The sequence below is a fragment of the uncultured Acetobacteroides sp. genome, from assembly GCF_963667355.2.
Classification (GTDB): Bacteria; Bacteroidota; Bacteroidia; order Bacteroidales; family ZOR0009; genus Acetobacteroides.
This window is the reverse complement of the sequence record NZ_OY763328.2, coordinates 4,058,529-4,116,199: the sequence shown is the minus strand read 5'-3', so window position 1 is coordinate 4,116,199 and position 57,671 is coordinate 4,058,529. Positions and strand designations below refer to the sequence as shown.

The 57,671-nt window shown below is 50.9% G+C and carries 38 protein-coding genes and 3 tRNA genes (2 of these 41 cut by a window edge); 12 read left to right on the top strand and 29 right to left on the bottom strand.

The window, feature by feature from the left end:
• Together hisG and ACHZA1_RS16960 are read right to left on the bottom strand one after the other, a co-directional pair.
• Nucleotides 1-62 carry the 5' portion of an ATP phosphoribosyltransferase gene (hisG, locus tag ACHZA1_RS16965; RefSeq protein ID WP_320053050.1) on the bottom strand. The gene continues 796 nt to the left of window position 1, outside the view, so the window shows 62 of its 858 coding nt (coding positions 1-62); it begins with the start codon at nt 60-62; its stop codon lies beyond the left edge, outside the window.
• Nucleotides 63-303: 241 nt separating this feature from the next.
• Nucleotides 304-861 carry an FKBP-type peptidyl-prolyl cis-trans isomerase gene (locus ACHZA1_RS16960; RefSeq protein WP_320053049.1) on the bottom strand — a complete coding sequence of 186 codons (558 nt, stop codon included), beginning with the start codon at nt 859-861 and terminating at the stop codon, nt 304-306.
• A gap of 266 nt (nt 862-1,127) precedes the next feature.
• Between ACHZA1_RS16960 and ACHZA1_RS16955 the strand changes: the two genes are divergently transcribed.
• Nucleotides 1,128-1,835, top strand: a complete 708-nt coding sequence (locus ACHZA1_RS16955) for an SDR family oxidoreductase (RefSeq protein ID WP_320053048.1) — start codon at nt 1,128-1,130, stop codon at nt 1,833-1,835.
• A 253-nt stretch (nt 1,836-2,088) separates the two neighbouring features.
• On the opposite strand, the gene buk is transcribed toward ACHZA1_RS16955, so the two are convergent.
• The 5 genes from buk to pta all read right to left on the bottom strand — a co-directional run bounded on the left by buk (nt 2,089) and on the right by pta (nt 7,391).
• Nucleotides 2,089-3,162 (bottom strand): butyrate kinase, encoded by a 1,074-nt coding sequence (gene buk, locus ACHZA1_RS16950; protein ID WP_320053047.1) that lies wholly within the window; start codon nt 3,160-3,162, stop codon nt 2,089-2,091.
• Between the two features lie 15 nt (nt 3,163-3,177).
• Nucleotides 3,178-4,089, bottom strand: coding sequence for a phosphate acyltransferase (locus ACHZA1_RS16945; protein ID WP_320053046.1), 912 nt, complete (start codon nt 4,087-4,089; stop codon nt 3,178-3,180).
• A 17-nt stretch (nt 4,090-4,106) separates the two neighbouring features.
• Nucleotides 4,107-5,012, bottom strand: coding sequence for a phosphate acyltransferase (locus ACHZA1_RS16940; RefSeq protein ID WP_320053045.1), 906 nt, complete (start codon nt 5,010-5,012; stop codon nt 4,107-4,109).
• Between the two features lie 138 nt (nt 5,013-5,150).
• Entirely contained in the window at nt 5,151-6,359 is a 1,209-nt protein-coding gene (locus tag ACHZA1_RS16935) for an acetate kinase (RefSeq protein WP_320053044.1), read from the bottom strand.
• 30 nt (nt 6,360-6,389) lie between these two features.
• Nucleotides 6,390-7,391, bottom strand: a complete 1,002-nt coding sequence (gene pta, locus ACHZA1_RS16930) for a phosphate acetyltransferase (protein ID WP_320053043.1) — start codon at nt 7,389-7,391, stop codon at nt 6,390-6,392.
• 242 nt (nt 7,392-7,633) lie between these two features.
• Here pta and ACHZA1_RS16925 point away from each other — a divergent pair, with 242 nt between their 5' ends.
• From ACHZA1_RS16925 to ACHZA1_RS16915, 3 genes are all read left to right on the top strand, one after another.
• A complete protein-coding gene (locus ACHZA1_RS16925; protein ID WP_320053042.1) occupies nt 7,634-10,561 on the top strand; it encodes an FAD-linked oxidase C-terminal domain-containing protein in 2,928 nt (975 codons plus the stop codon).
• Nucleotides 10,562-10,599: 38 nt separating this feature from the next.
• Nucleotides 10,600-11,052, top strand: coding sequence for a hypothetical protein (locus ACHZA1_RS16920; RefSeq protein WP_320053041.1), 453 nt, complete (start codon nt 10,600-10,602; stop codon nt 11,050-11,052).
• 208 nt (nt 11,053-11,260) lie between these two features.
• Nucleotides 11,261-11,728, top strand: a complete 468-nt coding sequence (locus tag ACHZA1_RS16915) for a MaoC family dehydratase (protein WP_320053040.1) — start codon at nt 11,261-11,263, stop codon at nt 11,726-11,728.
• 312 nt (nt 11,729-12,040) lie between these two features.
• Here the strand turns inward: ACHZA1_RS16915 and ACHZA1_RS16910 are convergent, their stop codons facing one another.
• From ACHZA1_RS16910 to ACHZA1_RS16895, 4 genes are all read right to left on the bottom strand, one after another.
• A complete protein-coding gene (locus ACHZA1_RS16910; RefSeq protein WP_320053039.1) occupies nt 12,041-13,999 on the bottom strand; it encodes a dihydrofolate reductase in 1,959 nt (652 codons plus the stop codon).
• An 18-nt stretch (nt 14,000-14,017) separates the two neighbouring features.
• Nucleotides 14,018-14,869 (bottom strand): hypothetical protein, encoded by an 852-nt coding sequence (locus ACHZA1_RS16905; protein ID WP_320053038.1) that lies wholly within the window; start codon nt 14,867-14,869, stop codon nt 14,018-14,020.
• Between the two features lie 8 nt (nt 14,870-14,877).
• Complete coding sequence (locus ACHZA1_RS16900; RefSeq protein WP_320053037.1) at nt 14,878-15,576, bottom strand: RNA methyltransferase; 699 nt, start codon at nt 15,574-15,576, stop codon at nt 14,878-14,880.
• 92 nt (nt 15,577-15,668) lie between these two features.
• Nucleotides 15,669-15,941: an HU family DNA-binding protein gene (locus ACHZA1_RS16895; RefSeq protein WP_320053036.1), complete on the bottom strand. Its 273-nt coding sequence runs from the start codon at nt 15,939-15,941 to the stop codon at nt 15,669-15,671.
• 210 nt (nt 15,942-16,151) lie between these two features.
• Between ACHZA1_RS16895 and ACHZA1_RS16890 the strand changes: the two genes are divergently transcribed.
• Nucleotides 16,152-16,236, top strand: a tRNA-Ser gene (locus ACHZA1_RS16890).
• A gap of 220 nt (nt 16,237-16,456) precedes the next feature.
• Here ACHZA1_RS16890 and xylE read toward each other — a convergent pair.
• From xylE to ACHZA1_RS16870, 4 genes are all read right to left on the bottom strand, one after another.
• Entirely contained in the window at nt 16,457-18,130 is a 1,674-nt protein-coding gene (gene xylE, locus ACHZA1_RS16885; protein WP_320053035.1) for a D-xylose transporter XylE, read from the bottom strand.
• Nucleotides 18,131-18,225: 95 nt separating this feature from the next.
• Nucleotides 18,226-19,536 (bottom strand): xylose isomerase, encoded by a 1,311-nt coding sequence (xylA, locus tag ACHZA1_RS16880; RefSeq protein ID WP_320053034.1) that lies wholly within the window; start codon nt 19,534-19,536, stop codon nt 18,226-18,228.
• Between the two features lie 8 nt (nt 19,537-19,544).
• On the bottom strand, nt 19,545-21,017 hold the full coding sequence (locus ACHZA1_RS16875) for an FGGY family carbohydrate kinase (protein ID WP_320053033.1): 1,473 nt from the start codon (nt 21,015-21,017) through the stop codon (nt 19,545-19,547).
• Nucleotides 21,018-21,021: 4 nt separating this feature from the next.
• Complete coding sequence (locus tag ACHZA1_RS16870) at nt 21,022-21,753, bottom strand: NUDIX hydrolase (protein ID WP_320053032.1); 732 nt, start codon at nt 21,751-21,753, stop codon at nt 21,022-21,024.
• A 508-nt stretch (nt 21,754-22,261) separates the two neighbouring features.
• Here ACHZA1_RS16870 and ACHZA1_RS16865 point away from each other — a divergent pair.
• Nucleotides 22,262-22,492, top strand: coding sequence for a hypothetical protein (locus ACHZA1_RS16865; RefSeq protein ID WP_320053031.1), 231 nt, complete (start codon nt 22,262-22,264; stop codon nt 22,490-22,492).
• A gap of 96 nt (nt 22,493-22,588) precedes the next feature.
• Here ACHZA1_RS16865 and ACHZA1_RS16860 read toward each other — a convergent pair whose 3' ends face one another.
• Together ACHZA1_RS16860 and ACHZA1_RS16855 are read right to left on the bottom strand one after the other, a co-directional pair.
• Entirely contained in the window at nt 22,589-23,812 is a 1,224-nt protein-coding gene (locus tag ACHZA1_RS16860; protein ID WP_320052030.1) for an IS256 family transposase, read from the bottom strand.
• Between the two features lie 83 nt (nt 23,813-23,895).
• Complete coding sequence (locus ACHZA1_RS16855; protein ID WP_320053030.1) at nt 23,896-24,780, bottom strand: AraC family transcriptional regulator; 885 nt, start codon at nt 24,778-24,780, stop codon at nt 23,896-23,898.
• Between the two features lie 269 nt (nt 24,781-25,049).
• Between ACHZA1_RS16855 and ACHZA1_RS16850 the strand changes: the two genes are divergently transcribed.
• From ACHZA1_RS16850 to ACHZA1_RS16830, 5 genes are all read left to right on the top strand, one after another.
• On the top strand, nt 25,050-26,435 hold the full coding sequence (locus ACHZA1_RS16850) for a sugar porter family MFS transporter (RefSeq protein ID WP_320053029.1): 1,386 nt from the start codon (nt 25,050-25,052) through the stop codon (nt 26,433-26,435).
• Nucleotides 26,436-26,516: 81 nt separating this feature from the next.
• The gene (locus ACHZA1_RS16845) at nt 26,517-29,804 is read left to right on the top strand and encodes a DUF5107 domain-containing protein (protein ID WP_320053028.1); all 3,288 of its coding nucleotides are present in this window, start codon (nt 26,517-26,519) and stop codon (nt 29,802-29,804) included.
• A gap of 89 nt (nt 29,805-29,893) precedes the next feature.
• Nucleotides 29,894-32,707 (top strand): sugar-binding domain-containing protein, encoded by a 2,814-nt coding sequence (locus ACHZA1_RS16840; RefSeq protein ID WP_320053027.1) that lies wholly within the window; start codon nt 29,894-29,896, stop codon nt 32,705-32,707.
• Nucleotides 32,708-32,887: 180 nt separating this feature from the next.
• Nucleotides 32,888-33,247, top strand: coding sequence for a hypothetical protein (locus tag ACHZA1_RS16835; RefSeq protein ID WP_320053026.1), 360 nt, complete (start codon nt 32,888-32,890; stop codon nt 33,245-33,247).
• A 639-nt stretch (nt 33,248-33,886) separates the two neighbouring features.
• Nucleotides 33,887-34,432: a 2'-5' RNA ligase family protein gene (locus ACHZA1_RS16830; RefSeq protein WP_320053025.1), complete on the top strand. Its 546-nt coding sequence runs from the start codon at nt 33,887-33,889 to the stop codon at nt 34,430-34,432.
• Between the two features lie 411 nt (nt 34,433-34,843).
• Here the strand turns inward: ACHZA1_RS16830 and ACHZA1_RS16825 are convergent, their stop codons facing one another.
• The 8 genes from ACHZA1_RS16825 to ligA all read right to left on the bottom strand — a co-directional run bounded on the left by ACHZA1_RS16825 (nt 34,844) and on the right by ligA (nt 49,274).
• Entirely contained in the window at nt 34,844-35,542 is a 699-nt protein-coding gene (locus ACHZA1_RS16825) for a DUF5020 family protein (protein WP_320053024.1), read from the bottom strand.
• Nucleotides 35,543-35,609: 67 nt separating this feature from the next.
• Entirely contained in the window at nt 35,610-37,028 is a 1,419-nt protein-coding gene (locus tag ACHZA1_RS16820; protein WP_320053023.1) for a tetratricopeptide repeat protein, read from the bottom strand.
• Nucleotides 37,029-37,256: 228 nt separating this feature from the next.
• Nucleotides 37,257-38,252, bottom strand: coding sequence for a dihydroorotate dehydrogenase-like protein (locus tag ACHZA1_RS16815; RefSeq protein WP_320053022.1), 996 nt, complete (start codon nt 38,250-38,252; stop codon nt 37,257-37,259).
• Between the two features lie 219 nt (nt 38,253-38,471).
• Complete coding sequence (locus ACHZA1_RS16810; protein ID WP_320053021.1) at nt 38,472-39,953, bottom strand: glutamate synthase subunit beta; 1,482 nt, start codon at nt 39,951-39,953, stop codon at nt 38,472-38,474.
• An 11-nt stretch (nt 39,954-39,964) separates the two neighbouring features.
• The gene (gene gltB / locus ACHZA1_RS16805; protein WP_320053020.1) at nt 39,965-44,485 is read right to left on the bottom strand and encodes a glutamate synthase large subunit; all 4,521 of its coding nucleotides are present in this window, start codon (nt 44,483-44,485) and stop codon (nt 39,965-39,967) included.
• Between the two features lie 1,350 nt (nt 44,486-45,835).
• Nucleotides 45,836-46,711 carry a 4-hydroxy-tetrahydrodipicolinate synthase gene (gene dapA, locus ACHZA1_RS16800; protein WP_320053019.1) on the bottom strand — a complete coding sequence of 292 codons (876 nt, stop codon included), beginning with the start codon at nt 46,709-46,711 and terminating at the stop codon, nt 45,836-45,838.
• 21 nt (nt 46,712-46,732) lie between these two features.
• A complete protein-coding gene (locus ACHZA1_RS16795) occupies nt 46,733-47,203 on the bottom strand; it encodes a DUF6913 domain-containing protein (protein ID WP_320053018.1) in 471 nt (156 codons plus the stop codon).
• Nucleotides 47,204-47,276: 73 nt separating this feature from the next.
• Nucleotides 47,277-49,274 carry an NAD-dependent DNA ligase LigA gene (gene ligA, locus ACHZA1_RS16790; RefSeq protein WP_320053017.1) on the bottom strand — a complete coding sequence of 666 codons (1,998 nt, stop codon included), beginning with the start codon at nt 49,272-49,274 and terminating at the stop codon, nt 47,277-47,279.
• A 117-nt stretch (nt 49,275-49,391) separates the two neighbouring features.
• On the opposite strand from ligA, the gene ACHZA1_RS16785 reads away from it, so the two are divergent.
• Entirely contained in the window at nt 49,392-51,590 is a 2,199-nt protein-coding gene (locus tag ACHZA1_RS16785; protein ID WP_320053016.1) for a RelA/SpoT family protein, read from the top strand.
• Between the two features lie 584 nt (nt 51,591-52,174).
• Here ACHZA1_RS16785 and ACHZA1_RS16780 read toward each other — a convergent pair.
• The 4 genes from ACHZA1_RS16780 to ACHZA1_RS16765 all read right to left on the bottom strand — a co-directional run.
• The gene (locus ACHZA1_RS16780) at nt 52,175-55,153 is read right to left on the bottom strand and encodes an AsmA-like C-terminal region-containing protein (RefSeq protein WP_320053015.1); all 2,979 of its coding nucleotides are present in this window, start codon (nt 55,151-55,153) and stop codon (nt 52,175-52,177) included.
• A 198-nt stretch (nt 55,154-55,351) separates the two neighbouring features.
• Nucleotides 55,352-55,435, bottom strand: a tRNA-Leu gene (locus ACHZA1_RS16775).
• A gap of 21 nt (nt 55,436-55,456) precedes the next feature.
• Nucleotides 55,457-55,540: transfer RNA gene (locus tag ACHZA1_RS16770), tRNA-Leu, on the bottom strand.
• 167 nt (nt 55,541-55,707) lie between these two features.
• Nucleotides 55,708-57,671, bottom strand: the 3' portion of a protein-coding gene (locus ACHZA1_RS16765) for a S9 family peptidase (protein WP_320053014.1). Its footprint extends 208 nt past the window's final position; 1,964 of the gene's 2,172 nt are visible here — the last part of the coding sequence; its start codon lies beyond the right edge, outside the window; it ends in the stop codon at nt 55,708-55,710.

The following is a 57,671-nucleotide window of genomic DNA, read 5'->3' as shown; positions in this document are numbered from 1 at the left end:
AGCTGTAACGAATCGTCTTTAAGACGTCCTGACTTCTGGATTGCAATTTTTAGCCTGCGCATGTGATGTAGTTTTTGTTGGTGATGCTCAGGGGGCCATTGCTATAAACAAAAAAACCAACCTGAACATCAGGTTGGTTTCTATTTTTTATGCTATTCTACATTAAAACATCAAACCCATACCCGATGGCATGCAGTAATGATGATGATGATGTAGCGTAAAAAGTCTCATTTCTTTGTTTTTTCGACGGTCGCAATGTAGAAACTAAATTGCTATTGGCAAAAATGTAATCTTTAAAAAAGGTTATTCGCAGCCGCAACCGCTTCCGCAACCTTCGCCAGTGCTGCAATCGCCTTCGCAACTGCACTCGCTTCCACAGCCATCTGCGTGTACGTGTCCGTGAGTTAGCTCCTCTTCGGTAGCTTCGCGAACGCCAACAACTTCGCCAGCGAAGTGAAGATCGGCACCAGCAAGCATGTGGTTGAAGTCCATAACTACAACCTCTTCCTTAACCTCAAGAACGGTACCCATCATGCGGTGGCCTTCGCCGTCCATCATAGGCACTTGGTTGCCAAGGGTAAGAAGCTCTGGGTCGATTTGTCCTTCAACCTCGAAGATGTTCTTAGGAAGCTCAACGATAGCCTCATCAACCTTTGGGCCGTAGGCGTCATCGCAGGGAAGCTGGAAGTTGAACTTATCGCCAATCTTTAGCCCGCTTACATTAGCCTCGAACTTTGGAAGAAGGTAGCCAGCGCCAAAAATAAATTCCATTGGCCTTTCAGCAGTAACAGTTTCGATTACGTTACCATCTACGGTTAGCTGGTAGGTTAGTGAAACAACAGCGTCTTTTGAAATATTCATCGATAAAAAATTAAATTTCAACAATAAAGGAAGGTTCCCCTTCCCAGAAAGTGCAAAACTAAACAAATAATATTATTCCTCGGTTCAGCCGTTAACTTTTATTTAGTGAAGCGACACGTAAATCATCATAAATTATTACCCGCGATTTTCGCGCAAATGGCTAAACAGCAAAGTCTATTGCCCATTTCTTTGATTGCTCAAAATAAAGAACGAACTTTAAACACTCCGACCGCTTCTTTGTATAAGAGAATAAAACATCCAACGCCATGAACATCGTAATTACAGGTGCGAGTAAAGGTATCGGCTTCGAAGCAGCCAAGCACCTTGCCGCCGCCGGCGACCACACCATTGTTGCCATCGCCCGAAACGAGGAGAACCTTAAGCAGCTCAAGAACGCCTGCCTGCACGAGAATATTAGGGCAAGGGTCTTCCCTATTCCGTTCGATTTGGGCGTGCTAAACGGCATAGAGGCGCTCCTCGTTAAGCAGATCCTCGCGGTTATCCCCAACGTTGATATCCTTATCAACAATGCGGGGGTGCTCGTAAACAGACCATTTGCCGATACCACTATCGAAGATATCCAGGAAACCATTAGCACCAACTACCTAGCCCCTTCGCTGCTGATAAAGGCGCTGCTGCCGCACCTCACCAGCGGCGCGCACGTGGTTAACATCGCCAGCATGGGCGGCTTCCAGGGAAGCGCTAAGTTCGCCGGGCTATCGGCCTACAGCGCGGCCAAGGGCGCCATTGCCATACTCACAGAGTGCCTGGCCGAGGAGTACAAGGGTAGCGGATTCCGCTTCAACTGCCTGGCCTTTGGGGCGGTGAATACCGAGATGTTCCAGCAGGCATTCCCCGGCCATACCGCACCGCTTGAGGCGGCCGATATGGGAAAATTTGTGGCCGACTTTGCGCTTAACCAGGCGAGGTACTTCAACGGAAAGGTTATTCCGGTGTCGTCGACAACGCCCTAGAAGAAAAGTAGGCTTAGAGGTTCGAAACCTCCAAAATAGTGACCGAAGAGCCGACTGAAAGCCCTGAAATCAAAAGAAATGGAACAAAAAAGTCGACTCGGAAGGTTGAAAACAAAGGATAATGGGCGATAAGCTTACTCGGAAGCCTGAATACAAAAAAATAGGGATGGCCGCAACTCCGTGAATACTCCCCACAAAAAAGCAAAGGTTGGCAACTTGCCAACCTTTTACCTAATATGTCTATCGAAGGATACTACTTATACTCCTTGGGGGTAATCTCGTTCTTCAGAACGAATAGCCCGTTCATGGCCAGCGCCGCCATTTCGTCTTCGCCGGGGTAAACCACAATAGGAGCGGCAAACGAAACCATATCCTTTACGTAGTCTACAATGTAGGGGTTGTGAGCCATACCTCCGGTAAGAATAATGCCATCCACCTTACCCTTCAGCACGCTAATCATGGTTCCAATCCACTTGCCAACGTTGTACGATAGCGCATCCTGGAGCAGCTTGGCATCGGCATCGCCCGCTACGGCTTTAGCCTCCAGCTCCTGCGCATCGTTGCTTCCGGTAAAGCCCACAAGGCCACCCTTTCCGTTGATGAGCTTACGTACCTCCTCGTAGGTGTACTTGCCGCTAAAGCAAAGCTTAGCCAGCTGTCCGGCAGGAAGCGTACCAGAGCGCTCGGGCGAGAAGGGGCCTTCGCCATCGAGCGCGTTGTTAACGTCGATAACGCGTCCCTTTTGGTGGGCGCCAACCGACACGCCGCCACCAAGGTGGGCAACAATCAGGTTAAGCTCCTCGTAGCTCTTGCCGATGCTATTGGCGTAGGTACGGGCAATAGCCTTTTGGTTAAGGGCGTGAAAAATGGAGATGCGGCTGAATAGCGGATGTCCGGCAAAGCGGGCAACAGGCTGTAGCTCGTCTACCACCACAGGATCGGCAATGTAGGCCTTTGCGCCAAGCTCCTTGGCGATATCGTCGGCAATTAGGCCGCCAAGGTTGCTGGCATGCTCGCCCATAACGCCCTTGCGCAAATCCGCCTTCATGGCCTCGTTCACCTCGTACACGCCCGATTCGATTGGCTTAAGCAGCCCGCCTCTACCCACAATTGCGGTGATGCTATTCAGCTCGATACCGGCATTGCCGAGCTCCTTTAGAATTACCTCCTTGCGGAACGAAAACTGGTCGGCAACCGTAGCAAAAGGCTTCAGCTCGTTGGCCGAGTGCTTGATATTTTTTAGAAAGATGTTCTCGTCGTTGGCATAAACAGCAATCTTGGTAGATGTAGATCCAGGATTGATGGCCAATATTTTATAGCATTCCATTGTTATGTTGTTTTATTAGTTTGCCATTAAGGATGCCGTTGCAATGCAGTAGAGCTTCGACTTAGCGCTCTCGCTGCGCGACATCATAATAACCGGCTTCGATGTTCCCTGAATAAAGCCTCCCAGCTCGCCGCCGGCAAAGAGCATTAGCCCCTTATAAAAGGAGTTGCACGCCTCGATACTGGGGAAGATGAGGATATCGGCCTCGCCGTTTACGGGCGTAGGCACACCTTTTATCTCAACGCTCTTCGGATCGCAGGCCAAAAAGACATCCAGCGGTCCGTCGATGGTGCAGCTGGGGAGCTGCCCCCGCCTTGCCATTTGGCAGATGGTTGCATCAACCATCGTGTTGGGGATTGCCTCGCTGGGCTTTTCGACGGCGCTCACGAGTGCCACCTTGGGGTTAACGATGCCAAATCGGTTGGCCATCGCCACCGCATAGCCAACCATGGCCACCTTCTGCTGCAGCGTTGGAAATGGGATAACGGCCGGATCGGATATGAAGAGCAGCTTGCTATATGCAGGAATTTGCAGCGCACAAACGTAGGTCATTACCGCCTTGGGCAGCAAAAGGCCATTCTCCTTGTCGAGAACGGCCTTCAGGAACTTGTCGGTACCAATAAGCCCCTTCATCACCATATCAACCTCGTTGGTGCGAGCCATACGAACGGCCTCCTTGGCAGCGGCAGCATCGTTAGGGATATTAATGATGGTAAACTTATCGGGATCGACACCTTCGAACCTCAGCTTCTCTACGATTTTTTGCTCATCGCCTATCATAAAAGCCTCGATTAGGCCTAAATCGGTTGCCTCCGATACGGCACCAATGGTGTTTTCATCTTCGGCAAGCACTACCGCCACACGGCTTTTCTTTCCGGTTGACTTCAGCGTCAATATCAGCTCATCAAGGCTTTTGATAGGGGTCATATATTTGATGTGGTTTATTACTTAGCAACTAGCGCAGCAAGCGCGATGGAGTATAACTTCGAAAGGGTCGAATCACCTCTCGACGATAGCACAGCGGGAGCTTTCGTTCCGCAAACAATAGCACCTAACTCGGCACCGCTAAATTTAGTGCATGTCTTGTAGAAGACATTCCCCGATTCAATATTGGGGAAGAGTAGGCAGTCGGCATCGCCGGCAACTTCGCCGCCAACCTTCTTAACCTTGGCAACTTCGGCATCAATAGCAACGTCTAGCGAGATAGGGCCATCAACAACCCCACCCCTTAGTTGTCCGCGCTCCGACATCTTTGCAAGAATAGAGGCCTCGATGCACGAAGGCATGCTTGGAAGCACCTTTTCCGATGCAGTAATTACAGCAACCTTTGGGCGTTCGATGCCCAACATCATTGCAACCTCAATCAGATAGTTGGCTATGGCTGTTTTCTGCTTTAAGTCTGGGGCAGGAATAACTGCAACATCGCTTATGATTAGCAGCTTGTGGTATGCAGGAATTTCCAGAACAGCAACATGGCTAAGCACTCCCTTAGGAGGAAGAAGCCCGTTTTCCTTGTTGAGGATGGCGCGCATGTAGTTGTCGGTGCTGCAAAGGCCTTTCATCAGGATATCGCCCTCGCCAGCATTAATAAGCTCAACTGCTTTGCGGGCAGCCTTCACCTCGTTCGCCTCCTGAACAATAACGAACTTGTTGGCATCGATACCTTCTTCGGCGCAAACCTTTAGAATGGTTTCCCTATCGCCAACCAGCGTACCATCTACCAATCCCTTTTCAATTGCCATATATACGGCCCCAATGGTGTGAGAGTCGTTTGCATAAGCAGCCACAATACGCTTCTTACTTCTAGTCTTAAGAAGCTCAAACATTTGTTCGAGTTTATTAATAGCCATAGCCCAAAAATTTACAATTATTACCGTTTCCGCTATTTCGCGTTTCAATTTCACACCAAAAGTAATGCATTTTATTACAAACAAAAAGGAGAAGCAAAATAATGCTTCTCCTTTTTCTATAAAAGTAACCTAGGAATTCTAGTTCTTAAGAATATTCATGGTGTCAGTAGCGATAACAAGTTCCTCGTTGGTGGTGCAAACCATCACCTTAACGCGAGAATTCTCCTTGGTAAGCACCTTATCCTGCCCGCGCACGCCACGATTGGCATCTGAGTCGAAGTGAACGCCCATAAAGGCTAGGTGCGATCCAATAAACTCACGAAGAGGGCTGTCGTTCTCACCTACACCACCGGTAAACACAATCAAATCTACCCCACCAAGAGTGGCAGCATACGATCCGATAAACTTAAGGATACGGTAGTAGTACATATCGATGGCTAGCTGGGCGCGCTCGTTACCTTCCTGAGCAGCAATATTCAGGTCGCGCATATCGGAGGTTAGCCCAGAGATACCTTTTACCCCACTCTGCTTGTTAACAAGGTCGTTGATTCCCTGAAGATCGAGTTTCTCCTTATCGGCTAAGTAAAGAAGAACACCAGCATCAACGCTTCCGCTTCGGGTTCCCATCATAAGACCATCTACAGGGGTGAATCCCATGGATGTATCCACCGATTTGCCATTGTTGATAGCGGTGATAGAGGCGCCATTACCAAGGTGACAGGTGATAATCTTGCTGGTGTTGAAGTTCATCCCTAGTATGCTACAAGCCTTTTGAGCTACGTACTTGTGGCTTGTTCCGTGAAATCCGTAGCGACGGATGCCATACTTTTGGTAGTACTCGTAAGGGATAGCGTACAGGTACGAGCAAGCGGGCATGGTTTGATGGAACGATGTATCGAAAACAGCAACCTGAGGAACACTTGGAAGAAGTGCCTCCATAGCCTCAATACCCTTCATGTTTGCAGGGTTGTGAAGTGGTGCTAGCTCGAAAAGGCTGGCAATACCTTCCTTAACCTTAGCATCGATTCGTACGCTGGTCTTAAAGAGCTCGCCACCATGCGCTACACGGTGTCCTACTGCTTCAATAGCTTTTATATCCTTTATTACCCCATGCTTTTCGTCAACAAGAGCCTTAAGGATTAGGTTAATCCCAACAACGTGGTCGTTAATGGGCTGAGTAATTGTATACTTCTCCTTACCTGCTGGTTTATGGGTAAGGACTCCGTCCTCTAACCCTATTCTTTCTACTAAACCTACTGCGAGTACGTCGTTATGCTTCTCGTCGATCATATCGAGGAGCTGGTACTTTACAGATGAGCTTCCGCAATTCAATACAAGTACAATCATTCTTTTATGTGTGTGTTATTATAGTAAAAACTATTTCCCTGCCGCCTGATTTGCTGTAATAGCAACTAGATTTACGATATCTTCTACCGAGCAGCCGCGCGATAGGTCGTTAATTGGTGCTGCCATGCCTTGAAGGACTGGTCCAATAGCCTCAGCCTTTGCCAAGCGCTGTACCAGCTTATAGGTAATGTTTCCGGTTTCGAGGGTTGGGAATACCAGCACGTTTGCATGTCCGGCAATCGGGCTTCCGGGAGCCTTACTTGCACCAACAGCCTCTACAATGGCGGCATCAGCCTGAAGTTCGCCATCAATTTGCATATCGGGAGCCATCTCCTTAGCAAGACGGGTAGCCTCAGCAACCTTGTCAACCATTTCGTGCTTAGCGCTTCCTTTAGTCGAGAAGCTTAGCATGGCGATTTTAGGCTCGAAACCTGCAATTGCGCGGGTGGTTTTACCGGTAGCAACGGCAATCTCGGCAAGCTCGCTGGCGGTTGGATTTGGGTGAACGGCACAATCGGCAAAAACCATGATGCCATCGTTGCCGTAATCCTTATCCTTAAGTATCATGATAAATGCACCAGAAACAACGCTAATCCCGGGCATTGTTTTTACATACTGAAATGCTGGACGAAGGACATCGCCAGTGGTGTTTGCAGCACCGGCCACTTCGCCATCGGCATCGCCACACTTTATCATCAGCGTTCCAAGGTATAGAGGATTAAGAATAAGCTTTTCGGCCTGCTCCTTTGTTAGCCCCTTGCTTTGGCGAATCTCCAGCATTACCCGTACGTACTCGTCCTTCTTGGGGTTATTGTTTGGGTCTATAATCTCTGCTTTAGAGATGTTCTTAAGGCCATTCTCTGCCGCCAGCTTTGAGATTTCCTGTGGATTTCCGATTAAAATTGGCTTGGCAATCCCCTCTTCGATGAGGATATCTGCGGCCTTTAGGGTTCTTACTTCAGTACCTTCTGGAAGGACAATTCGCTTACCATGCTTCTTGGCATTGCCCTTTATTTTCTGGATTAAATCCATTGTTTTACTGATGATTTATGATGTTAACAAATTGATTCTCAAAATTAGATTAAATATCCTACCAACTAGCATATTTAACGTTATTTTTCACCTCCGTAAAATACTACTTATCAATCCATTAAACAAACAATAGAAAAAAGTTTAGTTGTTATTATACTAACAATAAAGGATTTAGAAAATCGACAAAAACTGACCTATTCCTTGTTCGAATTTTAATACTTTTAGCCGCAAATTTTCTATTAATGAAACCGTTGATAATATCCGAAACCTTAAACGAGCTTGCCAGCTCGTTTACTGGTGAAATTAGCACAGATCCTACCCAACTCTGCATATATTCCACTGATGCATCTGCGTATAGCGAGCGTCCGCTGGCCGTTGTTTGGCCTAAAGATCGCGCCGATCTTGTTGCCGCTGTCCGATTTGCAGCAAAGCATAAGATTCCGCTTATCCCCCGCACGGCGGGCACCTCGTTAGCCGGACAGGTTGTTGGTAGAGGTATTGTTGTTGATATTTCGAAGCACATGACCTCTGTCTTGGAGGTAAACCCGCAGGAGCACTGGGTACGCGTGCAACCCGGGGTAATTCTGGACGAGCTGAACATGGCCATGAAGGAGCATGGGCTCTTCTTTGGGCCAGAAACATCGACGGCCAACCGATGCATGATGGGCGGCATGATTGGCAACAACTCGTGCGGATCGCACTCCATTATATATGGTAGTACACGCGACCACCTGCTGGAGGTTAGGATGGTGCTCTCGGATGGTAGCGAGGCCCACTTTAAGCCGCTCACCCGCGAAGAGTTCGAGCAGAAGCTCGAACTCGAAGGCATAGAGGGCAACATCTACCGTAAGCTAAACGAAATCCTTTCGGATACCAGTAATATAAAGGAGATACAGGAACAGTTCCCCGAGCCATCGCTGAAGCGCCGAAACTCGGGCTACGCGCTGGATCTTTTGGCCAACAGCGAGGTATTTAGCCAGTCGGGCGAGAGGCTGAACATCTGCCAGCTGATTGCAGGCTCGGAGGGTACGCTGGGCATCATCACCGAGGCGAAGCTAAACCTGGTGCCGCTACCACCAAAGGAGAAGGCGGTGGTGTGCATCCATCTAAACAACCTCGAGGAGGCGTTTAGGGCAAACCTTATCGCCCTGAAGCATGAGCCAACGGCCGTGGAGCTGATGGATAGGACCATCCTCGATCTTACCAAGGATAACCTGGAGCAAAGCCGCAACCGATTCTTCGTTGAGGGAGAGCCTGCGGCCATCCTCATCGTGGAGTTTGCCGAATCATCAAAAGAAACTATAGAGAAAAAATACGCCAGCCTTGTTGCGGAGATGCAGCAGGCCGGGTTTGGCTACCACTTCCCCATTGTTTGGGGCGCCGAAACGGCCAAGGTGTGGAGCCTGCGCAAGGCGGGGCTCGGCGTGCTGTCGAACATGAAGGGCGATGCCAAGCCGGTATCGGTTATCGAGGATACGGCGGTGGCCCCCGAGCGCCTTCCAGCCTACATGGCCGACTTTAAGATTATCCTAGATAAATATGGGCTCGACTGCGTGTACCATGCTCATATAGGCAGCGGCGAGCTGCACCTCCGCCCCATTCTCAACCTAAAGGACGAAAAGGATGTGGCCCTGTTTAAGGCCATCGCCACCGATGTGGCCCATCTGGTGAAGAAGCACCGTGGCTCGCTGAGCGGCGAGCACGGCGATGGGCGCCTGCGCGGCGAGTTCATCCCCATAATGGTGGGCGAGCGCTGCTACCAGCTGATGAGGGAGGTGAAGGCCGCCTTCGATCCCGACAATATCTTCAACCCAAATAAGATTGTAGCCACCCCTCCCATGAACTCGCACCTGCGCTACACGCCGGGAGCAAAGGAGCGGAGGTTCGATACCATCTTCAGCTTTGCCGAGTCGGATGGGTTCCTGAGGGCGGCCGAACGCTGCAACGGTTCGGGCGACTGCCGCAAAACGATCCTCACCGGAGGAACGATGTGCCCCAGCTACATGGCCACCAAGGACGAGGATAAGACCACCCGCGCCCGCGCCAACATGCTGCGCGAGGTGCTTACCAGCAGCGACCGCCCCTTCGAGAGCCGCGAGCTGTACGATATCCTCAGCCTGTGCCTGTCGTGCAAGGGGTGCAAATCGGAGTGCCCCTCGAACGTGGACATGGCCAAACTGAAGGCCGAATTCCTGCAGCACTACTACGACAGGAACGGCATTCCGCTGCGCACGCGGCTGATCGCCTACATCACCTATATATATAAGGTAGGAAGCATCGCCCCTAGGGTTGCAAACTTCTTTATGGGGACCAAGGCCATCGCCAAGCCCATCCAGCGCGCGCTTGGCTTTAGCGACAGGCGCACACTGCCGCTGCTGCATAGCACAACGCTAGGGAAATGGTTCAAGGCAAATCGGCAGAAAGCGGTGGAAAGCAAGGGGCGCGTGTACCTCTTCGGCGACGAGTTTACCCGCTACAACGACGTGGAGGTGGGTATCAAGGCCATCATGCTGCTCCAGCAGCTGGGCTACGAGGTGATCATCCCGCACCACGGAGAGAGCGGTAGAACCTACATCTCCAAGGGGCTTATCCGCACCGCCAAGCGCATTGCCAACCGCAACATCGAGCAGCTAAGCCCGCTGGTTACGGACGAAGCACCGCTTATCGGCATCGAGCCATCGGCCATACTCTCGTTTAGGGACGAGTACCCCGACTTGGCCACCCCCGAGAATCTCGGCAAGGCCCACGAGCTGGCCCGCAACACCCTTCTTATTGATGAGTTCCTGATGCGCGAGATGCAGCGGGGCAGCATCAGCAAGGACCAGTTTACGAGGGATGAGGTTAAGGTGATCTTCCACGGCCACTGCCAGCAGAAGTCGATTGCCACCACCACCGCCACCAAGTACGTGCTCGGCTTCCCCGAAGGGCACACGGTTACCGAGATCCGCTCGGGCTGCTGCGGCATGGCCGGCTCGTTTGGCTACGAGAAGGAGCACTACGACCTGTCGATGGCCATCGGCGAGCTGATGCTCTTCCCTACCGTACGCCAGGCCGACAGCCAAACGGTGGTGGCCGCCCCCGGCACCAGCTGCCGCCACCACATTAAGGATGGAACAGGCCGCACGGCGGTTCACCCCGTAGAGGTGCTGTACGATGCGCTGAGGAAGTAGGCGGAAGAATTACGGTAAAGGTCGAACGTTGATGCTTTTTGCTCGAATGTTCGACCTTTTTGGGTGAAGCTTCGCCCTTTTACCCTGAAGCTTCAGCCTCCGACCCCCAAGCTTCGAGCTTTAACCCTGAAGCTTCGGCAAATTTTAGTGAAGCTTCGCACTTCGCCCCCGAAACTTCAGCCTCCGAACCCCAAGCTTCAAGCTTTGACCCTGAAGCTTCGGCAAATTTTAGTGAAGCTTCGCACTTCGACCCCGAAGTTTCAGCCTCCGACCTCGAAGCTTCGCACTTTTACCCTGAAGCTTCGGCTAATTTTAGCGAAGCTTCGCACTTCGACCCCGAAGCTTTAGCCTCCGAACCCCAAGCTTCGAACTTTGACCCTGAAGCTTCAGCCTCCGAACCCCAAGCTTCGAGCTTTAACCCTGAAACTTCGGCAAATTTTAGTGAAGTTTCGCCTTCCGACCCGAATGCATTCCGCTTCTTTGGGGATTGATTCCGCTCCGAGCTGAATTGATCTTGCTTTTTCTCTATCGCCCCATCTTCCTTGGCATACAATCGTACATCATCGAAAAATGTTCGAGTACTTTCCCCCAAGCCATCCCCCTAAAAATGCGGAGTTTGGCTCAAAATGGACCGTATCGAGCTGCAACTCCCGCCAATTTGAAGTATATTGCGGATCATTTCAAAGAAAAAAAACACCAATGGGTAAAGTAGTAATTAAGAGCTTCGATGAGCTCGAAAAGCTAGTGGGCCACGACCTCGGCATATCGGAGTGGCACGAGTTTACGCAGGAGCAGATCAACCTGTTTGCCGATGCCACCATCGACCACCAGTGGATCCATGTGGATCCCGAGAAGGCTAAAACCGAATCGCCCTTCGGCAACACCATCGCGCACGGCTACCTCACGCTGTCGATTCTCCCCCACCTTTGGGATCAAATTGTTGACGTACAAAACCTGAAGATGCAGGTCAACTACGGCATCGAGAAGCTGAAGTTCAACCAGCCCGTGCTGGTTAACAGCCGCGTGCGCCTATGCGCAAAGGTGATCAGCGCCGTTAACCTTCGCGGGGTAACCAAGGCCACCATTGGCGTAAAGCTCGAGATAGAGGGCAACAAGAAGTCGGCCTACGATGCCGAGGTAATCTTCCTCTACCACTTCAACGGCTAGTCGTTCCACACAACGATACGAAAAAGGCAGCCCCCGAATGCTCGGGGGCTGCCTTTTTTAATATCGCTAGTTCGATCTAAGATCTTGATATTATTGGTTAAGGATGCACAGAGGGTATTTCTCCCGCCTTAGCGGGAGGTCAGCGAAGCTGGGGGTGGTTGTTGGAAAAACATATAACAAATCTCTCCTATTTGGCATTAACCACCCCGCCCTACGGGCACCCCTCCCTAATAAAGGAGGGGAATCGCGCTAATTTTCACCTAATGCTAGCGATAAAAGTTAGATTATTACAGATTCTAGCAATATGGTTTGCTACCCGTCAATCCCCAAGAACGAGTGCTCCTTCGAGTAGCGCAGCATCTGCTGGGTGTACCCCTCGGAGTAGTCGATTGCCACGTCTACTATCTCGCCATTCTTAGTAGTAGGCCTGTAAACTGGGTTGATGAAGCCGCTGTATGGGGCCAGCCCCAGCTTCTTATAGCGCTCAAGGATCTCCTTATGCAGCTCTTGGTCGAGCTTCACGCCGTAGCCCTCCACCAGCTGCTTGGCCGCCTGGTAGTCACCGGTCGATTTGATGCGTTGAATCTCGCGCAGCAGCTCGCCAAAGAGCCTACGTAGGCTATCGTAGCTGTTTACCACCACGTAGGTCTTGCCATCGCGCACCACATACGCTATCACCTTTTCCGATGATCCCTTTTCGAAGCACCATTCGGCAATCAGCTTACGGTTGCGCATGTGGGCCTCCTCCACGTTCTTGCCCAGTTCGATGCGAACCATCTGGGTGAGCAGCCCGTTGCGGATGTAGTCGTTGTAGAGCGCCTTGGCCACATCGAGCGAAGGAATCAGCCCCAGCTCCACCATCTTGGGGTCCATCATGTAGTAGAGCGCAAACAGATCGGCGCGTGCCTCCTCGATGGTCGAGCCGTAACTCTTCAGCTCGTCGCCCATCACCCCTTCGGCTAGCTGGCCGCTGCCGTGGCCCAGGCACTCGTGCATATCGGTATGCAGCGAGTCGGCTAGGAACCCATGCTGGTATTCGAGCTCAACCTCCTCCTTCGAGTAGGCAAACTCCTCGATGAAGCCCGTTCCGTGCGACGCCTGATCGTAGGCGTAGGAAATGTTGTCGATGGTAACCGATTTCGATCCGTGAACCTTACGAATCCAGTCGGCATTGGGCAGGTTGATGCCGATAGGCGTAGCGGGGTAGCAGTCGCCCGCCAGGAAAGCCGCGTTTATCACCTTTGCGCTAACGCCCTTCACCTCCCGCTTCTTAAACCTCGGATCAACGGGCGAGTGATCCTCGAACCACTGGGCGTTATTGCTAATCACCACGGTGCGCTGCGTAGCGGCATCGTTGCGGAAGTTCACGTGCGACTCCCACGTAGCCTTGTAGCCCAACGGATCGTTGTAGGTCTCAATAAACCCGTTTATAAAGTCCACCTGCGAGGCCAAATCCTTCACCCAGGTGATGCTATACTCGTCGAAGTACTCCAGTTTGCCCGTAGCGTAGAAGGATATCAGGAACTCTATTGACTTGCGCTGCTCGTCGTTTTCGGCCACATCCATCGCCTTGCGCAGCCAGTGCACAATTTGGGTGATGGCCTTGCCGTACTTGCCGTCCTGCTTCCACACTACCTCGCGGAGCGTATCGCCCTCCTTCACCAGGTTGGTGTTAAGCCCGTGGGATAGCGGCGTCTGGTTCTCCGGATCGAGCAGCTGGCCGTAGAACTCCTCGGCCTCCTTCTGGGTAACCCCCTGGTAGAAGGTGCTACTGGAGCTGGCCACCATGTCCACCTCGGGATTGGAGCAAACCCTATGCTTATCCAAATCGGGGTTAAAGATGGGCTCTTCTACCCTACTGCGAATCTCTTCAACCGAGGTAAAGTGAGGCTTAAAGCACGCTAGTGGCGTATTTTCTAAAAGATGGATGAAGTAGCTGCGCGATATTTCGGGAACAAACTTCTCGTTGCCGTAGTGGTGGTGAATGCCATTCGAGAACCACACCCGCTTAAGGTAAACCTCGAGCTGCTTAAACTCCCCCGACGTTCTATCGCCCGAGTAGCCCTCGTAGATAGCCTCAAGGACAAACCTAACGGCAAGGTTGTGGCGGTAGTTCTGGTCGAAAAGAATATCGCGCCCAGCCGCAGCCGCCATCGTTAGGTAGTATATCAGCTTTTTCTGCTTTATCGAAAGAGATTCAAAATCGGGTACCTGATACCTCAAAATTCGTAGGTCGCCAAACTGGTCGACCTTCCATTCAAAATCACTCATAGTATAGATTTTGGGAAATTAGTACGTTTTGATTTTCTTAAAATCCTTCTTACGCTTCCTGTCGGGCATCCTTACATCGAGGTTTTGCTTCAACGTCCAGATGCCGTCTCCCAAGATAAAGCCATCCTGCGACCCATCTGGTCCATAAAACTGGAGATCGTTGGCTGCGTTTGGCTCCGATGGGGCCAGATGATCAAATACAATTGCCTTTTGCTCGGGCATGTAGCGCAGGGTCATCAGGTAGCGGGCGGAATGCTCAAAAATAACCCTCGAGGCATTTCGTTTACCATCGAAGAATATGGGAGCACCAAACACAACTCCGCCATCGGTAATCTCCATCACCTCAATTACCTTACGCGATGTAAACAAATCATTAAACGACGTGCCAAGTAGCGTATAGTAATTCTTTCCATTCGATTTGGTTGGGATGATCTGGTAGTATAGCGCCCCATACCACTTCTCGGGGGTAAGAATTTCATCATTTGGCTTCACAACCTCTTCCCTTTTATCCACCAATCTTGTAACCTTAAACCCAGCTCCATTGGGCTGCTGCAAAAAGCCAAAGTGCATGAAAGTACCATCCTTATACCGTAGGTTAAAGAGGTAAAAGGTAAACGCATTATCAGGCGATTCGATCATCCCTAGATGCTTAATGCGCTTAAAATCGAAGTTCTTTGCGCTATTATCCTTAAGGAAGCTGGTGAAATCGGGAATTATCCGCTCAGCAATCGAATCTTTTACACGATCGTTCTGCTCCGCAAACAGCGCATTAAACCTCGTTACGATAGTTGTATCCTGCGCCTTTGCCTGAAATGTGGTTGCCAGTAGTACAAGCGCAACCAGCTCGACAGCTTTTCTAACCATCTTCATCTCAACACCTATTTTAAACAAGAATTCTCCTCAAGAAACCTCTTAATAATTAGTTCAGGGCGCTTAACCGCCTTGTTGAGCCAGCTATATAGGAGTTCGTCATGCTCCTCATCGTTCAACTTCCAATCTATATTCTGCTCGCTTAGCTTACCTCGTAGGGTATGTATTGTCATCGCAGCCGCCACCGAAATGTTGAAGCTTTCGGTAAATCCGTACATGGGAATATACAAGAATTCATCAGCCTGATCGAGCAACGTTTGAGATACCCCGTTATGCTCGTTTCCAAAAAATACGGCAGCCTTCCCTTTCGTAAGATCAAAGTCTTCGAGCGCAACACCATCCACATGAGGCGAAGTTGCAACAATCCTGTACCCCTTCGATTTTAAGTTGCCAATGGCATCGCTGGTAGGACATGCAGAGCTATCGTAACGATGAATCGTAAGCCACTTGTCCGATCCCCTAACCACATCAGGGTTTATGCTAAAGCTATGTGCATTCTCTACAATATGCACATCCTGCAAGCCAAAAGCCTCAGCGCTTCTCAGCACCGCCGATGCATTTTGCGACTGATATATATCTTCAAGACAAACGGTGATATACCGAGTTCTATTCGAAAGAACCCTTTTAATAATGCCAATGCGCTCATCGCCAAGGAACGATCCTAAATGCTCCGATATGCTGTTCCGAATTTCTGGGGTGAATTCCATCTTTAGAATATTAACATTCCAAAGATAGCAATTTAAAAAGCGCAATAAAAAAGGGTGCGGAAGCACCCTTTCAAAATCTGAATCGCTGAAAACTATTGAACCGTATCAGTTAAACCTTTTCCAGCTTTAAATCTTACCACTTTTTTAGCAGCAATTTTAATTTCCTTACCACTTCTTGGATTTCTACCTGTTCTTGCTTTCCTCTCAGAAATTCCAAAAGAACCAAATCCAATTAAAACAACGCTATCACCACTCTTAAGAGCATCTGAAGTAACCTTAACAAAAGCATCAAGAGCTTTTTTAGCATCAGTTTTTGTCAATTTGGCTTCATCAGCCAATGCATCAATCAACTGAGTTTTGTTCATAACTTAATCTTTTAGCGGTTAAAAAAATATTTGACTAAAGATTCTTTGATCACGTAAAAGGAAACTAATGCGCCTTTTGTGTTAACAATATCTTTCATTTGCTAATTTATGGAAATTATTTTCAACACGTGCAAATTGCTAGAAAAAAAAATAAAACAAACAAGTTTTTTTCTTCTTGCAGACTCCAATTTTGGAACTACTTTTGTCCTCGGAGAGGTGGCAGAGTGGTCGATTGCGGCGGTCTTGAAAACCGTTGAGGGTCAAACCTCCGGGGGTTCGAATCCCTCCCTCTCCGCAGACCACAACATCAAAGCACAACAAAACCCTGTAAATCGAATGGTTTACAGGGCTTTGTATTTTTACCCATTTTATTATTTCACACCTATTTCTAAGTATAGAGATACCTATTCGGTGAACTCCTCCTTTTCAGCCCCAAACAGATAACTTCGAAAATGATAAAGAGGCTGCCCTTTTACCGACAGCCTCTCCTCACACAATCAATTAATACATTCTTTTTACTTCACCTTCTTGGTAACTACGGCTTCCATTTCCTCTAGGGTTTTCCCCTTCGTTTCGGGAACCATCTTTAGGATGAATACCGCCGATAGCACGCTTATAATGCCGTAAATCCAGTAGGCAAAACCGTTGTGGAACTTCTCGGTAAGCCAAACGTTGTCGTTAAGCATGGGGAAGGTAAGCGAAACAATCCAGTTGGCAATCCACTGTGCTGCTACCGCAATCGACAGAGCCCCACGGATGGAGTTGGGGAATATTTCGGCCAGCAGCACCCAGCAAACGGGGCCCCAGCTCATGGCAAAGGCAGCGGTGTAGGTAAGCATAAACACCAACGCCAGCAACCCTACATGCCCCGAATAGAAGGTAAAGCCGAGGGCAATCATGCTGATGGCCATGCCAATCGAGCCAATAATCATCAGCGGCTTTCGGCCAAACTTGTCAACCGTAAGTATTGCCACCACCGTAAAGGCAAGGTTTACCACGCCAACGATAATGGTTTGCAGCAGCGACGAGTCGGTGCTGGCTCCCATGTTGCGGAAGATATTCCCGGCGTAGTAAAGCACCACGTTAATGCCCACGCCCTGCTGGAACACCGATAGGAGGATGCCGATGAGGATAACCCCAAAGCCATACGACAGCCAGGGCGCATTCTTCTCGTGCAACGTTCCTTTAATGTCGTTTAGAATGGCAGCAGCATTGCTCTTCCCCGAAATCTTGTTGAGCACCTTAAGGGCCTTCTCGTCCTTGCCCTTCATGGCAAGGTATCGGGGTGTTTCAGGTACAAATAGGAGAAGGATGATGAATATTCCGGCAGGAACTGCGCCCGAAAGGAACATCAAGCGCCATCCGTCGGTAATCAGCCACTGCTCATCGCCCTGCTTGGCAATAAAGTAGTTGACGAAGTAGATTACCAGCATCCCAAAGATGATGGCAAATTGGTTAAACGAAACGAGTTTGCCGCGCACGTTGGCAGGGGCAATTTCGGCAATGTACATGGGCGATATCATCGATGCGATACCTACTCCAATCCCCCCAATGATGCGGTAGATGGCAAACGAGTAAACGTCGAGCGTTCCAAAGACGTTGAACGTTTCGGGTTTCCAGGCACCAACGGCCGAGATAAAAAAGGCAACACCCGAAATAAACAGGCCGTTCTTACGCCCAAACGACTTGGAGATGAATCCGGCAGCAGCGCCGCCAATCACGCAGCCAATGAGTGCACTGGCAATCACAAATCCTTTTACGGCATCGGCCGTATTCTTCATCTCTACGATATCAGTAGCAGCGGGTAGCGCCTTGCCTAAAAAGCTGATGGCCCAAACCGTTAGTCCGGCCAAAATAACGCCACTTGCAATGCCCCCTTTTTTGAAGCCCAGCAGGCGGACGATCTGCGCGCAGATCACAATAAATACGAGGTAAAGCACCAGGGTCATCATCAGCTTGTACTGGCCAAATACAGCAGCGATGTTGGAGTTGAAAATGTAGTCAGATCCGTTGGTCTTGTAGATGAAGAATTCGACAAGCGATTTTTCGGCGCCATTAACAACCGCGGTGTCGTACCCAAAAAGCAGGCCCCCTAAGGTGGCCACGATGGTAAGCAGAACGATGTACAGCTTGCTCCCCTGCTGGAACGAGCTGGAGGATTGGTTTCCTCCGGTGTCTATAAATGCCATGATGTAGGTGTTAAGTGTTTGTCTAAAATAGGTTGGAGTACGGTGTGTAAAAGTCCGTAAGCGCACACGGTGCCTACGGACTTTTATGTTGGATATTAGATGTACAGGTTAATCAGCTGCTCGTATAGCTCCTGCTTGCCACTTGTAAGGGCAGGCTCGCCTGTTGCCTTGGCGTATGCGCGAAGATCTTCGAGCGAAAGCTTGCCGGCGTCAAACTCGGCACCCTTACCGGAGTCGAACGAGGCGTAGCGCTTCTTTCTCATCTCAAGTAGATCCGAGTTCTTAAGGATGTCGTCGGCAACCACAAGAGCGCGGGCGAATACGTCCATACCAGCGATGTGGGCGATGATGATATCGTCAAGGTCGGTAGAGTTTCTGCGGGTCTTAGCATCGAAGTTGATACCGCCGGTGGTGAAGCCACCTGCCTGCTGAATGACAAGCATGGCTTGGGTAACCTCGTAGATGTCGATGGGGAACTGGTCGGTGTCCCAGCCGTTTTGGTAGTCGCCACGGTTAGCGTCGATGCTACCAAACATGCCCGCGTTGGCGGCCATTTGCAGCTCGTGCTCGAAGGTGTGGCCTGCCAGCGTTGCGTGGTTTACCTCTATGTTCATCTTGAAGTCCTTGTCGAGGTTGTACTGACGGAGGAATCCGATAACCGTTTCGGTGTCGAAGTCGTACTGGTGCTTGGTTGGCTCCATGGGCTTAGGCTCGATGAGGAAAGATCCCTTGAAGCCATTCTTACGGCCGTAGTCGCGAGCCATGGTTAGGAATTGGCCAAGATGCTCTTTCTCGCGCTTGGTATCGCTGTTTAGCAGCGTCATGTAGCCCTCGCGGCCACCCCAGAATACGTAGTTCTCGCCTCCTAGCGCTATGGTAGCATCAATGGCATTCTTTACCTGAGTTGCGGCATGCGCTAGTACGCTAAAGTCGGGGTTGGTAGAAGCACCGTTCATGTACCTTGGGTTGCTAAACACGTTGGCGGTACCCCACAGCAACTTCACGCCGGTCTCCTTTTGTAGCTTGGCGGCATACTCTACCATTTTGCCAAGGCGCTCTTCTATCTCGAATACCGAGCCGTCTCCGGCAACATCGGTATCGTGGAAGCACCAGAAAGGAATGCCCAGCTTGGTGGCAATCTCGAAGGCTGCATCCATTCTGTCGTGGTTGCGCTGCATAAGATCTGATGCTTGCTCCCAAGGGAAGGCTTTGGTGCCTGGGCCAAAGGGATCGCCGCCGGTGCCGGTAAGCGTATGCCAGTAGGCCATGGCAAAGCGAAGCTGCTCCTTCATGGTCTTTCCGTTTACCATGCGATTCTCGTCGTACCATTTGTAGGCAAATGGATTCTTAGACTCACGTCCTTCGAACTTGATCTTTTCTATAGATCCGAAAAATTCTTTGCTCATCTTGTTCTTTATTTTAGTAGCTGACTTAAACAACGATTCCAGTTTTCGTAGGCTTCCTGAAGCATGGGGTTGCTTTGGGGTTCGACAACCTTTTCCACCTTAAGGGTTGCAAAGGCTTCCGAGGGGGTGCTGTAGTATCCGGCACCAAGGGCTGCACCGCGTGCGGCGCCAATTGCGCCGTTGGTGTTGTAGAGCTCTATTGTTGCACCCGTTATATCGGCAACGGTTTGGGTAAACAGGTCGCTCTGAAAGAGGTTGGCGATGCCTGCACGGATAATCGTGGGGGTAACGCCTACGGTTTTCATCACCTCCACACCGTACTGCATGGAGAATGCGATGCCTTCCTGGGCGGCCCTTAGCATGTGCGCCGTGCTGTGCAGGTTGAAGTTGATATTCTGCATGTGCGCCCCCAGCTCCAGGTTGCCCAGCACGCGCTCGGCGCCATTGCCAAACGGAAGTATGGTAAGCCCATCGCTGCCGGTTGGCGCTTGCGATGCCAGCTCGTTCATCTGCACGTAGGAGAGATTTTTGGTGGCATTCCGGCGCATCCAGGAGTTTAGGATTCCGGTGCCGTTGATGCACAGCAGCACGCCCAAGCGCGGATCGCTGCTGGTGTGGTTGACGTGCATAAAGGTGTTCACCCTCGATTGTGGGTCGTAGGCAATGCGGCTGCTTACGCCGTACACAACGCCCGATGTTCCTGCGGTTGCCGCAATTTCGCCAGGGTTGAGCACGTTTAGCGAGAAGGCGTTGTTGGGCTGATCGCCGGAGCGGTAGGTGATCGGCGTTCCTTCCTTTATGCCCAGGAGCGTCGCGGCATCGCGGCTCAGCGCCGACTGGTGCCCAAAGCAGGGAACCTGACGGGCCAGCAGCTCTTTGCTTAAGCCGTACTGGTCGAGGACGGTTTCCGATACCTTTTCCTCCTTGAAATCCCAGAATATCCCTTCGGATAAGCCTTGGGCGGTTGAGGTTGCCTCTCCCGAGAGCTTGTAGGCGATGTAGTCGCCGGGGAGCATGATCTTACTGATTCGGCCAAACAGTTCAGGCTCGTTCTCCTTAATCCAGGCCAGCTTCGAGGCGGTAAAGTTTCCAGGCGAGTTCAGGTGGTGCTCTAGGCACTTCTCGGCTCCGATGCTCTCCATCGCCCGGTTGCCTAATGATACGGCTCGGCTGTCGCACCAGATGATGGACGGGCGAACAACGGCTCCATTGCCATCGATTGTAACCAGCCCGTGCATTTGGTAGGTAATGCCGATGGCCTTGATCTCGGACAGGGTAACGGTAGCCGATAGCTGCTTAGCGGCATCCACGAAGTAGCTCCACCACATGTCTGGAGCTTGCTCTGCCCAGCCTTTTTGCGGCGAGCTGATGGCCATCTCTTCCGAGGGCATTTGCGTTGAGGCCAGGCAGCGGCCTGTTGATGCATCAAAAACGGCAACTTTTACGGAGGAGCTGCCAATGTCGATCCCAAGTGTTTTCATAGGGTTAAAATATTTTCAGCTTCTTCAGCTTCTTTTGTTCCTGACGGTACGAGTGGGCATCAAACTGGTAAAGAAGGGCCGGCTTATGGTTCACCTTGGCCTCCTTCTCGTCGAGCTGTATCAGAAATGGGTACTTCAGGATTTTCTTTCTGAAGTTTCGGTTGTCGATGTCGACGCCCAGTATGGCTTCGTAGAGGTTTTGCAGCTGCTTGATGGTAAATTTTTTGGGGAGCAGCTCGAAGGCGATAGGCGTGGACTGCATCCGGCTTTTTAGCCGGTCGAGCCCCTTTAGGATTATCTCCTTATGGTCGAACGATACGTGCTTCAGCTCCTGAACGTCGCACCACGAGGCTTTCCCCTGCATGGTTGCCTTTAGCACGCTCAGGTTGATTTTTACCAGCGAGAAGTACGAAACCGTAACGATGCGGGTGGCCGTAATGCCGTACGTAAACTCGATCCATTTCTTATCGTCCTCGTTGCTGATCCGGTTGGGATCCGAGAATACGTGTAGCTGCTCGAGGTAGATGTTGTTTAGGCCCGTAAGGTTCTGTAGCGTATGGTGGGCGCTGGTGTCGAGATCTTCGTTCTCGGCGATCATGCTCCCCGGCAGCTTGTACTCTTTGGTGGCGCTGCTATTCAGCTTTTGCCGTTCTACAAGGAGCACTTTCAGCCGGGTTCCATCGAAGCCGAACACTACGATATCTACTGATATTGACGGGTTAATTGCTGTACGCATCCGATTTACGTTTTGCCAAATATAGATGTTGGAAACCATCTTTGCGCAATAATTGTACTTAGTACGGTAAGCTTTAGCGTTTATTTGCGACATGGCAAACACAATTACTTTTAATTGCTTTTAATATCAGCGAAATGATATGGGGCGTTGGTGACCGCCGAGGGGGTATGGGCGTATGAGGGTAACGTTAAACTTACGCTAACCCCGACGAACGGGGTGCCGCCCTCCGAAAGGGTACGCGGCTTTACGGATTGTTTTGCCGCCGATGCGGGGCAATAGATCGGCAGCATTTCCTGAAGCGGGGGTTGGAAAATCATTTTCTCAGCTAAGCCGAGGCTACCAGTAATACGTACGCTCGACGGTCGGTAGGCTGCGAGCAGCCAAAACCTAAAAGACCTATGCAATGGTAATATGGGAGGAATACTCTCCGTTAATATACCCTACTACTACCCTGCTTTTTGCAGCCTCAACCCTGCAATTTTGAAGGTTCACCCTGCTTTTTGCAGCCTTGACCTTGCAATTTGCAGCCTCTACCCTGCTTTTTGCAGCCTGCACCCTGCTTTTTGCAGCCTTCACCCTGCAATTTGCAGCCTCTACCCTGCTTTTTGCAGCCTGCACCCTGCAATTTGCAGCCTACACCCTGCTTTTTGCAGCCTACACCCTGCAATTTGCAGGGGATTATTCACGGAACTGTGTCTACCCTATTTTTTCGGAAGCAGGAATTACGCCTGCCTTTTAGGTTAGGGCTGCTAGCGGGGCAAGGGTGGCGGAGGAACGGAGCCACTTGTATACCCTTGCCCCGCTAGGAGGCCTGGCCTTCCTTCGCGGGTGTTCTTCATGCTCCAAACTTGGCCATCCGCTCGGCAAATTTAATGCAAAGCTGCCCGTAGATGAGCTTCCACCCCGCAACTTCCCGCTTTGGGCTCGAGTTGATATCCCGAATAACGAGGTATATCAGCTTCTTGATGGCCATGTCGGAGGAGAAGCACCCCTTGGTCTTGGTCACCTTCCGCATGCGCCGGTGGATGCCCTCGATGGGGTTGGTGGTGTACATGAGCCGGCGGATCTCCCTGCCGAAGTCGAAGAAGGAGCTCAGCTTGTACCAGTTTTCCCGCCAGCTCTTGACGGCGGTGGGGTACTTCGTCCCCCAGCGCTCGGCGAAGCGCTCGAGCTCCGCCTCGCCCGCCTCCAGCGTGGGGCTGCCGTAGATGGCCCGCATGTCGGCGGTGATGGCCTTGTAGTCTTTTTTAACCACGTACTTGAGCGTGCTGCGCACCTGGTGGACGATGCAGCTCTGGATGACCGTCTCGGGAAAGGTGCTGCTGATGGCCTCGCTGAAGCCCTTGAGGTTATCCGTGCAGGCGATCAGGATGTCCTCCACGCCCCGAAGGCGCAGATCCTGCAGCACCTCCAGCCAGAAGCGGGCCGACTCGCTCCCGGCAATGTAGATGCCCAGCAGCTCCCGAAAGCCCTCCTGGCTGACCGCGTAGACGTTGTAGAGCGCCTTGCCCTGCACTGCACCGCCCTCGCGGCACTTGAAGTGGATGGCGTCGAACCAGACTATCGCGTAGAGCGGGCTCAGCGGGCGCTGCTGCCACTCCTGCAGCTCGGGGATGAGCCGATCGGTGAGCTCGCTCATCTGGGCGGGCGAGAGCGAAAGCCCGTAAACCTCCATCAGCAGCTTCCGAATGTCGGCGTAGCTCATCCCCTTGGCGTAGAGCGAGAGCACCTTCTCGCAGAGCTCGTCGTCCAGCAGCACCTGCCGCTTGGCCACGATCTCTGGGGTAAAGGATCCGTTACGGTCTCTGGGGGGGCTGAGCTCAAACTCGCCGTTCGAGCTCTTAACCGTTTTGGTGGTAGCGCCGTTGCGCTTGTTGCCCTCCGAATCCTTCAGGTGCTGCTCCAGCTCCAGCGCTAGGGCCTTCTCCAAAAAGTGCTTGAGCAGCGGGGCGAACACCCCATTCTCGCCGCTTAGGCTCTTGCGCTCGTAAAGGCCTTTGATGGCCTCCTTCTCAAATTCCTCGTAGCTGAAGCTCGCTACTTTTTCTTCCTCTTTCATTGTCTGCAAAGTTATCGTTATCATTTTGCAGACACAGTTGCATGAACAGTCTCATTTGCAGCCTCTAACACCCACAACATGGGCTACCCCTTATCCTTCTTCCGGTACTCGCTTGGCGACATGCCCATCTTCTTCTGGAAAATTCGGGAGAAGTAGAGCGGATCCTCGATGCCAACCTTGGGGCTGATCTGGGTAATCTTCATCTTGGTATGGTCGAGGTACTGGCAGGCCTTCTGGACCTTAAGCAGGATAAGGTAGTCGATGGGCGAATAGCCCGTTCGGGCCTTAAAGATGGCAGTTAGCTGGGTGCTCGAGTACTTGGCAAATGCGGTCAGGTCATTTAGCGTAAGCTTTTTCTCGATGTTCTCGTTCATAAAGTGGATGCACTGGCTAACCGTATCGGCAGCGGGGCTGGCGCCGTCGTTGCGGTTGGCGTACTGATCTTTGAACAGGATGCTCCCCAAGAAGTACTGGAGGCAAATGCTGGCGTAGCACAGATTATCGACGCCGTAGCCCATTTCGAGCGTGCTGTAGATGCTTTCGAAGAGGCCGATTCTTTCCTCGTTGCGCGACGTGCTGCTGGGCTCCAGGTTTACGGGTACACCCAGCCGTTGAGCGTAGAGCTGCGCCTGCTCCCCCTTAAAGTGCAGCCAGTAGATGCTCCACGGGGTCGATGTGTCGGAGCCGTACTGGTGCGGCGTGCCTGCCGGAAGAACAACCAGCTGATTCTCGTTTAGCCTACTTCGCCGTCCGTCCACCTCCACCCAGCCACACCCGCTGATGCAGTATAATAGTATATGTTGCTCTATCCCCTCGTCCCTCTTCCTGAAGTGAAATTTTGCGTTGGGGTAGTAACCGATATCGGTAACATGCACGTTAGCCGTGATGGGATCTTGCTCCAGCGCTTGGATAATCGACTTTGGTAAAACAATGGTTCTTTGCCCGCTAAAACCTTCCTTTTTCTTCATATTGATGTTACTATTTGGGGCGATGCCGCCATGTAAGGGCTGCAATCGCCTCCGGTAAAAACAGGTGCAAGTACGGATGAGCAAATATAGGTTGATCTGCGTAATATAATCCATGTACATTGTGCAATCTACCATTCTTTTTAGGCTAGTACGACCATAGATTTGCATCTATTGAATGTAGCATGTTGGGCAAAATAGCGACTGAGACTTAGCAGGTATTTTGCAGGCATCAGCAAACGATCAACCTAACAAACAAAAAATTAATCGGTATGAAAAAAATAAACAGCTGGTACGTCTTCTTTATTGCAAGCGTTTCAGCAATGGGGGGACTACTTTTTGGGTACGACTGGGTGGTTATTGGAGGGGCAAAGCCCTTCTACGAGCGCTTTTTTGATATTGCGAGTTCAACCAACCTACAGGCATGGGCCATGAGCTGCGCCCTTATTGGCTGCATTGTAGGTGCGGTTGCATCTGGAGTAATTAGCGAGAAATTTGGAAGAAAAAAGCCGCTGCTGCTATCGGCCCTCATTTTTGTTGTAGCATCATTAGGAACGGGATTGGCAAACAGCTATTCCCTATTTGTGGTATTCCGTATGATAGGTGGCGTTGGCATCGGCTTGGCATCGGCCATTTCGCCCATGTACATTGCCGAGGTTGCCCCATCGCACCTCCGCGGACGATTTGTCTCGCTCAACCAGATGACCATCGTTATCGGCATCCTGCTGGCTCAGGTCATTAACCTACTTATTGCCGACAAGGTACCCGCAGGTGCAACCGACGAATTTATCCGCTCGTCGTGGAATGGGCAAGTCGGTTGGCGCTGGATGTTCTTTGCATGCGCGGTTCCTGCCTCAGCCTTTTTTATTCTAGCATTTTTAGTACCCGAAAGTCCACGCTGGCTTATCAAGATGGGAAAGACCGACAAGGCACTTCCTACCCTCGAAAAGATAGGCGGAGCAACATTTGCTCGCGACGAAGTAAGCAAAATACAGGAGACGCTGAACGATGTAAGCGAAAAGGTAGATCTAAAAGCGCTGCTTAACCGCAAGTACCGATTCGTGCTGCTTATCGGTATCGTGTTGGCAGTATTTCAGCAGTGGTGCGGCATCAACACCGTATTCAACTACGCCGAAGAGATATTTACCGCCGCAGGATATGGGGTTAGCGACACCCTATTCAACATCGTTATTACGGGTAGCGTTAACCTAATCTTTACGCTGGTGGCCATGTTTACCGTTGACAACTGGGGTCGAAAGAAGCTAATGCTCTTTGGATCGGTTGGGCTATCCGCCATCTACATCCTTCTGGGAGGTGCTTTCTTTTTCGGATTTAAGGGTATACCCGTGCTTACGCTTGTGGTAGCAGCCATTGCCGTTTACGCCATGTCGCTTGCACCAATTGTGTGGGTAATACTCTCCGAGATATTCCCGAACCGTGTACGTGGAGCCGCAATGGCTTTGGCAACATTCGCGCTCTGGGTTGCCTGCTTTATTCTTACCTACACGTTCCCACTTCTAAACAGCTCATTGGGAGCTGCAGGAACATTCTGGGTATATGCCGGAGTTTGCCTAGTAGGATTTCTATTCATCGTAAAGAATTTGCCCGAAACCAAGGGTAAATCGCTAGAGGAGATAGAGCATCAAATAGTAAAATAGCCAACTGGGCAGTAACCTAAAAAAACAAACAGGCTCACACCTAGGAGGAGAACTTTTAATTGACAATAAATAAAATACCATATGGACGCTAACGTAAAAGTTTGGGAGGAGAAAGTTATCATCCCCACCTACGAAATAGGGAAAGCTGAAAAGAATCCGATCTTCTTGGAGAAGCGAGTATACCAAGGTAGCTCGGGGGTGGTTTATCCATATCCTGTAGTCGAGAAGATTGAGGACGAAAAGGTAGATAAAGCCTACGATGCTGTATACCTCGAAAATGAGTACGTTAAGATAATGATCCTCCCTGAGCTGGGAGGACGCGTTCAAATGGCCTACGACAAGATTAAGCAGCGCCACTTTATATACTACAACCAGGTAATAAAGCCCGCACTCGTTGGTCTTACAGGTCCATGGATATCGGGCGGAATAGAGTTCAACTGGCCCCAACACCACCGTCCAAGTACCTTCCTTCCCGTCGACTATACAATCGAGAAGTTCGAGGATGGCAGCGTTACCGTATGGGTTAGCGAAATGGAGAAGATGTTCCATCAAAAGGGAATGGCTGGTTTTACGCTACACCCCGGGAAGGCTTATTTGGAGATAAAAGGTAAGCTCTACAATCGAACGCCATTTCCGCAAACCTTTCTGTGGTGGGCTAATCCTGCTGTTGCCGTTAACGACGACTATCAGTCGGTCTTTCCTCCCGATGTAAACGCCGTCTTCGATCATGGCAAGCGTGACGTATCAAACTTCCCCATAGCAACTGGCACCTACTACAAAATGGACTACTCGGCGGGTGTTGACATCTCGATGTACAAGAACATCCCCGTTCCAACGTCGTATATGGCAATCAAGTCGGAGTACAACTTTGTAGGAGGATACGAGAACGACACGCAGGCGGGCGTGCTGCACGTTGCCAACCACCACATATCACCAGGCAAAAAGCAATGGACCTGGGGTAACGGCGACTTTGGCAAAGCTTGGGATCGCAACCTTACCGACGAAGATGGACCATACATCGAGCTGATGGCAGGCGTTTACACCGACAACCAACCCGACTTTACCTGGCTTCAACCCTACGAGGAAAAGACATTTACCCAGTACTTCCTTCCATATAGGGAGCTTGGCGTTGTAAAGAATGCCAGCCAAGACTTCCTTCTTAATTTAGATTTGGTAGAAGGTAAGGCTATTGTAAAGGTGTTTTCAACAGGGATTCACAATAGCGTAAGCATTACGTTGAGAGGTAAGAATGGTGTTTACCTTAACGATGGGATTAGCATTTCGCCTCTGGAGGTTTATACCAAGGAGGTTGATGGAGTTGCTGATTTATTCCACGAGCTACAGGTTGAGGTGAAAGACTCCGATGGCAATGTTTTAATCAGCTGGAAGCCAGAAAAGCCTGAGCTAAAGGAAATGCCAAATGCCGCAAAGCCCGCATTAGCGCCCGAGGAAATCTCGTCAATAGAGCAGCTTTACCTTACAGGGTTGCACATCGAGCAGTACCGCCATGCCACCTACACCGCAACCGACTACTACCGCGAGGCTTTAAAGCGCGAACCTTCGGATGTTCGCAACAACAACGCCATGGGCTTATGGCTGCTACGCAAGGGTAAGTTTGCCGAGAGCGAACCCTACTTTAGGCGTGCAGTAGAAACGCTTACCGAGCGCAATCCAAATCCCTACGATGGAGAACCGTTGTACAACCTTGGAATAGCGCTTAAGATGCAGAACAGGCTAGATGAGGCGTACGACTCACTCTACAAATCGTGCTGGAATGCGGCATGGCAAGATTCCGGCTACTTTACGCTATCGCAGCTATCAGCACAAAAGGGTAACCTAAAGGCAGCATTGTACGAAATAGACAAATCGCTAATCCGCAACTGGCACAACCACAAGGGACGTCACCTTAAAGCTGCTATTCTTCGTAAACTTGCGATGAACGAAGAGGCTCTTAAGCTTATTCATAAATCCCTCGAACTCGACAGGTTCAACTACGGCTGCCGATACGAGCAGTACCTAATTACTAAGGATTCCAACGTATTGCTAGAGATGAACAGGTTGATGCGCAACGAAATTCACAGCTACGAAGTAATTGCACTCGATTATGCAGCTGCCGGGCTATTTACGGAGGCCGTTAGTCTGCTGGAAGAAGGTGCTAAGGTTTGCCCAACCTCGCCAATGACCTACTACTACATGGGTTGGTGCCTCGATAAGCTAGGCTTGGAGCAAAAAGCAAAAGAGGTATATGCAGTAGCAGCAGCGCATAAGGCAGATTTCTGCTTTCCCAATAGGCTCGAAGCCATCCTTGCGCTCGAAAACGCGCAGGCACTAAACCCGGCAGATAGCAAGGCTCCGTACTATCTGGGGAATCTCTGGTACGATAAGCGTCAGTACACCGAAGCAATTGCATGCTGGGAGAAATCGTTTGCTCTCGACGGCTCCTTCCCTACCGTATGTAGGAATCTATCGTTAGCCTACTTCAACAAGCTTAACGATACGGTTCGTGCAGTTACCATGCTCGAGTTGGCTTTCGATTTGGATAGAACCGACGCCCGCATCCTGATGGAGCTCGATCAACTATACAAGCGCTTATGCTATCCTCATCAAAAAAGATTGGAGCTGCTCGAAGAGCATATCGACTTGGTAATGCAGCGAGATGACCTTTACCTCGAACGTGTAACCCTGTACAATCAGCTGGGGAGCTACGAAAAGGCCATTACGCTTATCGACCAACGCAAGTTCCACCCTTGGGAAGGTGGCGAAGGTAAGGTATCGGCCCAATACCAGATTGCAAGGGTCGAGCTTGCCAAGCGTTTGCTTTCGCAGAAAGAGTACGCCAAGGCAAAAGAGTTGCTCGAACAATGCCTTATATACCCGCACAACCTCGGAGAAGGCAAGCTGCATGGTGCTCAGGAAAACGACTTCCACTACTACCTCGGCTGCGCGTACGAGGGCATGAACCAGATGGAAGAAGCCACCAAATACTGGGAGCTTGCCAAAGAGGGCATCACCGAGCCTGCAGCGGCAATCTTCTACAACGATCAAAAGCCCGATAAGATCTACTACCAAGGATTAGCGTTGCTTAAGCTCGGACGAAAAGATGGCGCCAACAGCCGCTTCAACAAGCTTATCGCCTACGGCGAAAAGCACCTGTTCGAGACCGTGAAGCTCGACTTCTTTGCCGTTTCGCTTCCCGATTTGCTAATATGGGAAGACGACCTTACCTTCCGTAACAAGATACACTGCTACTACATGATGGGGTTAGGGTATGTCGGTTTAGGCGAGGTTGAAAAAGGGCAGGCTTACCTGACAAAAGCGTTCGACATGGATGGCAACCATCAAGGCGTGCAAGCGCATCTTTGCCGCTAAGCTGTTATAAACTATTTGATGTATCATCTTTGCAACAGCAGCCTCCGTATTTAGGAGGCTGTCCTTTGCATTTCAAAAGAAGGATGGCTATGAAAACAAAAGCATACTATGCAGCAATACTAATGGGCTTGGTGCTCTCTGCGGCATCGGCAACGCAAGGTTTTGGAGAGAAGGTAAGCTCGACAAAAGCCCTTACCCTCGCTGGCGAATGGCGATATGCGCTAGACAAGAATGATGTTGGCGTAGCGCAAAAGTGGTACGACTCGCTATTTGTTGGGCGAATCGCGCTACCGGGCACCCTCGACGGCGCAGGCATCGGCAATCCGAATATGCTCCTGCCCAAATTGGAGAAGCCTCAGATTCTTCATCTAACCCGTAAGTTCTCCTACGTTGGTCCCGCCTGGTACGTAAAGGAGTTCGTGGTTACCAAAGATTGGGCCAATAAGGAGCTAGTCCTAAACCTCGAACGGGTTCTTTGGACCTCGGATGTTTGGGTTGACGGAACCTTCGTCGGCGAATCGAAGAGCTTGGTTGCGCCACATCGCTACACCATATCGGGGCTAAGCGCGGGTAAGCATCGAATTGCCATCAGAATTGACAACCGCAAGCAGTTTGATATCTCGGTAAACGACATGGCGCATGCCTACACCAACGAAACTCAGGTGATGTGGAATGGGGTTATTGGCGATTTGTCGTTGCAGCTTAAGGATAAGCTTAGCGTAAAAAGCATCAGCGTATTCCCCGACATCGAAAAGAAGGGTGTTCGCGTTATTGTTGATGTTGCCAACGAAACGGGGAAACCGGTAAGCGGAACCGTTAAGTTCTCGGCATCACTTAAAGGCATCCCCGTTAGGGCAACGACCGAAAAGTTTGCCATCAGCGGCAATCACGGGAAAATAGAATCGTTCTATAGCCTAGGCAACGATGCGGCGCTCTGGAATGAGTTTAACCCCAACGTGTACACGCTAAGCGTTGCCCTAAATTCGGGGAAGCTATCCGACAAGGCATCAACCACCTTCGGGATGCGGAGGCTTTCCAACGAAAACGGCTACCTGCAGCTTAATGGAACTCGAATATTTCTACGAGGAACGCTCGAATGCTGCATATTCCCCCTAACCGGAAACCCACCGATGGATAAGGCAGGCTGGCAGAAAGTATTTGGCGCCGCAAAGCAGTGGGGGCTAAACCATCTTCGGTTCCACTCGTGGTGCCCACCACAAGCCGCGTTTGAGGTTGCCGACGAGATGGGGTTCTACCTACAGATCGAGCTTCCGCTGTGGAGCCTAACCGTTGGAAAGGATACGGCTACCACCCATTTCCTGGAGCATGAGGCGCAGCGAATAGTGGCGGAGTATGGGAATCACCCCTCCTTTTGCCTGTGGAGCATGGGGAACGAGCTGGAGGGAGATGCCAACATCCTCAGCTCGCTGATGTCCTCGCTAAAGGCGCAGGACCCACGGCATCTGTACACCACCACCACCTTCAGCTTCCAGAAGGGGCTGGGAACTGCACCTCAGCCCAACGACGACTTCTTTGTGACGCAATGGACGAACAACGGATGGATTCGGGGGCAAGGCATATTCAACTGCGAACCGCCATCGTTCGATAAGAGCTACAGCAAGCCTCTTCGGGGGGTAACGGTTCCGGTGATATCGCACGAGATTGGCCAGTACTCCGTCTACCCCAACCTAAAGGAAATAGAGAAGTACACGGGCTCCCTCATCCCGCTTAACCTAATGGCGGTTAAGGCCGATTTGGAGCGCAAGGGGCTGCTCCATAAGGCCGACGACTTTCTCCATGCCTCGGGCAAGCTAGCCGCAATCCTTTACAAGGAGGAGATTGAGCGCGCCCTAAAAACGCCCGAGTTCAGCGGCTTTCAGCTGCTCGACCTGCACGACTTCCCCGGACAGGGTACGGCCCTTGTCGGTCTCCTCGATGCGTTTTGGGATAGCAAGGGCATCGTTACCCCCAACGAGTTTAAGGCGTTCTGTGGCCCAGTAGTTCCGCTGGCCAACTTCCCAAAGGCGGTGTACCTAAGCTCCGACACGCTAACGGCTGCTGCCGCCATTGCCAACTTCACCGGTAAGCCAATCGCGCAAAAGCGCCTAGCGTGGACCTTATCCAGCAGCAGCAACGAGGTGGTGGCAAGCGGCACAATCGATGCCAGCAGCCTAGCGGTTGGCTACACTGCCAACATCGGCAAAATAGAAGCTCCGCTGCAATCCATTGGCAAAGCCCAGCAGCTAACCCTTAGGCTTGGCGTCGAAGGAACACCCTATCAGAACAGCTGGAGCATCTGGGTGTACCCCTCCAAGCTAAAGATCAATGCCGGAGAGGTTGTGGTTACCACCGATGTGCAAGCCGCCCAAAAGGCGCTCGCCGAGGGCCGAAAGGTGCTGCTTAACCCCAGATGGAAGGAGATTAAGGGAATCGAGGGGAAATTTGTCCCCGTGTTCTGGAGCCCCGTTCACTTCCCCAAGCAGGCGGGCACCATGGGGGTACTCTGCAACCCCAACCATCCCGCGCTAGCCAGCTTCCCAACCGAGCCATTCGCCGACTGGCAGTGGTGGGATCTGAATATAAATTCCACAACGGTAATCCTCGATAGCATCTCTACGGTTACGCCGCTGGTGGAGATGATCGACAACTTCGTAAATAACCGCCACCTAGCCTCCATCTTCGAGGCGAAGGTCGGAAAGGGCACCCTCATGTTTAGCTCGATAGACGTTACCTCGGATCTGGAGAAGCGCCCCGTAGCGAGGCAGCTCCTCTACAGCCTTCTTTCGTACATGAACGGATCGGCATTCGACCCGCAGCACGAGCTGAGGCCCGACGAGCTCGCCAAGCTCACCACCTCCAAAACGGAGGAGAACGCAAAGAAAAAGTCGGAGGACATCTACTAGCAAACCATAAAATAAAGCCAAGCGCAGCCACCACCCCGGCTGCGCTTGGCTTTTTTGCTACTTTTGGGTTGCGGATTGGAGAACGATGCTGAGCAACGAAGAGGTTGCAACAGAGCCTAGCCTCGGCGCGGGATGCACAAGTAAAATACATTTTACAATCATCTGAAACTATTTTTTAAAATGAATATACGGGAGAAAATTGACTACGTGAATTCTTTGAAACTTGATGAAAGAATCAATTACTGGCAAGATTTGATTTTATTGGCTAATGAATATTTGAGTTTGGGAAATATTGACGAACAACAAAGTTTAGATTTTATTGATTGTTTTAGAGGACTTCGAACTTCAAGGTTTATTCAATCTGATATTGATATGATATTATTAGATACATCTCTCCTAATTGCTCGCAAATTAAAAAGCAATAGAAAAATCTTAAAAGGAATATTAGATGATATATTATATTATTCGGATTTTTATCCAGAAAAATATAATAGAGATGAATTAGAGAACGAAATTAATGAATTAGACAAACCTTACTAGCCGTAGGTGTTCCTTAACTACCGTAGTCTAAATAAGCGCACAAGGCTCGGCCAAATTTGCAATTGACTATGTCGAACTTCGTTTCCGTCGAACATAAGTTCAGGTCTCTAGGCCGCCATTAATCGCCATACCACACCCCCCGGCTGCGCTTTGCTTTTTGGCTGCTACAGGTTGCGGTCTGTAGGTCGCTAGCAGTTCTAGCGTAGAAGGCAGGCGTAATTTCTGCTACCAAGAAAAAAGGGGACGCATAGCTACGGGAATACTCCTGCACATCAGAGGTCGCTGGTCATATATCAGCGGTGTACAGCAATTCTACAGCGGTGTACGGTAATACTTCAGCGGTGTATACCAATACTACAGCGGTGTATACCAATACTACAGCAGTGTATACCGATACTACAGCGGTGTATGGCATACTTCAGCGGTGTATGGCAATACTACAGCAGTGTATAGCGACACTACAGCAGTGTATGGCGTACCTGAGACAGCCACCGCCAGGGCAACGCTTTACTTTTTGGCTACTTTTTATTAAGTTGATTGCCCATTAGCAGCCCCTAACCAAAAAGGGGATGCATCCTTGGCCTTCATTGCTTTTGGCATTACCGTCGTATGCCGAGCTGGCCTCAAAAAAGAATTGTTATGCTCCACTTCATCGCCATCGTACCGCCCGCTCCCATCCTGTCCGAAATCCGGCAGCTAAAGGAGTACGCGGCAGCGCACTTCGACTCGCGCCACGCGCTACGGTCGCCGGCGCACATCACCCTCTTCCCTCCTTTCGACATAAAGGATAGGGCCGAAGCCCCCCTAGCTCTAGCCCTCGACCAGCTAGCCGCCCAGCAGCTGCACTTTACCCAAACGCTGAAGGATTTTGCCTACTTCGAGCCCCGGGTGGTATTTGTGAATGTGGTGATGAACGAGAATTTGCAGGCGCTGAAGGATCAGCTGGTCGATTGCCTGCGCGAGCATGGGCTGAAAAACGAGAAGTTTGCCACCCTCCCCTTCCATCCACATGTAACCATAGCCTTTCGCGACCTTACCGCTCCGCAGTTCAAGGCAGCAGAGGCCTACTTCTCCAACCAGCGCTACGAGGCATCGTTTACCGTAGCGGATATATGCCTGCTGAGGCTGGTTGCAGGCCGCTGGCACATCGTAAATCGGTCGCCATTCCTCGAGGGCCCAGCATAGCCCCCACCGCAAGGCAATCATCTACAAATCGGGAGAAGCGCTAAGCAAAACAAACCGCCACCACCGCTAGTCCCCCGTACTGAAGCCAGTACACCTCCGTGCAGTATGCAGGAACCCGTACTGAAACCAGTACGCCTCCATGCAGTGTGCAGGAACTCGTACTGAAGCCAGTACGCCTCCATGCAGTGTGCAGGAACCCGTACTGAAGCCAGTACGCCTCCATGCAGTGTGCAGGAACCCGTACTGAAGCCAGTACAGCTCCATGCAGTGTGCAGGACCCCGTACTGAAGCCAGTACGCCTCCATGCAGCGTGCAGGAACCCGTACTGAAAGCAGAACGGACTAGCGTCAGCCAACAAAAAAGGTGCCCCATACTGGAGCACCTTTCCATCCTAAATATCGTCGTATAATCCTAGAAGTTCCACTTAACCGCTGCGGTAGGGTATGCAGCAAAATCTTCGCTTGCAAAGCCACGGCTAATCTCCACCTCGCTACCCACCGAGAAGTGCTTGTTGAAATTGTACCAAAGCTGAGGTTCGGTTAGGAACACAAACTTGCGGTTATGCTGGGTTTGCTTCCAGAAATCGGCAAAACCGCTGAAGGTAACCTTGCCATCGAGCATGTGCATGTACCAAACGCCGGTAAGCTGGTACGATGGCGCTCCAAAGCCTTGAATGTACTTGTACATCGCCTCGAGGGTAAAACCTCTGGTAAAGCTGGAGTTATTCCATGCATAGTCAACGCCCAAGAGCCAAGCATCGTTAATGCGGAATGCGCCGGTTGTATTATCATTAATCTTGAATGCTCCCATCCCACCGTTATACTCAATATGAGCAGCCAATGGGCCATCCCAAAACTTGAGGCTACGGGCAATCTCCCAGTAGGCAAGGCTAACGCCCTTTATACCACTTTCGCCGTAGTTCATATCAATAAAGAAGAAGGTGCTACCGTAGCTATCTGGCTTAAACATCTCCACTGTACTCGTAAAAACACCTGCAGGAACAGCGGCTTTATCGTTTCCTCTTCTAAAATCGTAGTGCAGCTGTACATTTTGCGCAAAAGCACCAAGACCAGCAACCGTAAGCGCTGTAGCAAATAACAGTTTTTTCATTTTAATTTGATTGTTATGGATGGTTGTTCGACTTTTCACTTCCATAGCGCACCGATCTTAGCCGCTGCTAGTTTTTTGATGGTATATGCCGCTTCAGCATCTCGATGTAGCGTGGATCGCTAACGGCATCGGCGCAGAACTCGAAGAACTCTTCCGAAGTAGAACTATCGAGGACAAGCCCCTTCTCGAACTCGTCCAAGCTCCCCGAAACGTTTTCCTGCAAGTAGTAGTAGGCGGCCAGGCGATAGTGCAGCGCGGCCACATCGGCGTTGCTCTCTAGCGCTCTTTTAATGACATCGACCCCCTGCTGTAGCGATTCGTCGCCGGCGATCTCGGATAGCAGCAGCCACGACTCAAAATCGAGATGATCGAGCGCTACGGCGGTTTCGAACGCTGCCGTTGCCTCCTCCAGCTTGTTGAGGCGCATGTTGAGCTTCCCTAGGCCAAACCAGTACTCGGGAACATTCGGATCTAGCTCGACGGCCTTGGTGGCCAGCTCGTAGCTCTCGTCTACGTTATCGAACTCCAGCTCTACCACCGCTAGGCCGTAAAGGGCATCGGGGTTTTCGGGGTCGCTCTCGAGCGATTTCCGGTAGTAAATGCCGGCATTCTTAAAATCGCTAAGCTTCTCGTAGCACTCGCCGATGCAGCACATGGCCATGGCGGCATCCTCCTCCATCTCGGCGTACTCGAAGAATACGGTAAGCGCCTCCTCGAACCGCGCGTCGTTGGCCAGCGCGTTGGCCTTGCTAAAGTACGAGAGCGAAGCATCGGGCTCCAGCGCTATGGCATAGTCGAACGCCTCTATGGCCTTATCGTTCTTACCCAGCTTGGAGTACAGCGTTCCCAGGTTCGACCAGCCAAAGGGCAGGAAGGGGTCGCCATCGAGCATCTTCTCGTATGCCTCTATGGCCTCCTCCGTTCTGTTGAGCTTCTCCTGTATAAAGCCGAGCTCCCCGTAGGTTTGCGTGTTGGTTGGATCGAGCTCCACCCCCATCTTCAGGTACCTGCAGGCTGTTTCGAACTGGTCGTACTCCTCGAGGATGGCCACCACCTCAAAGAGCATGTCGAGCTTCTGATCAGTGCTCATGGCCAGCACCTGATCGAACATGGCAAGCGCCTCGTCGGTCTTGCTCGCAGCCATAAAGGTTTTTCCTTTAATCAGGTAAAAGTCGGGATTGTTCTTTTCGAGGGCCTCTACCGAGGTGAGATCAACAAGGGCATCGTTGTAGCGGCCGGAGAATAGCTCTATTTCAGCCTTCTTGATGGTGAGCTCCGAGGAGTTGGGGTGCTGCTTCCGGGCGATTCGGAGCACGCTAATGGCGTCTTCCGATCGATTCTGAAGGATGTAGTGATCGACCATCTTTTCGTAATCGCATACGTCGAAGTAGGCTATGCGGTTGGTTTTCACCATTGCCTCGTAACGCTTCACAATTTCTGGAAGGTTGTCGTCTTCGCTGAAGTACAATTCGCTATCTTCTTTCATGCATTACCCCCGTTGTGCGGGTAAAAGTAGAAAAATTAGCCGGAAGAAAAAAGCAAGGAACCTACAGCCGGTTGGATTCCTTGCCTAGAATGCGCAACGGAACGCCCCGCCAGGAAGCAAGAGCCATTTGGTCGGCCAAATTACTTTCCGCTGGCAGCGGATTGCCATTTACTCGACCAAACGGCAGCTGCAAAGCGTGAATCTCCCCAACGTAGCGCTCCGTAGCCCCTACCGATCCTTAAAGTACCTCATGAACTGCACCCGCTCGAATGCTGCGGGGTTGTAGGTTCTGTCCTTCGACATTTTCCCCCTAAACGCATCGAGGTTTGGATACGATTGCTCCTCCATCCACCGCTTCAGGTCGCTTAGCATCTCCTGCGCGTAGGGTATCCCATGGACGTAGAATGCCGATGCTGCCGAAACCACCTTGGCGCCTGCCAGCAGCTGCTTAACCATCGTTTGCCCGCTATGAATGCCGGTTGATGCCGCCAGATCGCACTTTACCCTCTCGGACATGATGGCAATCCACCGCAGCGACGTTGCAAAGTCGGACGGGTGGCTTAGCACGTTGGTGGTGGTAAACTCCAGCGTATCCACGCTAAAATCGGGGTCGTACATCCGGTTGAACAGGGTGATGCCCTTTACGCCCGTTTCCGAGAGCCGCTGGATAAGCATGCCGAGCGCTGCCGAGTAGTACCCAATCTTTAGCGATACGGGAATGGTTATCTTGGATAGGATCTTGGCAACAACGTCAAAGTACATCGCCTCGTTATCCTGGCCGGTTCGGGTAAAGTCGGACGGAAGGATAAACAGGTTGAGCTCTAGCGCATCGGCACCTGCCTGCTCTATCTTCTGGGCGTAGTCGAGCCACCCCTCGGCGTTAAGGCAGTTTATGGAGGCAATTACCGGGATGGTAAGCTCGGCCTTCGCATTCCTAATCAGGTTGAGGTAGTCGCTGAGGGGATCCTTGATCTGGTTAAATTCGAACTCGAAGTAGTCCATCGCCTCCGGGTAGATGAAGCCGGATGAGAGCATCCGCGTTATCGACACCTTGGTGTAGTGGATGATCTCCTCCTCGTAAACTGATTTTAGGATAACGGCACCTACCCCACTCTCCTCAAAGCTTCTCAAGTTCTTAAGATTCGAAGTTAGCCCGCAGCTGCTGGCAACCAGTGGCGAGCGTAGCTTCAGCCCCATGTAATCCGTTGAAATATCTACCATCATGTCTCAAGTTTTTTATGAAAGCGTTTTGATAAACTCTACCTGTAGAACATCCTAAAACGCAAAAAGCTTACAAGGGGCACCAAACGGTACAGCCTTGTAAGCCTTTTAGTCTAATTCAAGAATCAAGATATTAGATACTAGACATTAGACTTTAGATAATAGATAATAGATACACGTACTGCGAAATCCTCTTGATACATGTGTCGTGCGTCTTGATTCCTAAAGTATGGTATACCCCATCAGGTATTCGTCCACCGCCTTGGCGCACTCGCGCCCTTCGTTGATGGCCCACACCACCAAACTCTGACCGCGACGAACGTCGCCGCAGGCAAATACCTTATCGACGCTGGTGGTAAACTTCCCGTAGTCGGCCTTTACGTTGGTTCTGCCATCGGTTTCGACGTTCAGCTGCTTTAGGATCTCCTGTTCTGGACCAACAAATCCCATTGCCAGCAGCACCAAATCGGCATCGATCACCTCCTCTGTTCCTGGTACTTCGGCAGGCTGCATTCCGCCACTTGGTCCTACAGCCCACTTAATCTTCACAGTTTTAATCTGAGTAACCTCACCCTTATCGTTCCCTACGAACTCCTTAACAACCGTACCAAAGGTTCTGGGATCGTCGCCGTACTTTTGGGCAAACTCCACCTGACCGTAGTCGGTTTTATGCACCTTGGGGAACTGTGGCCAAGGGTTATTGTTGGCGCGCAACGGCGGCAGCTTCTCCATGATTTCGATCTGCATCAAGCCCGCACATTCATGGCGAAGGCTGGTTGCCACGCAGTCGGTTCCGGTATCGCCACCACCAATAATGATGACGTTCTTATCCTTTGCCGAGATGTAGCACTCATCTTTTAGATGGGAGTCGAGCAAACTCTTGGTGGTTGCCTTAAGGAAGTCTACCGCAAAGTGGATGCCCTTGAGCTCGCGCCCCTTTGCCACAATGTCGCGAGGCTTGGTTGCCCCACAGGCCAGCACAACCGCATCGTAGCTGCTATGCAGCTCCTTTGCATCTACATTTCCCCCAACATCGGCATTGGTTTTAAAGGTGATTCCCTCCTTTTTCAGAAGGCGAACGCGGCGGTCGATAACCTTTTTGTCGAGCTTCATGTTGGGAATGCCGTACATCAGCAAACCGCCAACCCTATCGGCACGTTCGTACACGGTTACCGTATGCCCAGCCTTATTCAGCTGATCGGCAACAGCCAATCCCGAAGGACCAGAGCCTACCACCGCAACCGTTTTGCCCGTTCGTACCTTGGGCGGATGGGCAACAACCAGCTTATCCTCAAAGGCACGCTCGATAATTGAGCACTCATTTTCTTTAATTGTCACCGCTTCACCGTGAAGCGCTACCGTACAGGCAGCCTCGCAAGGGGCTGGACAAACACGCCCGGTAAACTCCGGAAAGTTGTTGGTTTTATGCAGGCGAACCACCGCCTCGTTCCACTTACCCTTAAAGATAAGGTCGTTCCACTCCGGAATTAGGTTGTGGAGCGGACATCCCGTAGTCATGTTGTTAATGGTAACACCCGACTGGCAGAATGGTATCCCGCAATCCATGCAGCGAGCACCCTGCTTGCCCTGCTCGCTTTTGGGCAGAAGAACTATATATTCCTTGTAATCTTTTAATCGTGCCGTAGGATGCTTCTTGGAGGAAACGCTCCTTGGTATTTCTAAAAATCCTGTAGGTTTTCCCATCGTTTAATCCCCTATTTCTTTACGGTTATAACATCAGCAAAAGCAAGCCTCTCCGCCTCATCGAAGCCATAACCTGCCTGCTCGTATCGCTTAATCAGCGTCATAATCTTCTTGTAGTCCTTAGGCAGCACCTTTACAAACTGAATTTTTTTCAGATCGAAGCGATCCAGCACCTTCTTGGTTACTGCCGAGCGGGTGTGCTTATAGTGATCTTCCAGCATTTGCTGTAGCACCACCTCGTCCTCGCCATCGAGCTTCTCGACGTACACCATGTCGGTGTTGATGCGGCTTCGGTTCATGCCCGTTTCATCCTGAATGTAGGCAATACCGCCCGACATACCAGCGGCAAAGTTTCTGCCAATGGTTCCTAGGATAACCACCCTACCACCTGTCATGTACTCGCAACCGTGGTCGCCAACACCTTCCACTACAGCATCGACACCCGAGTTACGAACGCAGAAGCGCTCGCCTGCCGCCCCGTTGATGTACGCCTTACCGCTTGTCGCGCCGTAGAAGGCAACGTTACCGATTACAATATTCTCGTATGCCTCGCGGCTGGTGGACTGCTCCTCCTGAACGATAATCTTACCGCCCGAAAGGCCCTTGCCCACGTAGTCGTTAGCATCGCCCCAAAGCTCGAGGGTTATACCGCTTGGGATAAAAGCGCCCATGCTTTGTCCGCCTGCGCCCTTCATCTTAATCCAGATGGTATCTTCGGGAAGTCCTTTATTCTGGTACCTCCTGGTAATTTCGCTACCAAGTATGGTTCCAATGGTTCTATTCACATTATCGACATGCAATTCGATGGATACCTTTTCGCCAGCGTCCAGCGCCTTCGAAGCCTTGTCTAGCAACACCGTTGCATCGATGGTTTCGTACAGCTTCTGGTCGTACTTCTGCTCGAAATGGTAGTTCGAGTTTGGCATCTTGAAGTTCTTGAAGAGCACCCTAGTTAGGTTTACCTTCTGTGCCTTCCACCCTTCAACCGTCTTCTGGCAAAGCTTATCGGTACGCCCAACCATCTCGTCGATGGTACGGAAGCCAAGCTCCGCCATGTACTCGCGCATCTCTTGGGCGATAAACATCATAAAGTTTACCACGTACTCAGGCTTTCCTGTAAAACGCTTGCGCAGCTCCTCGTTTTGGGTGGCAATACCAACCGGGCAGGTGTCGAGGTTACATACGCGCATCATTACGCAGCCAATGGCAGCTAGTGGAGCCGTTGCAAAGCCGTATTCTTCGGCACCCAAAAGAGCAGCAATCACCACATCCTTACCCGTCATCAGCTTGCCATCGGTTTCAATCTTAACGCGCTGACGAAGCCCATTCAGCACCAGTGTTTGATGCGCCTCGGCAAGCCCCATTTCCCAAGGTAGTCCACCATGACGAATAGAGGTCATTGGCGATGCACCTGTTCCGCCATCGTAACCACTTATAAGGATTACATCGGCGCCACCCTTGGCAACACCTGCGGCAACCGTTCCAACGCCTGCCTCCGACACCAACTTAACGTTGATAAGCGCTTGCTGGTTGGCGTTTTTCATGTCGTAGATTAGCTGGGCTAAATCCTCGATAGAGTAGATATCGTGGTGAGGTGGTGGAGATATCAGCCCCACTCCTACCGTTGCGTGGCGAGCCTTGGCAATCCAGGGGTAAACCTTTGTTCCGGGAAGCTGACCTCCCTCGCCAGGCTTGGCACCCTGCGCCATCTTTATCTGAATTTCCTTTGCATTCAGCAGATACTCCGAGGTAACGCCAAATCTACCAGAGGCAATCTGCTTAATTGCCGAGCTTCGAAGATCGCCGTTCTCATCGCGGGTGAAGCGCTCGCGCTCCTCGCCTCCTTCTCCGGTATTCGACTTGCCGCCAAGTCGGTTCATGGCAATAGCCAAGCACTCGTGCGCCTCCTTGCTGATTGAGCCGTACGACATAGCTCCCGTCTTAAAGCGCTTAACGATATTCTCAGCAGGCTCAACCTCTTCTATCGGAATTGGCTCCTGAAAGCGGAAATCGAGCAGGTTGCGGAGCGTAACAGCCGACATTTCGTTATGGAATAGGGCTGTGTACTCCTTAAACTCCTTGTAGCTGCCGGTTCGGCAGGCGTTCTGCAACTTGTAAATCGACATGGGGTTGTACAGGTGCTCCTCCTGCGAACTGCGGTACTTAATGCTACCCTCCGAGTCCAACGAAAAGTCGGTAACCCGGCTATCAAATCCACGAGCATGCCTTTCGATAGTCTCCTTGGCAACGTCCTCAATGTCGAGCCCCTCAATGCGGGTAGGTGTACCTGCAAAGTATGTCTCAACCAGCTTACTCGACAGCCCTAGCGCCTCGAATATCTGCGCACCGCAGTACGACTGGATGGTGGAAATTCCCATCTTGGAGATAACCTTTACAACACCTTTAAGAATAGCCTTATCGTAGGTGTGAACGGCATCCTTGTACGACTTGGCAATGGTCTTGCTATCAACCAAGTTTTTGATAATATCGTAAACGAAGTATGGGTTGATGGCGTTTGCCCCAAAGCCCAGCAGCAGCGCAAAGTGGTGTACCTCGCGGGGCTCTGCCGACTCTACAACGATGCTTGCCTTTGTTCTCTTAGCCTTCTTTATTAGGTGATGGTGCAGCGCCGATGTTGCCAGCAGCGCTGGTATCTGTACCTTGTTTTCATCAACCTCCTTATCGCTAAGAATAAGGATTGATGCCTTCTTAGCGATAGCCTTATCGGCCAACTTGCAGAGCTCCTTAAGCGCAATCTCCAGCCCGTTTTTGCCCAACGACTTGTCGAAGTAAAGTGGCAGGCGAACGCTTCGGAAGCCTCTGTTGTCAAGGCCCTCGATATTCTTTAGGTCGAGGTTGCTGATAATGGGGCTAGCCAGCTTAATGCGGGTACAGTTCTTCTCCGAATCCTCTAGGATATTACCCTCGGCACCCAAGTACACCCTCACCGAGGTTACAATCTCCTCGCGAATGGCGTCGATTGGCGGATTGGTTACCTGCGCGAACATCTGCTTAAAGTAGTCGTACAGCAGCTTGCTCTTGTTGCTGAGCACCGCCAACGGCGTATCAACCCCCATTGCCGATAGCGGGTCATCGCCGGTTGTCGCCATGGGCTGGATGATGGAGTAAACATCCTCGTAGGTATAGCCAAACCCCTTCAGGTAGCGGCTGTAGTCAACCGTAGACTCCTCGTGCTCATCGATAGCCTGCTCCAGCTTAACCAAGCTGCGCTCAATCCACTTCGCGTACTGCTTGCGGCGCGAGTAGGTATCCTTTAGCTTCTTATCGTTGATGAGTTCGCCCTTAGCGGTATCCACCAAAAGCATCTTACCAGGCTTTAAGCGTCCTTTGGTTTTAATATTTTTCTGAGCCACATCGAACACCCCAACCTCCGATGCAAGCAAAAGGTAGTCATCTTTGGTGATATAGTAGCGAGCCGGACGAAGGCCGTTTCTGTCGAGTACCGCCCCCAGCTGCTCGCCATCGGTAAAGGCGATGGCTGCCGGACCATCCCAGGGCTCCATCATGGTCGATTTATACTCGAAGTAGTCGCGCACGCTACGGTTCAGCTCCTTATTCTTGCTCCAAGGCTCGGGAATGTGCATCATCACCGCTTCGGGGAGGGTACGCCCATTCATCACCATAAACTCGATGGAGTTGTCGAGCATGGAGGAGTCCGAACCATCGGGGTTAATTACGGGAAGCACCTTCGAGAGGTTATCGCCAAACACCTTCGAGGTAAAGTTGCCCTCGCGGGCGGTCATCCAATTCTGGTTTCCCTTAATGGTGTTGATCTCGCCATTATGGATGATCAGGCGGTTGGGATGCGCCCTCCTCCACGAAGGAAAGGTGTTGGTGCTAAAGCGCGAGTGAACCAGCGCCAGCGCGCTTTCCATAGCCTCGTCGTTTAGGTCGGGGTAGAACACCTCGAGCTGCTTAGAGGTTAGCATCCCCTTATAAACGATGGTTCGGCACGAAAGCGAGCAGATGTACGAGTCGGGAGCGAGCTTCTCGAACTCCTTTCGTATAGCGAATAGGTCGACATCGAACTTTTGCCTATCGGTGCTATCGTCGTTACGCTTTACAAATGCCTGCGCAATGTAGGGCATGGCGTCGCGCGATGCATCGCCAAGGCTCGAAGCGTTAATCGGCACCTCCCTCCATCCCAGAAAAGTATGGTTGTGTACATCTACAATGTTTTCGAAGATGAGCATGGCGCGCTTTCTCTCGGCTCCATCGTGAGGTAAAAAGAACATCCCTACGGCGTATTGCCCCTCTTCGCCAAGCGAAAAACGAATCTTCTTTGTGAGAAACTTATGCGGAAGCTGAATCAGAATGCCAGCACCATCGCCAACGTTGGGATCGGCTCCCACACCGCCACGGTGATCGAGCTTGGTGAGCACCCGAAGCGCATCGGTGACAATTTTATGCGACCGAATACCCTTAATGCTGGCAATTGCACCTATTCCACATGCGTCTTTCTCAAAAGCAGGATCGTACATTCCTTGCTGCTGGGGATAATCCTTTTCCATAAGTGTGCTTCCTTTCCTATATTTTACTCAAAAAAACATTCAAAGCTCCTCGAAATCCTACCATGCTTACAATATGTAAGCACTATACAACAATACCATCAAATTACTTAACTAATCGACTATATATCTAGGTATTTTATGCATTACAATATATCGCATAAGCACGATTTATCCTGTTGCCTCGTGTTTTTAGCAGCGTAATCCAAATGCCCCGAACAACAAATCCGCTACTACGCAAGATGCCTTGTAAAAAACGCCCACACCAGTACAGTATCTAGACAGCGTCTAGTAAATTATATAAGCCAACATGCAGGGCGAGCAATTACTACTATAACAGTATCCGCTTACAAAGCGACTTAAAAACAGGTTAAAGAACAAGAATGAGCTCACGCGTAAACAATGGCTTGCTTTGGTGTAATGCTATGCCAACATTACAATTTACCGCCTACTCCTTAATAACTCTAAAATAATCAGAGAGAGCTGTACGAATATTGGCTTTCTATTTTCGCGTTTTGCTAAAAGTAGAGATTATTTCCAATAATAAAAATCAATCGAATTGGGGCTGACTGCCAATACATAAATTGATTATAAGCATTATAAAGCCGTTTTCTTACTACTATTTTTAAATACTCCTAATTTAGAACTTGAGATGTAGAGCAGCCCCAAAAAAGCGCTTACAAATTGTAGCTTAATCTTCGAAATTGCATTTAATACTCTTTTAACCTTTACATGTACACCTTAATAGATTAGGACTTGCATTGAATACAGGTTGCTATTTTAGCTGTAAGCCCAAATGTCAGACGCTACTCCTGCTTCCGAGAAAATAGGGTAGACACAGCTCCGTGAATAATTCCTGAATCCCCACCAGCAGCCCCGCACCTGCGGCTTACACATTGGCACCTTACCCTTTACGTTGCCTATTTCTCGCCTAAGCGACGAGGCTTACAGGCCTTGCACCCCCTTTGCTGATGATGAAAGCCACGGTGGAAGCCTCAATAACCAGTTCGGAACTGGTTATTACCTGCTCGAAACAGGTTACGAACCAGTTCGGAACTGGTTATTACCTGCTCGCAACTGGTTATTACCTGCTCAGAACTGGTTACGAACCTGTACGCAACTGGTTATTACCTGTTCGGAGCCGGTTATAAGCAGTTCAGAGCAGCTTATTGGGTATCCTGAGGCACCTCGCATCGCTCTTTACGACCACGCGATGGCCCCAGAGTAAGGTTGTAAGGCTGCTCGAGGTGGCTTATTGCCAAAGCCTATACCTTGGAGGTGAATCAATAGAAAATAAAAAGCCCAAGAGCAGAGTTGCTCTTGGGCTTAACCGTATCGTAGAGGCTATAGAGGCTACATATTGCCGTCGATGTACTTCACAATATCGCCGTAAAGCTTATCGGAAGCAGGCACCAGAGGGAGGCGGAGAACATTCTTACAGATGCCCAACTTGCCAAGAGCAGCCTTGACGCCTGTTGGATTTCCTTCAGCGAAAAGCTGGTCGATAGGATCGGCGAGCTTGTATAGCGTTGGTAAAGCCTCCTCAAACTTGCCGCTCAAAACGAGGTGAACCATGCTGCAGAACTCCTTTGGGTAAGCGTTGGCGGCAACCGAAATCACGCCATCGGCGCCAACGGCAACTTGAGGAATCACGTGAGCGTCATCAGCCGAAAGAACAAGGAATCCTTCGGGTCTCCCCTTTAGCACCTTAATCATCTTGTTCATGTCGGTATCGGCCTCCTTAATGGCGATGATATTCTCAAAGTCGTTCGCCAGGCGGATGATGGTTTCAGCGGTAAGGTTCACGCCTGTACGTCCTGGCACATTATACAGCACAACAGGCTTCTTAGAAGCCGAGGCTATTGCCTTGTAGTGCTCGTACAGCCCTGCCTGATTAGGCTTGTTGTAGTATGGCGTTACCGATAGGATGGCATCGGCATGCTTGTACATCTCATCATTCAGAAGAGCGATAACCTCGGCGGTGCTATTGCCGCCGCATCCAATAACCATCGGAAGCTTAGCCTTGTTGCTCTCGTGAACATGTTTGACGATTGCCCGCTTTTCCTCTTTAGTCAATGTAGGGGTTTCGCCGGTTGTTCCGTGAACAACTAGGTAGTCAACATCATTGGTAGAAACGTACTCTACCAAACGAGTTAACGACTCAAAGTCTACGCTTCCATCTTCGTTAAAGGGTGTAACAAGCGCTACACCAACTCCTCTTAAATTCATATGCATTAATTCTTAAAACAACTATCCAATTTTTTGCAGATAGGCAAACATCTGCTCCTGCAAGAATTCCAAGTCTACGTTGCCATCAACATCGATGGTAAAATCGAAGGGAGAATCGGCAATGTCGATGCTTCCTATCTTGAACTTAGCCAACGATGCGGTGGCAAGGTAAGCACAAAGCTGCGATTCTAGGCGGCTCAAATCTATTAAATAATCGTGATTCTTCTGTAAAAGTTTCAGAAGCTCCTCGTTTTTGGGCACTCCATTCCACTTCACCTCCTGCGTGCTAGCACGGTAAAAATTAGCCGTCTTAGGGTATGCCGACTGAAGGTCCTTTGATTTACCCACCATAATACAATCAACGTCGATACCTTTTGCCACTACCCTATCGATAAAGGCATAAAGGTCCGAGAGCTGATTTTCGTTTTCAACTTTATACAGAAGAACAGCGCTTTTTACCTTATCAAGTGGGGTGAAATACCTTTCTCGCATTGCGCTTACATTGGATTGCAATGCAGCAAACGCCCGTTTTTGAAAACTTCTCTTAATCGCAGTAAGCATAAACCTATTTGTTTATCAACGTATAAAGTTCGTCCAGATTAATCATTTTGATGCCCAGCTTATTTGCCTTTTCGAGCTTCGATGGTCCCATGTTCTCGCCTACCACCAGGTAGCTAAGATTGCCCGATATGCTGCTAAGCATCTTACCGCCGTTATCCTCGATCATCCTTTTTATATCATCACGAGGGATATCGAAGGTTCCGCTGATCACAAAGGTAAAACCTTTTAGCTTATCCGAAGCCCTTTCAACCTCCTTCTGCTCCATTTGTACGCCAAATTCTCTAAGACGCCTTACCTGCTCGAGGTTTTTAGGTTCGCTAAAATGGTATTGGATGCTTTCCGCGATTTTGGCGCCAACCTCTTCTACCTGCACCAGCTCGTCGTACGAGGCGGCAATAATGGCATCAATGCTCTTTAGGTGAGCAGCCAGCTTCTTTGCCGTTACCTCGCCAATGTAGCGGATACCGATGGCGTAGAGTACCCTCTCGAAGCCCACCTGCTTAGATGCCTCAATGCTCTTAACAATGTTTTCGGCCGATTTCGTGCCTAGGCGCTCAAGATCCTTAATCTTGTCGACGGATAAGGGGTACAAGTCGGCGATGTCGCTAACCAGTCCGGTGCGGTAAAACAGCTCCACGGTTTCGGAGCCTAGCCCCTCTATATTCATAGCCTTACGGCTGATGTAGTGCTCTATTCGTCCAATGATTTGAGGTGGACATCCAGCATCGTTGGGGCAAAAGTGCTTGGCTTCGCCTTCCTCACGGATTAGCTCGGTGCCGCACTCCGGACAGTGGGTTATATACCTAAAGGGTGATAAGCCTTCCGCCCGCTTAGCCAAATCTACCCCAACAACCTTGGGGATGATTTCGCCTCCCTTTTCCACCAGAACGTAATCACCGATTCGGAGATCAAGAAGTTCTATTTGATCGGCATTGTGCAGCGATGCGCGCTTTACCGTTGTGCCTGCCAGCTGTACGGGCTCTAGGTTGGCTACGGGCGTTATGGCGCCGGTTCTGCCCACCTGAAAGTCGACGCTTAGCAGCTTGGTGGAGGCCTGCTCGGCCTTAAACTTGTAGGCAATGGCCCACTTGGGCGACTTAGCCGTAAAGCCCAAATCTTCCTGGTCGGAAAGGCTGTCAACCTTAATTACGGCGCCATCGGTATCGTAGGGTAGATTCTCGCGTTCTTTATCCCAGTAATGAATAAACTCCTCAACCTCCGCCATGCTGCCGCAAAGGCGCATGTGCTCCGACACCTTGAAGCCCCAGCTGCGCAGCTGCTGAATGTTATGGTAGTGGCTATCGGAAGGAAGCGCTTCGCCTAAGAGGAAGTAGAGAAAGCAGTCGAGGCCGCGCTTGGCTACCACCGACGAGTTTTGCAGCTTCAGCGTGCCAGCTGCGGCGTTGCGCGGATTGGCAAAGGGCTGCTCGCCGATCTCCTCGCGCTCGCTATTCATCCTATCGAACGAGGTGTGAGGCAAAATAATCTCACCCCTAACCTCGAACTCCTGAGGGTACCCCTCGCCACGAAGCTTCAGCGGTACGCTCTTTATTGTTTTCACGTTGGCGGTAACATCATCGCCCTTAACGCCGTCGCCACGGGTTACGGCGCGCACCAGGCTACCGTTTACATAGGTAATGCCGATTGCCGTTCCATCGAATTTAAGTTCGCAGGAGTACTTGGCATTGGGCACCACCTTGCGAACCTTGGCGTCGAAGTCGGCCAGCTCGTCAAAGGAGTAGGCGTTGGAGAGCGAAAGCATTGGGTAGCGGTGCTCCACCTGCTCGAAGGCCTGGTTGCTGTCGTTGCCCACGCGCTGGGTTGGCGAATTGGGGTCTTGGAGCTCGGGGTGCTGCCTTTCCAGCTCCTGCAGCTCCTTCATGTGCATGTCGTACTCGTAGTCGCTTATCGAAGGATTATTGAGCACGTAGTACTCGTAGTTGGCTTGTTCTAAAAGGCTTCTTAATTTCTGGGCTTTGGAGGCGGTATTTTCGGTGGTCATTCGAATCTATTTTAAGCAAAAGTACTTGTTTGTTTTTTGATAAAAAACAACACTAAACCGATGGTTAAGATAAATTATTTCCTTCGATAATTAATATTTTTACGAAAAATGATACGTATGGAAGATCTGGATTTAGAAAAAGAGGAGAAAAGGGAGCTACTCAGCCGTTTTAGAAGCCTATACAAATCGTGCAAACAGAGCAGCTCGCAGGAGGAACTTCTTCTTTTAAAGAAGGCCTTTCGCGTTTCGGCCAATGCCCACAGGGAGAAACGCCGCGAAAATGGCGATCCTTTTATCTTCCATGCCCTAGCCGTAGCCCAAATCGTAGTCGATGAAATCGGCCTTAAGGGTACGGCTGCCATATCGGTTTTGCTCCACGAGACCTCGCGGATTAACGGCTTTGACGACGATGATTTTGCCAAGGAGTACAACCCCGAGGTTGCCACCATCGTTACGGGGCTGAACAAAATCTCTAAAATAGATCCAAAAACCAGCTCGAGCGAGGTGGAGAACTACCGCCAGCTGGTGATATCCTACTCGGCCGATCCACGCGTTATCCTGATAAAGCTGGCCGATAGGCTCGATGTGATGCGCCATCTTTACTTCTTTGCCGATAGCAAGCAGGTGAAGAAGGCCAACGAAACGCTTACCCTATACGCGCCATTGGCGCACCGCCTGGGGCTCTACTCCGTAAAGACGGAGCTCGAGGATCTCTCGCTGAAGTACACCGAACCCGCCGACTACATCAATATCACAACCAAGCTCGAGGAGACCGCCAAGGAGCGTAATACCTACATCGAGAAGTTCGTAAAGCCCATCGTGGCCGGGCTCGACCAGTACGGACAGAAGTACGAGATTAAGAGCCGAACCAAATCGATCTACTCCATCTGGAAAAAGATGAAGAAGCAGAAGATTCCCTTCGAGGAGGTGTTCGACCTGTTCGCCATCCGTATCATCCTCGAAAGCGAGCTGCCCCTCGAAAAGGCCGAGTGCTGGAGGACCTACTCTATCGTTACCGAGAAGTACATCCCCAACCCCGAGCGCATGAGGGACTGGATATCGGTGCCCAAGTCGAACGGCTACGAGAGCCTGCATGCCACCGTCATCGGCCCCGAGGGGAAGTGGGTGGAGGTGCAGATCCGCACCCGCCGCATGGACGAGATCGCCGAAATGGGTATCGCCGCGCACTGGAAGTACAAGGGCATTAGGCAGCAGCAGGGCATCGACGACTGGCTGACCGACCTGCGCAACCTGCTGGAGCAGGCCGAGGACTCGACCGACATGGTGGAGAGCCTAAAGCAGCTGGACAGCTACCAGAAGGAGATCTTCGTGTTTACCCCCAACGGCGACCTCAAGAAGCTCCCCGCCGGGGCAACGGTGCTCGACTTTGCCTTCGAGGTACACTCCAAGCTGGGCGTGTCGTGCGTGGGCGCCAAGGTAAACAACCGCCTGGCCTCCATTAAGGATGCCCTGCGGAATGGCGATCAGGTGGAGATCATCACCTCCAAAAACCAAAAGCCTACGAAGGACTGGCTGTCGTTCGCCATCACCTCTAAGGCGCGCAGCAAGATCAAGCAGAGCCTCAAGGAGGAGGAGCTGAAGGTGGCCAACATCGGCAAGGAGCTCCTGCTGCGCAGGCTCAAAAACTGGAAGCTGGAGCTTACCGACGAGATGGCCTCGCAGTTCATCAAAAAGAATAAGATTAAGTCGATTACCGAGTTCTACGCCATGCTGGCCAACGAGAAGATCGACATTGCCGATATCAAGACCTACATCGAAACCGCAGACCAGGTTGAGGAGAAGAGCAGCGCGTCCGAGATTGCCTACGCTCAGCCCAAAGAGCAGGAGAGCGGCGACTTTCTGATTATCGACGAGCGCCTGGCCAACGTGGACTACAAGCTGGCCACCTGCTGCAACCCCATCTTTGGCGACGACATCTTTGGCTTTGTAACCATCAGCCACGGCATCAAGATCCACCGCGCCACCTGCCCGAACGCCAAGAGCATGCTGGAGCGCTACCCCTACCGCATCGTGAAGGCCAAGTGGCAGCAGACGCGCGAGTCGAGCTCGTTCCAAACCACCATCCGCATCATCGGCGAGGACCAGATTGGGCTCTTCAACCGCATCTCGGAGGTGCTCACCAAGGAGCTGAAGGTGAGCCTGCGCTCGGCCTCGTTCGACACCAAGGGCGGCGTTTTCGAGGGGAAGATCAAGGTGTTCGTGGGCAACATCAAGCAGCTGGACATGATTATCCACCGCATCAACCGCATCAAGGGGGTGATCAGGGCCAGCCGCGTGGCCACCTCGGCCGAGTAGGAAATTTCATACAAGCTTTATACGGACTAGACCTGACAGATTTTAAAAACCTGTCAGGTCTTTTTGTAAGTGTAGGTCTTTACAAAATGTGGAAGGCTGCCTACTCAGTAGATAGACCTCCGCAAAAATGTGGAAGGCTACCTACTCAGTAGATAGCCTTCCGCAAAAATGTTGAAACCTCCCTACTCAGTAGATAGGCTTGCGCAAAAATGTTGAAGCCTCCCTACTCAGTAGATAGGCTTGCGCAAAAATGTTGAAGCCTGCCGGTTCAGCCGAGAGGCTTGCGCAAAAATGCTGAGGCCTGCCGGTTCAGCCGATAGGCTTCCGCAAAAATGTTGAAGCCTGCCGGTTCAGCCGAGAGGCTTGCGCAAAAATGCTGAGGCCTGCCGGTTCAGCCGATAGGCTTCCGCAAAAATGTTGAAGGCTGCCGGTTCAGCCGAGAGGCTTGCGCAAAAATGTTTGGGATCATTTGGGATGAAAAGACATTCCCGAATTTATGTAGGGAGCCGCGATGAATCGCGGCTCTACAGAAACAGGAAAGGCGCCCTCTCGGACGCCTTTCTTTCGTTATCATCATTGCTGGATTACCTGCGTTTGAAGAGTTCGTTGAGTTTCTTTTTAGCCGCATCCTTGAGCTGGTCTTCGCTCTTCTTTTTGGCCGTATCGGTTTTCGATCCGCCAATTACCTTATCGAGCAGCTTATTGGCCTGCTTGGTTACCTCCTTGGTGGCCTCCTGCTTCACCTTATCCTGAACGGCCTGCTTCACCTCCGACTGCACGGTCTTGCCGCCGGCGCTGGTTACGCTAAGCAACTTCACCGAAGGCTTGCTGTAGGTACCGGTAACGCCAAGGGTCACCTTCATGTCGCCCGAAGCTGCGCTTGATCCTAGGTATCGGCTCATGGCGCTGTTCAGCGATTTGGTAACGGCATTGGCCGGAACGTCCATCAGCAGGTTGTAGTTGATGCCGCCATCGAGCGAGGTGTAGCCGCTGACGGTGGTCTTACGGCCGTGCATCGAGATGTCAAATGGCTTCACCGACAGCTTGCCATTTTCGAGGGTTGTCGATAGGGCCAGCTCCCTGAGCTCGGTCATCGTACCGGCCGTGGTTGGCTTGGAGAACTGGGCCACCAGCGAGGTTAGCTTGGTATCCTTAAGCGTTCCGCTAAGGATTTTCACCAGCCCGCCGCCGTTCATCGAGGCCACGTTGGGCATCATATCCTTGGTAAGATCACCCTTCAGGTTGTAGTTAAGATCCATGTTACCCACCACGTACTGCGAAATCGGCGCGTACTTCTGGATGGTTTCAAACGTTTCAAAGGCCTTAGGGATGGATATCGATTTCACGCCAAGGTTGAAGTCGAAGGTTGGCTTCTTCACGTCGGAGTCGAAGGTACCCTTAACGTTTACCAGCCCGCCGATGATGCCCATGTTGGCATCCTTGATGGTCATGATGCCCTTCGAGATGCTTACCAGCGCGTTTACGTTGTCGGCAACAATCTTGTCGTAGGTAAACTTGCCGATGTGGGCCTTAAGGTCGAAGTCGATGTTCTTGGGGATCATCGAAACCGAGGTGCTCGTCTCCGACTTGGTTGGCTGTGCAGCCTGCTGCTTGGCCACGGCCTCCTTATCGGCAGGGGTCATCCACTCGTTGGCGTTGAAGGTTGGGATATTTACGTTAAGATTTCCGCCCAGCACGCCATCTGGCTTAAACAGGAATCCCATATAGTTGGATACGCTTCCGGTAGCCGAAATTTGGCTGCTGCCCACCTTCGACTCAAACTTGGTAAGGTTGATCGATGCAGGGTTGAACACCACCGCAGCGGTGCTAATGGTAACGCCCTGCTTAAAGGCTGGGCTCGAATACGAGAAGTTCGATACGTTCATGTTACCCGAAGCCTTAACGTTGGCGTAGCGCTTGGCGGTAACGTCGGATAGCTTACCGGAGGTAGCCAGGTTAGCCTTAACCCTCCCCTTAAGCGTCATATCCTTTAGGTTGAAAATTTTGGCAATCTTTTCCAGATCCACGCCACCGGCAACCTTTACGTTCCAGGCAAGGTCCTTGATGTTTTGCACGCTACCGGTAGCCGTCAGGCTTTCGCCGGCAAGCAGCATGTTGAAGTTGCCAATCTGAACAACGGTGTTCACCGCCTTACCGGTGGTGTTGGAGGCCGTCATGGCAAAGTTGAGGTTCTGGAGCGGCGTAGGCAGCAGCTTATTCTGCACAAAACCGTTGGTAAGCTTCGCCGAAGCGGCAAGTATTGGGAATGCCCCCGTCTTATCGTCGTAAACGCCCTTGGCGTTAAGCGCCAGGTCGAAGATCCCCTTAATGGTCATCCCCTCTATTGGGAATGCCGAAGTTAGCTCTCCAAGGTTCAGGCGAGCATTCACCTTAGCATCTACAGGGAAGTTTCTCAGGTTAGCCACCTTCAGGTAGCCATCAAATGGGTTGGTTCCAATCTTAAAGCTAAACTTGTTAAGGTTGATGGAGGTGCTTGGGATAAGCCCATCCTTGTTGTCAACGTTCAGGTCGATGTTGATGTCCTTAATCGCCTCCGACACCTTTGGATACTTAAACGAGGCATTCTTGGCAACCAGTTTCACGCCAAAAGCAGGCAGTAGGCTATCCTTGTAGGTTCCCTTAGCGTATCCGCTGAAGTCGAAGTCGCCATCAGCCTTAATATCGCCGAAGCTCTCGGTGTACACGCCAGGAACCAGCGATAGCAGCCCCTTAAACGAGTTATCGAGCGCCTTAAAGGTAACGTCCATCTTTACGGCATTCTGCTGCGCCAGCTGCACCCAGCCGTCGAAGCCAAAGTTGAAATCGTTAACCTTAATGGAGTTTTCCTTAAAGGTGTACTTCTTGTTGTTCATGTCCATGTTCACCACAAAGTTCAGGTCGAGCGACTTGTTGGAGAGGTACTCAGTACCGTTCATGGCTACGGTAGCCTTATCGGCGGTAAGCTTGGTGGTAAGGTCGAAAACATTTTCAGCCAAATCGCCGCTACCGGTAATGTTTAGGTTCTTAACGCTGGCAAACATCTTCGACTTCTGGTCGCTGTAGATGATGTCGGCATTCTTAAGCGATAGTTCCTTTAGGCGAAACTTAACGGGTTCCGATTTGGTGGTATCAGCCTTCTTGGTGGTATCGGGCTTTGGCTTGTAGATATCGTAGTTAGCCTTGCCGTTGGGCAGCACCATTACGTTAAGCTTTGGATTATCGAGGATAATCTTGTTCACCTCGATGCGCCCCGAGCTGATCAGCGCAAATATGTTAACCGTAACCTCAAACTTCTTCAGGCTAACAAGCGTATCGCCCTTAAACTCTTCGCGCCCCACAACGCTCAGATCCTCGAGCGCAAGGGTAAAGTTGGGGAAGTGGCTAAACATGCCGAGGCTCAGCCCATCCTGTGGAAACTTCACATCCGCATTGATATTCTCTGCGATAAACTTATCCGCAGCTTGCTTTATCGTTGGCTTAAATAGGTATGGCAGAATTAGCATCGCTAATATCAGCACCCCTAAAATTGAACCAAGAATAATCAGGAGCTTCTTCTTCTTCATTCGAATATATTCTAATGGTTATTTTAACCCAAAACTAGTGAAATTTCGCAGCAATAGCCTTTCCCAACTAGTAATAAGCGCTAAGTTTTGCGGCCTTTTGTGAATCAGTAAAAAGACAGAAGGGATCAATCCGAAAATTCGGTGAGGATATAAATAGAAAAAGGGATAGCAATTTTAATTGCTATCCCTTTTCATTTGTGCTCAGGATGAGACTCGAACTCACACGGGCTAACGCCCACTACCCCCTCAAAGTAGCGTGTATACCAATTTCACCACCTGAGCATTTGCTTTAATCAACTTGCGTACCCGGAACAGGACTCGAACCTGCACGCTATTGCTAACACTAGTCCCTGAAACTAGCGCGTCTACCAATTCCGCCATCCGGGCATTGCTTGTGTCAGCGTTTCAAAGATTGACGGTGCAAAAGTATAGATTTTTCGGGTATCTGCAAGGATTTCGCTGAAAAAAGCTACACTTTTTTAGGATTGAAAAACAAATGGAGAATGGGCTTTAACCATTCTCCATTTATTCTTATTGACTTACAAGTTTACCTGCTATAGGTTTGTTTCTACGTAATTCAAAAATTTGGTGTAGAGCTGCAGCCTTGTTTTGCCCCCGTAGATGCTGTGGTTCTTATCGGGGTAAACCATCATATCGTACTGCTTGTTGGCCTGAATGAGCTTGGAGACGAACTCAAAGGAGTTTTGGATATGCACGTTATCGTCGGCGGTGCCGTGTACGATTAGTAGCTTGCCCTTAAGCTTATCGGCGTGGTTGATGGGCGAGTTATCGTCGTAGCCGCTGGGGTTGTCGTTGGGTAGGCCGTTGAAGCGCTCGGTGTAAACGCTATCGTAGAAGCGCCAGTTGGTAACGGGAGCAACGGCAATAGCCATCTTGAAGATGTCGGCACCCTGTAGGATGGCGTTGAGCGACATAAAGCCTCCGAAGCTCCATCCCCAAATGCCGATGCGGCTTTTATCAACGTAGGATAAAGATCCTACGTACTTGGCGGTGCTGATTTGATCGATCACCTCTAGCTTGCCGAGTTGCCCGTAGGTTTGCTTGCGGAATGCTTCGCCACGGGCACCCGTTCCGCGACCATCGACGCAAACAACTAGGTATCCCTTTTGGGCAAGTACGTTCTCCCACCCTAGCCCCCAGCGGTCGAGCACCTCCTGCGAGTTAGGACCGCTGTACTGGGTCATCAGCACGGGGTACTTTTTAGCGGGATCGAAGTTAACCGGCTTAATCATCCAGCCATTTAGGGTAACACCCTCGGGAGTTACAAAGGTAAAGAACTCCTTGGGGGTGATATTGTACTCGGTGACCTTTTGCGCTAGTGCAGCGTTATCCTCCAAGGTTCGAATTTGCTTACCGGTTGCCTGATGCAGCGTGATAAGCATTGGGGTGGTAGTGCTGTTGAAGAAGCTGATGTAGTACTTAAAGCCTGTGCTAAATACAGCCTTATTGGTTCCTGCATTGGTCGAGAGCATACGGCTTTCGCCGCTCTTAAGGTTGGCCACGTAGAGCTCGCGCTGCATGGGCGATTTGGCAGCGGCAATGTAGTAAGCCAACCCGTTCTTCTGGTCAACACCTATAAAGTCGGTTACATCCCAGCTGCCCTTGGTGATCTGCTTTACCTGTTTCCCGTTCATATCGAAAAGGTAGAGGTGGTTAAAGCCATCCTTTTCGCTGTTGATGATGAACTGGGTGCCGTTGTCGAGAAAGGTGAGGTAGCTGTCGGTTACCTCGGAGATGTACCTATCGTTCTTCTCGGAGTAGAGCGTGGTGGTGGTGCCGTCGGCGGAGCTGCCAACGAGGATGTCGAGCTGGTTTTGGAGGCGGTTAAGGCGTACCATGGCGAGCTTTGCGGGGTTCTTGGTCCATCGGATACGGGCAATGTACTGGTTATCCTCGTTGCCGACGTTCATCTTGGTGGATTTGGCCGCCGCTAGATTGTAGCAGTAGATGGAGACAACTGAGTTCTGCTCGCCAGCTTTGGGGTACTTGTAGCTGTAGTTGTCGGGGTAGAGCTTACCCTCGAACTTGGTCATGTTGAAGAGCTTTACGCGCGACTCGTCGAAGCGGTAGTAGGCGATGGTTTTGCTGTCGGGCGACCACTCGAAGGCCTTGGGGAAGCCGAACTCCTCCTCGTACACCCAATCGGTAGAGCCGTTGATGATGCTGTTGAACTTTCCATCGGTGGTTACCTGTACCTCCTTGCCGGTGGCTAGATCGACGTAAAAAATATTGTTGGAGCGGACGAAGGCTACCTTGGCGCCATCGGGCGAGAAGGTGGCGTAGCTCTGCTTGCCGCTTGCCGAAAGCGGCTTGATCTCCTTGGTAGTCCTATTGAAGATGTAGTAGCTGGCGGTAAACGATCGACGGTAGATGGGGGCGCTGTCGGTGAGCAGGAGCACCTGCTTTTCGTCGGCGCTGAACTCGTAGTCGGAAACCGATTTCAGCCCAAACTTCTGCAGCTGCGCTGCCGTAAGAATGGTATCAACCGCCCTGCCGG

Excerpts from the sequence above, each read along its gene's own strand:
- ACHZA1_RS16875 (WP_320053033.1), bottom strand. The coding sequence starts at position 21,017 with ATGAAAACACTTGGGATCGACATTGGCAGCTCCTCCGTAAAAGTTGCC.
- ACHZA1_RS16945 (WP_320053046.1), bottom strand. The coding sequence starts at position 4,089 with ATGACCCCTATCAAAAGCCTTGATGAGCTGATATTGACGCTGAAGTCA.
- gltB (WP_320053020.1), bottom strand. The coding sequence starts at position 44,485 with ATGGAAAAGGATTATCCCCAGCAGCAAGGAATGTACGATCCTGCTTTT.
- ACHZA1_RS16910 (WP_320053039.1), bottom strand. The coding sequence starts at position 13,999 with ATGAGTGATTTTGAATGGAAGGTCGACCAGTTTGGCGACCTACGAATT.
- ACHZA1_RS16785 (WP_320053016.1), top strand. The coding sequence starts at position 49,392 with ATGGAAGATCTGGATTTAGAAAAAGAGGAGAAAAGGGAGCTACTCAGC.
- ACHZA1_RS16825 (WP_320053024.1), bottom strand. The coding sequence starts at position 35,542 with ATGAAAAAACTGTTATTTGCTACAGCGCTTACGGTTGCTGGTCTTGGT.
- ACHZA1_RS16835 (WP_320053026.1), top strand. The coding sequence starts at position 32,888 with ATGAATATACGGGAGAAAATTGACTACGTGAATTCTTTGAAACTTGAT.
- buk (WP_320053047.1), bottom strand. The coding sequence starts at position 3,162 with ATGGAATGCTATAAAATATTGGCCATCAATCCTGGATCTACATCTACC.
- ACHZA1_RS16820 (WP_320053023.1), bottom strand. The coding sequence starts at position 37,028 with ATGAAAGAAGATAGCGAATTGTACTTCAGCGAAGACGACAACCTTCCA.
- ACHZA1_RS16845 (WP_320053028.1), top strand. The coding sequence starts at position 26,517 with ATGGACGCTAACGTAAAAGTTTGGGAGGAGAAAGTTATCATCCCCACC.
- ACHZA1_RS16855 (WP_320053030.1), bottom strand. The coding sequence starts at position 24,780 with ATGAAGAAAAAGGAAGGTTTTAGCGGGCAAAGAACCATTGTTTTACCA.
- ACHZA1_RS16815 (WP_320053022.1), bottom strand. The coding sequence starts at position 38,252 with ATGATGGTAGATATTTCAACGGATTACATGGGGCTGAAGCTACGCTCG.
- ACHZA1_RS16810 (WP_320053021.1), bottom strand. The coding sequence starts at position 39,953 with ATGGGAAAACCTACAGGATTTTTAGAAATACCAAGGAGCGTTTCCTCC.
- ACHZA1_RS16895 (WP_320053036.1), bottom strand. The coding sequence starts at position 15,941 with ATGAACAAAACTCAGTTGATTGATGCATTGGCTGATGAAGCCAAATTG.
- ACHZA1_RS16795 (WP_320053018.1), bottom strand. The coding sequence starts at position 47,203 with ATGCGAGAAAGGTATTTCACCCCACTTGATAAGGTAAAAAGCGCTGTT.
- ACHZA1_RS16940 (WP_320053045.1), bottom strand. The coding sequence starts at position 5,012 with ATGGCTATTAATAAACTCGAACAAATGTTTGAGCTTCTTAAGACTAGA.
- ACHZA1_RS16850 (WP_320053029.1), top strand. The coding sequence starts at position 25,050 with ATGAAAAAAATAAACAGCTGGTACGTCTTCTTTATTGCAAGCGTTTCA.
- dapA (WP_320053019.1), bottom strand. The coding sequence starts at position 46,711 with ATGAATTTAAGAGGAGTTGGTGTAGCGCTTGTTACACCCTTTAACGAA.
- ACHZA1_RS16915 (WP_320053040.1), top strand. The coding sequence starts at position 11,261 with ATGGGTAAAGTAGTAATTAAGAGCTTCGATGAGCTCGAAAAGCTAGTG.
- ACHZA1_RS16860 (WP_320052030.1), bottom strand. The coding sequence starts at position 23,812 with ATGAAAGAGGAAGAAAAAGTAGCGAGCTTCAGCTACGAGGAATTTGAG.
- xylE (WP_320053035.1), bottom strand. The coding sequence starts at position 18,130 with ATGGCATTTATAGACACCGGAGGAAACCAATCCTCCAGCTCGTTCCAG.
- ACHZA1_RS16935 (WP_320053044.1), bottom strand. The coding sequence starts at position 6,359 with ATGATTGTACTTGTATTGAATTGCGGAAGCTCATCTGTAAAGTACCAG.
- ACHZA1_RS16925 (WP_320053042.1), top strand. The coding sequence starts at position 7,634 with ATGAAACCGTTGATAATATCCGAAACCTTAAACGAGCTTGCCAGCTCG.
- ACHZA1_RS16870 (WP_320053032.1), bottom strand. The coding sequence starts at position 21,753 with ATGCGTACAGCAATTAACCCGTCAATATCAGTAGATATCGTAGTGTTC.
- ACHZA1_RS16900 (WP_320053037.1), bottom strand. The coding sequence starts at position 15,576 with ATGGAATTCACCCCAGAAATTCGGAACAGCATATCGGAGCATTTAGGA.
- ACHZA1_RS16840 (WP_320053027.1), top strand. The coding sequence starts at position 29,894 with ATGAAAACAAAAGCATACTATGCAGCAATACTAATGGGCTTGGTGCTC.
- ACHZA1_RS16830 (WP_320053025.1), top strand. The coding sequence starts at position 33,887 with ATGCTCCACTTCATCGCCATCGTACCGCCCGCTCCCATCCTGTCCGAA.
- pta (WP_320053043.1), bottom strand. The coding sequence starts at position 7,391 with ATGGATTTAATCCAGAAAATAAAGGGCAATGCCAAGAAGCATGGTAAG.
- ACHZA1_RS16955 (WP_320053048.1), top strand. The coding sequence starts at position 1,128 with ATGAACATCGTAATTACAGGTGCGAGTAAAGGTATCGGCTTCGAAGCA.
- ACHZA1_RS16905 (WP_320053038.1), bottom strand. The coding sequence starts at position 14,869 with ATGAAGATGGTTAGAAAAGCTGTCGAGCTGGTTGCGCTTGTACTACTG.
- ligA (WP_320053017.1), bottom strand. The coding sequence starts at position 49,274 with ATGACCACCGAAAATACCGCCTCCAAAGCCCAGAAATTAAGAAGCCTT.
- ACHZA1_RS16780 (WP_320053015.1), bottom strand. The coding sequence starts at position 55,153 with ATGAAGAAGAAGAAGCTCCTGATTATTCTTGGTTCAATTTTAGGGGTG.
- xylA (WP_320053034.1), bottom strand. The coding sequence starts at position 19,536 with ATGAGCAAAGAATTTTTCGGATCTATAGAAAAGATCAAGTTCGAAGGA.
- ACHZA1_RS16960 (WP_320053049.1), bottom strand. The coding sequence starts at position 861 with ATGAATATTTCAAAAGACGCTGTTGTTTCACTAACCTACCAGCTAACC.